Here is a 55,831-nt window from a genome sequence, read left to right on the forward strand (position 1 = left end):
ACTGCGCGGAGTCGACTGATCCACGCCTCGGGCACGCGATCACTGATCGCCTCGACAACTACCCCGCGTCACTCACCGCGCGGCGCGGCGGCGCGCCACCTGCACGACGACGCACAGCACGAGCGTCGCCACTCCCCAGATGGCGCACGCGGGCGGCAGCACGCGGTACGCGAGGTGCTGCGCAGTCCACTCCGTCGTGAGCGGGCCGTACGCGGCGAGGCCGATCAGCCACGCCGCGACGAGCGCGACCGGCAGCGACACCCACCAGACCACCCGCACGGCGCCGGGCAGCACCCGCCGCACCGGAGCCGACGACCGTTTCCGCAACCAGAACGCCCCCGCCACCGCGAGCCCGAGCAGGCCGAGCGCGCTCGATGCGTACTGGAACCACCGGTAGCCGTGGAACGGTCCCCAGCGTTCGGCCAGCGCGGGTAAGAGCTCGACGCCCCAGCGCCCCTCGTGGGTGAAGGCGTCCCAGGCGATGTGGCTCAGCACGCCGAGAGCGAGCGACACCACGACCAGCAGAACCGTGACCGCGACCGACCGGCCGCGCCCCGACCCCGGCACGACCGTTCGCAGCGCGTCGCCACCCCTGGAATCCCACGCCGGCGGCAGCCGTCTCGACAGCCAGTCCGGCGCGAGTTCACGCACCGCCGGGCGCAGCAGCAGCCACCACGCGAGCAGCAGCACGCCCGCGATCACGACCGTCAGCCACGGGTACGCGTGCGTCTGCGCATAGCTGATGCCGATCCCGCGCGCGAACAACGGCAGATCCGGAGCCATCGCCCCGACAGCCACCGCCGCCGGCACGAGCGGTGTGTGAACGACCGCCAGCGCGACGACGGCGTGGCTCGGGGTGAACGGCATCCGGTCGGGTCAGTCCTCGACGAAGACGCCCGCGAGCGTCTTCTTGCCCCGCCGCAGCACGGCAACACCACCCGGCAGATCGCCGACGACGACGGCCGACTCGTCGTCGACCTTCGCACCGTTGATCGAGACGCCGCCCTGCGCGATGGCCCGACGGGCCTCCGACAGGCTGCCCACGAGCCGGGTGTCGACGAGCAGCTGCACGACCGAGGCACCGGCCGACGCCGTGGCGTGCGGAAGCTCCTGCAGAGCCGAGCGCAGCGTGGCAGCGTCGAGAGCGGTCAGGTCGCCCTGGCCGAAGAGTGCATCGGATGCCGCGATGACCTTGGCCGTCGCATCCACTCCGTGCACCGTCGCGGTGACCTCGAACGCCAGACGCTTCTGCGCGGCACGGCGGAACGGCTCGTCGGCGACGAGGCGCTCGTACTCGGCGATCTCAGCGCTGCTGAGGAAGGTGAACACCTTCAGGCGCTCGACGACATCGGCATCCGCGGTCGAGAGCCAGAACTGGTAGAACGCGTACGGGCTCGTGAGCTCGGCGTCGATCCAGATGGCGTTGCCCTCGCTCTTGCCGAACTTCGTGCCGTCGCTGTTGGTGATCAGCGGCGTGCCGAACGCGTGCACCGAGGTGCCCTCGACGCGGTGGATGAGGTCGGTGCCGCTGGTGAGGTTTCCCCACTGGTCCGATCCACCCGTCTGCAGCGTGCAGCCGTACTGGCGGTAGAGCTCGAGGAAGTCGAGACCCTGCAGGATCTGGTAGCTGAACTCGGTGTAGCTGATGCCGGCATCCGAGTTCAGACGGGCGGCGACGGCATCCTTCTTCAGCATCGTGCCGACGCGGTAGTGCTTGCCGATCTCGCGCAGGAAGTCGATGGCCGACAGCGGCGCCGTCCAGTCGAGGTTGTTGACCATGCGGGCGGCGTTCTCGCCCTCGAAGCTGAGGTACTTCTCGATCTGACCGCGCAGACGGTCGACCCACTCGGCGACGGTCTCGCGCGAGTTGAGCGTGCGCTCGGCGGTCGGGCGCGGGTCACCGATGAGGCCCGTCGAGCCGCCGACGAGACCGAGGGGCTTGTGACCGGCCAGCTGCAGACGGCGGAGCGTGAGCAGCTGCACGAGGTGACCGAGGTGCAGGGATGCCGCCGTCGGGTCGAAGCCGCAGTAATACGTGATCGGGTCTCCGCCGAGCGCCTCTCGCAGCGCTTCCTGGTCGGTGGACACATGCACGAGACCGCGCCACACCAGCTCGTCCCACACGTTCTCGAACGCGGGATCGAGCGCCACGGGGGCGGTCGTCAGGGCTTCATCAGACACGCGCTTCAGGTTATCAGCGGCCCACGGCGCGACCCGCCTCGATGACGGTCAGACGGCGGTGCCCCACCAGATGAGGAAGGCCGCGCCGAGGGCGACGACCCAGCTGACGAGGCTTCCGACGAGGAAGTACTCGGCGCGGTCTCCCCCGTCGTGGTCGCGCGAGATCTCGGGGAAGCGGACGATGCCCTTCGCCGCGAGCACGGCGGCCAGCAGCGTGAACGCCCCGGTGAGGGTGAGCGCGAAGACGAGCACGCGCTCGAGGGGGCCGATGATGCGCCCGCCCTTCAGCTCGTTCGCCGCTTCGGCGGCCACGACACCGCCCCGCAGCGACGCCCGCACTATGACGTTTCCCGACTCGACGAGGAACACCAACGCGCCCGCCAGCGCGATGGCGAGGTCGAGGCTCACGACGCCCAGCGGCGAGTCGATCGGCCAGATCCTCTCGAGCGGCCCCTGGCCATCGCGCACCCCGATGAGGGCGACCGCCACGGCCACGACGACCGCCAGGAGCGCCGCGGGCCACAGTCCCCACCGGGTGGGCTCGCGCGTCGAGGTGACCGCCGCCCATCCGGCTGCGACCGCGACGGCCGCGAACCACCAGGCCGCGGCGCCCGCCCAGGCGGCGAGGGGCAGCAGCGCGGCGCCGAGAACCACGAGCACGATCCCGAGCTTCGCGCCCGACAGCCGCTTGCGGGCGAGGTCGAGCGCGCCGACACCGAGGAGGATGAGCCCCGCGCCGATCACGACGAGCGCTCCGTCAGCGCCGCGTAGCCGGCGACGACCGCGGGGGCTCCCGACGAGGCGAGCAGTTGCGACACCGCCGACTGCGTGATGCCCTCCTCCTTCGCGAGGGCGCCCTGGGTGCGTCCGAGGCAGCGGCCGTAGGTCAGGCGCCGGGCGCGCTCCGACATGCCCCCGACGATCTCGTCGCGGGCGAGCGCGTAGGCGTTGGCGAAGCGGATGCGATCGGCCATGGCGACATCCTCGTCCTCCCCTCCGACAATGCGGGTGCGGGCGCGCGGAACCGCGCGGTCCTGCATCGCGTGCACCTGTTCGATCGCCTCTCGCGCGCGCCACCAGCCCGGCCCGTCGGAGATGTCCGCACTCTCGGATGCGACCGACCCCACGTCGCCGATGCCCAGCCCGAAGCGCAGCGACGCCTCATCGGGCAGGACCAGCTGGAGAAGCAGAAGCCAGGCCAGCGCGTCATCGAGCTCGTCGAAGACCGCCTGGAACTCGTCGGCGAACGTGGCACGCATCGGCGAAGCGGCGACGGGGAGCGCGCGATCGATCTCGGCCATCGCGGCTTCGATCCGCGTCTGGGTGCTGCTGCGATCCACGAGCAGGCGGGAACCGACGATGTCGGCGATCACGGCGATCGACATATCGATCAGGTTATCACTTATATTTCAGAGATATAAGTCATTCGCTCATGTTCGAGAGATATCAGTCTGAGGCTGATATCAGAGCTGCCACACCCGCACGGCCTGCTGAGCGCGAGCGATCAATGCAGCACGCTGCTCGTCGACCCGCACCGGAGCGGTTCCGCCGATACCGTCACGGCTCGCGACAGATCCCTCGGGCGAGAGAACCTCTCGAACCTCCGGAGCCAGGTGCTGTGACATCGAGGCGAGGTCGTCGTCGGTCGCCTCGTGGAGTTCGATGCCCCGCTCCTCGCAGAGCCGCACGAGCGAGCCCGAGATCTCGTGCGCCTCGCGGAACGGCACACCGCGCTTGACGAGCCACTCGGCGACATCGGTCGCAAGCGAGAACCCCTGCGGCGCGAGCTCGGCCATCCGGTCGACGTCGAAGCGAAGCGTCGCGACCATGCCGGCGAATGCGGGCAGGACGACCTCGAGCGTCTCGATCGAGTCGAAGACCGGCTCCTTGTCCTCCTGCAGGTCGCGGTTGTACGCGAGCGGCAGCGCCTTGAGGGTCGCGAGCAGACCCGAGAGGTTGCCGATCACGCGGCCGGCCTTGCCCCGGGCGAGCTCGGCGATGTCGGGGTTCTTCTTCTGCGGCATGATGCTCGACCCCGTCGAGTAGCCGTCGTCGAGCGTGACGAAGCCGAACTCGCGGGTGTTCCAGATGATGATGTCTTCGGCGAACCGCGAGATATCGACACCGATCATGGCTGCGATGAAGGCGAACTCGGCCACGACGTCCCGCGATGACGTGCCGTCGATCGAGTTGTCGGCTGGCCGGTCGAGCCCGAGCTCCGTGGCCACGAGCTGCGGGTCGAGCCCGAGGGTCGCGCCGGCGAGCGCTCCCCCGCCGTAGGGCGAGACCCGGGCGCGCGCCGACCAGTCGCGCAGGCGCTCGAGGTCGCGCAGCAGCGGCCAGGCGTGGGCCTGCAGGTGGTGGGCGAGCAGCACCGGCTGCGCGTGCTGCAGGTGGGTGCGGCCGGGCATGATCGCGCGGGAGTGGGTCTCGGCCTGGCCGACGATGGCGTCGATCACCCGCAGGATGTCGCGGGCGACGACCTCGGCGTGATCGAGCAGGTACAGGCGCACGAGCGTGGCGATCTGGTCGTTGCGGCTGCGTCCGGCGCGCAGCTTGCCGCCCAGCTCCGGCCCGACGGTCGCGATGAGGGCGGCTTCGAGAGCGCCGTGCACGTCTTCGTCGCCGGGGGCAGGCTGCAGCGAGCCGTCGCGCACGGCGGCGAGCACCGAGTCGAGCCCCGCGTGCATGCGGCTCTCCTCGTCGGGCGTGAGATACCCGGCCGCGGCGAGCGCCTTCGCGTGAGCGTGCGATCCGGCGATGTCGTACTCCGCGAGCGCCCAGTCGAAATGCGTCGATCGGCTCAGGCGGGCCAGCTCGGGCGCGGGGCCCGAGGCGAAGCGGGCTCCCCAGAGAGCCCCGGAGTTCGTGCCGCCTGACGTGTCTGCGCTCATCGCTCCAGCCTATCGGGGCGGCATCGCCGCGCTCGGCGCGTCCGCGCGACCGCGGACCGTTACCCGGGCGAGCGCGTCGATCCCGGCCTCGAGCGGACCGCGTCCCACGAGGAACGCCCAGACGGTGCACCCGAGGATGATGCCGAGGGTCATCGGCCAGAACGGCTCAAGGGCCCGGTATGCATCGAGTTCGAACACGCCGGGCTCGGCGGCAGGCCGGGTGAGCGCCCACACGACGATCTGCGCCGAGTAGGCGGTGAGCGGCATCGAGCCGACCGCCCGCAGTGGCAACGCGATCCATGTGAGAGGCGTGCGGCACACGAGGACGCACACACCGATGACGAGGAGGGCGAAGCCGCCGGATCCGATGACCTCGAACAGCCCGGATGAGTGGGCTTCCCCGGTCCACGGTGTCTCACCGAAGACCTCGGAGCGTCCCCACACGATGTCGAGGGCGGCGCCGACCGCCGTCAGGGCGAGCCCGGCGAGCGCGAGGAGCCACGGCGTCGCGCGCGAGCGCAGGTCGAGGCGCGCCGCCCCCATGCCCGCGAGGACGAACGCCATCCAGGTCAGGAACGGGTAGTGCCACCCGACGGCGTTCGAGACGTCGACGCCCTCGGGTGTCGACCAGAACGACAGGCCGTCGATCGCCGCTTGCGGGAACGGCGCGACGAGCCCGACGACCGCGGCGGCGATCAGCAACGTGCGCGCCCGCAGCGGCAGGACGGCGGCGGCGATCACGAACAGCAGCGCGTAGGCGGGAAGGATGACGTACACCGGCACCGCGAGGAACAGCAGCAGCACGCCGATCACCCAGATCGCCCCGGCGCGCACGAGCAGGCGCAGACGAGTCGTCTCGAGTCGAGGGCCGCGCAGCGGAACCGGGCCGCCACTGACGAGCCCGATCGAGACACCCGCGAGCGTCGCGAACAGGATGGACGACCGCCCGTGGACTATCCCCTCGTACGAGGAGGGGATCGTCCAGTCGAAGTCGGGGATGGCGAGCAGGTGCGCCGCGAGCATGCCGATCACGGCGAGCCCGCGAGCGAGGTCGATACCGTCGATGCGCGAGGGCGCGAACAGCGAGCGGCGCCGCAGCATCTCGCTCATCCCCGGCACCGGCCGCTCCTCACCGTGCCGTGGTCACTGCTGACGCAGCAGCCAGACCAGCAGCGCCTTCTGCGCGTGCAGGCGGTTTTCGGCCTCGTCCCAGACGACGCTGTGCGAACCGTCGATGACGTCGGCGTCGACCTCGTAGCCCCGGTCGGCGGGCAGGCAATGCATGAAGATCGCGCCGTCGGCGGCAGCATCCATCGTCTGCTGCGTCACCTTGTACGCACCCAGATCGCGGATGCGTGCGATCTTCTCCTCTTCCTTGCCCATCGACACCCAGGTGTCGGTCACGATGACGTCGGCGCCGGATGCCGCTTCGAGCGGGTCGACGAGGATCGTGACCGATCCGCCCGTCTGGGCCGCGATGCGCTGCGCGTCGGCCACGACGTCTTCACGGGGACCGTAGCCCTCGGGCGAGGCGACACGGACGTGCATGCCCGCGGTCACGCCGGCGAGCACGTACGAGTGGCCCATGTTCGACTGCCCGTCGCCGAAGAACGACAGGGTGAGCCCGGCGAGGTCGCCCTTGTGCTCACGGATGGTCAGCAGGTCGGCGAGCAGCTGGCAGGGGTGGAAGTCGTCGCTCAGCGCGTTGACGACCGGCACGCGGGTGCCGCGAGCCATCTCCTCGAGACCCGACTGCGCGTACGTGCGCCAGACGATCGCGGCGACCTGCCGCTCGAGCACGCGTGCGGTGTCGGAGGGGGTCTCCTTGCCGCCGAGCTGGCTGTTGGCCGTGGAGATGATCAGCGGCGAGCCACCGAGGTCGGCGATGCCGACGGCGAACGAGACGCGCGTGCGGGTCGACGACTTGTCGAAGATGACCGCAACGGTCTGCGGGCCCTCGAGGGGCTTGAGCTTCCAGCGGTCCTTCTTCAGCGACAGCGCGAGGTCGAGGACCTCGGCCTGCTCGGCCGGGCTCAGGTCGTCGTCGCGGAGCAGGTGGCGGGTCATGCGGATTCCTCCGTGGTCGTGGTCTCGAGAAGCAGGGCCGACTCGACGGTGCGCAGCGCGGCGGTGAACAGCTCGGCGAACTCGTCGATCTCGACGTCGCCGATGGTGAGCGGCGGAGCGATCCGCACGGTGCGGTCGTTCGCCGCATTGACGATCAGGCCGTGCTCCTGCGCCGCCGCGACGACGGCGCCGGCGACCGGATGCCGCAGCCCGACGCCCAGCAGCAGGCCCTGGCCGCGCACGCCCTCGATGAGCGACGATTCGATCGTCTCGAGCACCTGGCGCAGGCGTGCGCCGTGGGTCGCTGCGGCGTCGACGAGCCCGCCGTTCTCGATCTCGCCGAGGACGGCCGAGGCGACGGCGGTGCCCAGCGGGTTGCCACCGAAGGTCGAGCCGTGCGTGCCCGGGTAGAACAGGTCGCTCGCACTCGCGAAGGTGATGAGAGCGCCGATCGGGAACCCGCCGCCGATGCCCTTGGCGACCGTGATCGCGTCGGGCTCGATGCCGGCGTGCTGGAATGCGAACCATGCGCCGGTGCGTCCGGCGCCGGTCTGGATCTCGTCGATGATCAGCAGCGCACCGTGACGCTTCGTGATCTCACGCGCCGCCGCGAGGTAGCCCTCGGGCAGCGGGATGACCCCGGCCTCGCCCTTGATGGGCTCGACGAACAGCGCCGCGACACGATCGTCCATCGCGGCTTCGAGGGCCTCGACCGTCGAGTCGATGCTCTCGACACCGGGGACCATCGGCTCGAACGGTTGCTGCATCTGCGGCTTGCCGGTCAGGGCGAGGGTGCCCATCGTGCGGCCGTGGAACGCGTCCTTCAGCGCGAGGATGCGGGGGCGCTCGGCGCCGCCGTGCAGTCGCGCGAGCTTGAACGCCGCCTCGTTCGCCTCGGCGCCGGAGTTGCCGAAGTAGACGCGTCCGGCGTCGCCGGTGCCCGCGAGACGCTTCAGCTGCGCGGCGAGGGCGAGCTGCGGCGGTGTCGCGAAGTAGTTCGAGACGTGCGAGAGCGTCGCCGCCTGCCGCGAGACCGCCTCGACGAACACCGGGTGAGCGTGTCCGAGCGAGTTGACGGCGATGCCCGCGAGGAAGTCGAGGTAGCGCTTGCCGTCGACATCCCACACGTACGCTCCTTCGCCGCGCTCGAGCAGCGCGAGGCGCGCACCGGCGCTGCGGACGAGGTCGCGATCGACATCGTCCGCCCATGTGGGCGTTGTCTGCTGGATCGTCGGGTTCGTCATCCCGCCACCACTTCCGTACCGATTCCCTGTGCTGTGAAGACTTCGACCAGCACCGAGTGGGGCTGGCGTCCGTCGATGATGGCCGCCGTGTCCACTCCCCCGTCGACCGCGTCGAGGCATGCCTGCATCTTCGGGATCATCCCCGACTCGAGCTTCGGCAGCATCGCGCGCAGGTCGGTCGCCGTCAGGTGCGAGACGAGCGAGTCGCGGTTGGGCCAGTCGGCGTAGAGGCCCGGCACGTCGGTGAGGACGACGAGCTTCGTCGCGCCGAGCGCCGTCGCGAGCGCCGCGGCCGCGGCATCCGCGTTGACGTTGAGCGAGTGCCCGGGGTTGTCGAGGTCGGGCGCGATCGAGGAGATGACCGGGATGCGGCCGGCGTCGAGCTGGTCGTGCACCGGCTGCGGGTCGACCTCGACGACATCGCCGACGTGCCCGAGGTCGTGCTCGGTGCCGTCGATCACGACGCCGCGCCGGCGACCGCCGAACAGACCGGCATCCTCGCCCGACAGGCCCGTGGCGAACGGACCGTACGCGTTGATGCGGGCGACGAGCTGCGGGTTGATCTGCCCGGTCAGCACCATCCGGACGACGTCGATCGCCTCGGTGCTGGTGACCCGGTAGCCGCCCTTGAACTCGCTCTCGATCGAGAGCCGGTTGAGCATCTTCGAGATCTGCGGGCCACCGCCGTGCACGACGACGGGCTTCACGCCGACGAAGCGCAGGTAGGCGATGTCTTGCGCGAACGACTCCTGCAACTCCTCGGAAACCATCGCGTTGCCGCCGTACTTGATGACGATGATCTGATCGCGGAAGCGCTGCAGCCACGGCAGCGACTCGATGAGGACGCCCGCTTTGGCCGCCGCCTCTTCGGGGGTCGTGTACTGGAGGTCGATGTCGTTCATGAGGAGTAAGCGCTGTTCTCGTGGACGTAGTCGTGCGTGAGATCGTTCGTGAGGATCGTCGCCGTCGCGTCGCCCGACTTCAGGTCGATGAGAATGTGCGTCGCGCGGGGCGTCAGATCGACCTCCTCACGCGGGCGGTCGGGGCCGCCGGCCGTGCACACGCGCACGCCGTTGAACGAGACGTCGACGTCGTAGGGGTCGAAGGCCGCATCCGTCGTGCCGATCGCGGCCAGGACCCGGCCCCAGTTCGGGTCGTTGCCGAAGATCGCGGCCTTGAAGAGGTTGTTGCGGGCGACGGAGCGTCCGACGACGACAGCATCCTCTTCGGATGCGGCACCGACGACCTCGATCGTGATGTCGTGACTCGCCCCCTCGGCGTCGCCCTGCAGCTGCTCGGCGAGGTCGTGGCAGACCTCGGCGAGCGCGGCGGCGAAGTCGGCGGCATCCGGCGTCACGCCCGACGCGCCGCTGACCATGAGGGTCACCTGGTCGTTGGTCGACATGCACCCGTCGGAATCGAGCCGGTCGAAACTCGTTCGGGTGGCCGAGCGCAACGCGGCATCCGCCTCCGCCGCGTCGAGGACGGCGTCGGTGGTGATCACGACGAGCATCGTCGCGAGGCCGGGCGCGAGCATCCCCGCGCCCTTCGCCATAGCCCCGATGGTCCAGCCGCCGCGCGAGACGACGGCACGCTTGGGCCGGGAGTCGGTGGTCATGATCGCGAGCGAGGCGTCCTCGCCGCCCTCGGGGCTGAGCGAGCCGATCGCCACCGTGGTGCCCTCGAGCACCTTGGCGCGGAACACCTCGTCGCCCGTTCCGATGAGACCGGTCGAGCACACGAGCACGTCGCCGGCGCCGACATTCAGCAGCTCGCCCGCCTTCTCGGCGGTCTGGTGCGTCGTCTGGAAGCCGAAGCTGCCCGTGAAGCAGTTCGCTCCGCCGGAGTTGAGGACGACGGCTTCGACGACACCGTCGGCGATCGCCTGCTGCGACCACAGGATCGGGTTCGCCTTGGCGCGGTTCGAGGTGAACACCGCGGCACCGACCTTGAGGGGGCCACGGTTGACGACGACGGCGACGTCGGGCTTTCCGGTCGACTTCAGGCCCGCGGCGACACCGGCGGCTTCGAATCCCTGGGGGGCGGTGACGCTCACGGGGCGACTCCGTTCACGCTCAGGCCCGTGGTCTCGGCGAGACCGAGGGCGATGTTCATCGACTGGATGGCGGCACCCGCGGTGCCTTTGGCGAGGTTGTCGACCGCGGTCACGACGACCACGCGGCCCGCGGCCCGGTCGATCGCGAGACCCATGAGGGCGGTGTTCGCACCGGTGACGTCGGCTGTCCGGGGGAAGGAGCCTTCGGGCAGCAGCTGCACGAAGGGCTCGTCGGCGTAGGCGCTCTCCCACGCCTCGCGGATCTGAGCGTCCGAGACACCATCCGCGATCGGAGCGGTCGAGGTGGCCAGGATGCCGCGCGACATCGGCACCAGGACGGGGGTGAACGAGATGCGGATGTCGCCTGCCGCGCCCGTTCCCCGCAGCGCCTGCCGGATCTCGGGGATGTGGCGGTGCGATCCGCCGATCGCGTAGGGGTTCGCCGACCCGAGGATCTCGGCGGCGAGGAGGTTCGTCTTCAGGCTCTTGCCCGCGCCCGACGGACCGACGGCCAGCACGCTCACGATGTCACCCGGGTCGATGACGCCGGCTGCGACACCCGGGGCGAGGCTCAGCGCCACGGTCGAGGCGTTGCACCCGGGAGCGGCGATGCGCGAGGCTCCGACGAGCTTGTCGCGCTGCTTGACGGTGTCGCTCGCGCCTCCGACGAGGAGCTCGGGCACACCGTAGGTCCAGGGCTCGTGGAAGTCGCCGCCGTAGAAGGCATCCCAGTCGTCCGACGACGTCAGCCGGTGGTCGGCGCCCGCGTCGATCACGAGGGCGGTGTCGGCGAGCGCCTCGGTGTACTGGCCGGACTGGCCGTGCGGGAGGGCCAGGAACACGATGTCGTGCCCCGCCAGCACCTCCGGCGTCGAGGGCTGGAGCGTGAGATGACGCAGCGAGCGGAGGTGCGGCTGGTGATCGATGAGCGGCTGACCGGCGTTGGAGTGCGCGGTGACGGTGCGGATCTCGACCTCGGGGTGAGCGGCGAGCAGGCGCAGGATCTCGCCTCCCGCGTATCCGGATGCGCCGGAGACGGCGACGGAGAGGGGCATGACTTCCACCTTATTGTCTGGGATGACGTCGCCTTCGCGGCGACGGGGACCGGCGGCGGCGACACCACGCGCTCGACCGCGGATGCGGGAGCGTGCAGGGTCGCCTAGCGTCGGCGGTCGCCCAGACGTCGGCGCGCGCGAAGCACCGTGATGGTGCGCTGCGAAGCCGAAGACATGCGCCGACAGTAGCGCTCGCGCGCCGCATCCGCCAAATCCCCCGTATCCGAGTGGAGTTGACCCCATGCAGTTTACGGTGCAAAGTGGTTTGCATGAAGCACGATTCGAGGGATGACGAGCAGCAGGCCGACCCGGCGGCGATGCTCGCTCTCATGCAGGACCAGCGTCGGCGCACCGCGCACTGGGTCAACCGCAACTACGCGGTGATGCTCATCACGTGGGCGGCGGCGTGGATCATCGGGTTCGGAGCGATCTGGAGCGCGGCGGTCGGCGGCGGGAACCCCTGGTTCCGCATTCCGACCACACCCGCGTGGATCGTCTTCGGCGTGGTGCTCATCACGGGCATCGTGGTCTCCGCCGTCGCCGGCATCCGCTCCGGTGCAGGCGTGCGGGGGCCCTCACGCCTGGCCGGCGCGATGTACGGCTGGGCGTGGACGCTGTCGATGTTCGGGGCCGGGCTCCTCATCGGCGCTGTGCAGCGCACCGGCGCGGATGCCACCGTGATGGCGGTGCTCTCCCCCGCGATCTTCGTCCTGCTCGTCGGTGTGCTCTACCTGGCGGGCGGGGCGCTGTGGCGCTCCCCCGTGCAGTACGCGCTCGGCATCGTCATGATCGCCACCGCGATCGTCGCCTCGTACGCGGGCACGCCGACCAACTACCTCGTGTACGCGACCGTCGGCCCGCTCGCGATGCTCGTCGTCGCGACCCTGATGCTGCGCGGCGTCATTCCGGCGGAAGGCACCCGATGACCGAGCTCGACCCGGTCATCCACGCCCCGGCCCGCCTGCGCATCGTCACCGCGCTGAACGAGGCCCTCGCCGACGGCGACGAGGTGACGTTCCCCGTGCTGCAGAAACTGCTGGGGATGACCGCCGGCAACCTCACCACCCACCTCGCAAAGCTCGAGGCGGCGGGCTACGTCGAGACCGCGAAGGCGTTCGCCGGACGCAAGCCCGTGACCTACGTCGCCCTCACTCCCGCCGGGCGCGCGGCGTTCCGCACCTATCGCAGCCATCTGCTCGATCTCCTCGGAGGAGGATCATGACCGCCCTCATCAGCACCCGCGACCTCGTGAAGCGGTTCGGCGACGTCACCGCGCTGGCCGGAGTGACGCTCGACATCCACGCCGGCGAATGCGTCGGACTCCTCGGCCCGAACGGCGCGGGCAAGACCACGCTCCTGTCGCTCGTCGAGGGCCTGCGCACCCCGACCAGCGGCGAGGTGCGCCTGTTCGGCGGCGACCCGCGCGACGCGTCGTCGCGCGTGCGGCTCGGTTCGACTCCGCAGGCGACGGCGCTGCCGGACGCGCTCCGGGTGAGCGAGGTCCTCGATTTCGTCGCGTCGCACTTCCCGCATCCCGCGCCCCGCTCCCGCCTCGTCGACGAGTTCGACCTCGGCCCCCTGCTGCGTCAGCAGTGCGGCGGCCTGTCAGGCGGCCAGCAGCGGCGGGTCGCAGTCGCGCTGGCCTTCGCCGGCGACCCCGACCTCGTGCTGCTCGACGAGCCCACGACGGGTCTCGACGTCGACGCCCGGCGAGCGCTGTGGGATGCCGTCCGCGCCCGGCACGCCGCCGGGTGCGCCGTCGTGGTCACGAGCCACCACCTCGAGGAGATCGAACAGCTCGCACACCGCGTCGTCGTCATCGATGACGGCGTCGTCCGCACCGACGACACGCTCGCGGCCGTCGTGTCGAACGTCTCGCGACGCCGCGTCACCCTGCGCGGGGTCTCGGCCGACGACATCCGGCGCCTCGACCCCGAGGCATCCGTCACCACCGCGGACGACGCCGTGACGGCCGTCGTCGGCGACTCCGACGCTCTCGTCCGCTCGCTCGTCGCCGCCGATCTGCCGTTCCGAGATCTGGCGGTGCGCGGAGCGACCCTCGAAGAGGCGTTCCTCACCCTGACCGCCACGTCCGCGCACACCGAGAAAGCCGCCTGATGTCCTCGCTCTCGCTCACCCTCACCGCGACCAAGTACAACCTCATCGAGACCGCACGGGTTCCGATCGCGGTCATCGGGTCCGTCGTCTTCCCCACCCTCGCGTTCTGCCTCTTCGTGCTGCCGCAGCGCGCGATCGTGGCCGACAGCACCGTCGCGACGGCCGCGGTCTGCTCGATGGTGGTGTTCGCCTTCATGTCGTCCGGGCTGTTCTCCGTGGGCCTCGAACTCGCCGAGCAGCGCTCGAAGCCGTGGACCCCCTACCTGCGCACGCTCCCCGGCAGCCCGGTGGCCCGCATCGGCGCCCTGATCCTCGCGACCCTCGCGATCGCGACCGTGGCGATGCTGCCGCTGCTCATCGTCGGCGCGGTCTTCACGAGTGCGCGCCCCGAGCCGGTGAGACTGCTCGCGGCGATCGTCCTCGTCATCGCGACGGCGCTGCCGCCGATGCTCATCGGCGCGATCATCGGGATCACGACGGGCCCGAAGGCAGCCATCGCCGTCACGCAGGTCGCCCTGTTCCTGCTCGCCTTCGGCGGCGGCCTCTTCCTGCCTCCGGAGCTCTTCCCCTCCTGGCTCGACACCGCCTCGTCGGTCCTGCCGATCCGTCAGGCCCGCGAGATCGTCGTCGGGGTCGCGACGGGCACCGAGGTGCCGCTCTGGGCGATCCTCGGCATCATCGCGTGGACGGTCGCGCTGGGAGCCCTCGTCGTGTGGCTGTACCGACGCGACGAGGGCCGCCGTTACCGCTGAGCCGACCGGGACTCGCGTCCGCCCCGGGGCCGCTCAGGTGGGGAACGACTTGATGCGCACGAGCAAGTTGGGGCCGGTCCGCTCGAGCGTGCGTCCGCCGACCAGAACCCCGACGACCGCGACGACGGCGCCGAAGAGGACACCGACCGCCAGCGCGATCCAGCCCCACATCGCATCTCCCGTCACCGCGTTGACGATCGCCGGCACGATGGCCGGCAGCGACAGCGCGATCACCGCGGCCCACACGACGAAGACCAGCAGGCCCACGATGGAGTTCTGACCCGGCGTGCTCTTGAACGGGCTGTCACCGGGCGCGGGCACCGGGGTCACGATGAGCGCCGACGACACAGCGCAGGCGCCGTACCCGGCGAGCAGCACGCCGAGGGCCGCGCCGAGCACGGCGGGAAGGTGCGCCGCGTCACCGGAGACGAGCGCGGTCGCGACCGCGATGACCACGATGAGCGGGATGCCGACGCAGGCGGCACCGAGCAGACGGCCCAGCCGGTCGGCGCGCCCGGAGATGCCCGTGGCGAGGGTGGTCCCGAAAGCGGTGCCGTCGAACGACACATCGGCGTAGCCCACCGCCGCCATGACGAGTGCGGCGAGCACCGGCGAGATGAGGAACATGAAGCCGTCGGTTCCGCCCGTGAAGGCGAACAGCACCGGGAACAGCGGGATGACGATGAGCTGCCGCAGGTACCGGGGATCGCGCAGCCATCCCGAGAGGGATCGCGCCCACGTCGCGCCGACGCCACCGGTCGGCATGACGCCGAACAGGCCGAGCTTGCCGGCGGCGACGGCTCGGGTCGCGCGCTGGCGCGGCGACGACACGGCCGTCTCGATGACGCGCTCCCATACGATCCACAGCACGACGAGGGTCACGAGGGCGATCGCGGTGCTGGCGAGCGCCGGAAGCCATTGGCCTGCCGCGACGCTCGGCGCGACCGACCAGGCGGCACCCAGCGGTGTCCAGGCGAGGATGCCCGCCGCCTGCTGGATCCGCGCCCACAGGTCGCCGCCCGCCTGGTCGAGCAGAGCCACGATGCCGGTGAGGATGGGGCCGGTGAGGATGAGCACGACGAGCACGACAGTGCCGATGATCTCGCGTGAACGGCGACCGCCCATGCCACCGGACAGCTCGCCCATGAGGCGTGACGCCAGCACGCAGGTCAGGACGCCGAGCAGCACCGTCGGCACGGCGACGACCGCCGCGAGCGGCCAGCGCACCCACACGATGAGCGTCGCGAGGGCGGCGACGGTGGTGACGATTCCCGGGATGCCGGTGAGGCCGGTGCCCGCGAGAGCGAGCATGACCTGACGACGGGTCAGCGGGAACGGTGCGAGACGCACGGCGTCGACGGTGCTGTCGAGCCCGGCGATGAGGATCGGGCCGATGAGCCAGCCGAGGATCAGCGCCGAGCCGCCGAGGACGGCGACGACCGACGCGACCTCGAGATTCTCGAAGATCGACAGCGCGATGAGCGCGGCGACGAGCCCGCCGAGGATGCTGAGGCCCCAGAGCGATCCGAGGATGAAGCCGACGAGCTGCCAGGGTCGACGGGCGAGCGTGTTGCCGAGAACGCGGTAACGCAGCTTCAGGACTGTCGCAACCACTGCGGTCCCTCCGACTGGTGGCGTCCGCCGACGAGCGAGACGAAGCGGTCCTGCAGGCTCTCGCCGGCGCGCACCTCGTCGATCGTGCCGGCCGCGAGCACCCGGCCTGCGGCGATGACGGCGACGTGGTCGCACATGCGCTGGACGAGATCCATCGAGTGGCTCGAGACGATCACCGAGCCGCCCGAGCTGGTGTAGCTGCGCAGGACGTCCTCGATGTTCGCGGCCGACACCGGGTCGACCGACTCGAAGGGCTCATCGAGAACGAGCAGGCGCGGGGCGTGCACGAGGGCGCACGCGAGCGCGACCTTCTTGGTCATACCCGCGGAGTAGTCCGCGACGATCGTCCCGGCTGCGCCGCGCAGGTCCATGAGGTCGAGCAGGTCCGACACGCGTGGTGCGATCTCGGGCCGGGGCAGCCCGAACATCATCGCGGTATAGGTGATGAGCTGCTCCCCCGTCAGCCGGTCGAAGAGCCGCACGCCGTCGGCGAGGTTGCCGATCGTACGCTTGGCGGCCACCGGGTCGCGCCACACGTCGATCCCGTGGACGCGCGCGGTACCGGCATCCGGGCGCAGCAGTCCCGTGGCCATGGAGAGGCTCGTCGTCTTGCCCGCGCCGTTCGGCCCGACGAGACCGTAGAACGAGCCGGACGGGACGACGAGGTCGATGCCGTCGACGGCGACCTTCTCACCGAACCTCTTGACCAGGCCGAGCAGTTCGAGGGCGGGGGCGGCGCCGGCCGCCGGAGACGATGGGGTGACGCTGGCTGGGATCTCGCTCACGGCCCCGACACTATCGGCAAGCGGAGGGCGGTGTCAGACACGGATGCCAGAGTGAGGGGATGCTGCGCACTCTGGCCGTGTCGGGATACCGCTCGCTTCGCGACGTCGTCGTGCCGCTCGGCGACCTCACGGTCGTCACCGGCCCCAACGGCTCGGGCAAGTCGAACCTCTACCGGGCGCTGCGCCTGCTCGCCGCGGCGGCGCAGGGCGACATCGTCGGCGCGCTCGCCCGGGAAGGCGGGCTGCCGTCGGTGCTCTGGGCCGGGCCCGAGAACGGCGGAGACCAAGGAACCGTGCGCCGAGGGCCGATCGCGGTGCAGCTCGGCTACGCCTCGGATGAGCTGGGGTACCTCATCGATCTGGGCATCCCGCAGGGCGACCAGAACAGCCCGTTCGCTCGCGACCCCGAGATCAAGCGCGAACAGGTGTTCGCCGGCGTCGTCGCCAAGCCCTCGACCCTGCTGATCGACCGCACCCGGCAGCTCACCCGCGTGCGCGATGACTCCTGGACGATGCTCGGCCAGCAGCTCGCGCCGTACGAGAGCATCGTCACCGACCTCGCCGAGGGCGACACCGCCCCCGAGCTGTTGACACTCCGGCGCGGGATGACCGCCTGGCGCTTCTACGACCACTTCCGCGTCGACCTCGACGCCCCCGCCCGACAGCCGCAGGTCGGCACCCGCAGTCACACCCTCGCGCACGACGGGGCGAATCTCGCTGCGACCTGGGCGACGATCGTCGAGGCCGGGCACGGCGATGCCCTCGCCCGCGCGGTCGACCAGGCGTTCCCGGGCAGCCGGGTGCGTGTCGTGACCTCCGACGGCCTGTTCCGCCTGACGATCGAGCAGCCCGGGCTGCTGCGTCCGCTCGATGCGGCCGAGCTCTCCGACAGCACGCTCCGCTACCTCCTGCTGTGCGCCGCGCTGCTGCCGGCACGACCCGCACCGCTCCTGGTGCTGAACGAGCCCGAGGCGAGCCTGCATCCCTCGCTGCTGGCGCCCCTCGCGTCGCTCGTGCGAACGGCATCCGAGCGCACACAGGTCATCACGGTGTCGCACGCCGACGCGCTCGTCGACGCTCTGCCCGAACCGTCCCGCGTCGAACTGCAACGGTCGAACGCCGAGACGACCGTCCGCGGTCAGGGTCTGCTCGACGTTCCGGCCTGGAACTGGGGTTCGCGCTGAGCCCCTCGCTGTCGGTCGGCCGGCCGAGACGACGAGTCGGGCGCAGTTCCGGACGCGCGACACGGTGGGAGCCGCGCGCGACGCCCGGAACTGCGCCCGATACGCAGGTCAGTCGCGGATGACGGCGCCGAAGCGCTCGGCCGCGACGGCGACGCCCGCGAGCTTGGCCTCGCTCGCCTCGGCCGCGGTCAGGGTGCGGTCATCGGCGCGGAAGCGCAGCGCGAAGGTCAGACTCTTCGAGCCTTCGGGAACGCCCGAGCCGCGGTAGTCGTCGACGAGTCGGAGCGATTCGAGAAGCGAGCCGGCTCCCTCCGACAGCGCCGAGGCAAGAGCACCCGCTGTCACGGAGTCGGGGACGACGAGCGAGACGTCCTGCGTGGCCGCGGGGTAGCCCGACAGCGACGCGACGACGACCCGCTCTCCCGCGCTCGCCAGAACCGCGTCGAGGTCGACCTCGGCGACGAGGACCCGGCCCGACAGGTCGGCCGCGGCCGAGACCTCGGGATGCAGCTCCCCGGCGTAACCGACCTCGACACCGCCGACGGTGAGCGCGGCGGCGCGACCCGGATGCAGCGCGGCGCGCCGGGTCTGCGAGATCTCGATGTCGACGCCGGCGGCCGAGCCGATCGCTGCGACGGCGGCGAACACGTCGCTGAGATCGGCCGTGACGGCGGCCTGGCCCGGCTTCTTCGGCGACGCATTGCCGGCGACGAGCACCGCGACGTGACGCGGCTGCGGCGGGATCGACGCGTGGAGCTCCGCGAGTGTGGCGTCGTCGGGACGCACAGCGAGCGGCGGAACCGTCGCGGTGCCGTACTGCGTGCCGGGCTCGGGGAGGAAGACCGCGCCGACCTCGAAGAGGGCGAGATCCGTCAGGCCACGTGAGACGTTGCGGTGGGCGACCTGCAGCAGGCCCGGCACGAGCGAGCGGCGCAGGTAGGGGGCCTGCCCGTCGAGCGGGTTGGCGATCTTGACCGAGGGCAGTTCCTCGCCCGAGGCGGAGCCGTGCAGGTCGTTGCTGTCGCGCGTCGTGAACGGGAACGACGGGGTCTCGACGAAGCCCGCGGCCGCCAGTGCGTTCGACACGCGACGACGGCCCTTCTGGGCATCCGTCAGTCCGCGACCGGACGGTGCCGTTGGGAGGACCGAAGGAACGCGGTCGAGCCCGTGGATGCGCGCGACCTCTTCGGCCAGCGTCCATTTGTCGGTGAGGTCGGGACGCCACGACGGCGGAATGACCTCCCAACCGGCAGCCGTGCCCGACACCTCTGCGCCGATCGTCTCGAGGGCTGCGACGACCTCGTCGTCGGTGTAGTCGATGCCGATGAGGCCTGCGACGAAGCCGCGCGGCAGGTCGATCGCCTCGAGGAACACCTCTCCGAACAGAGCGCCGCCGACCGGCTCGAGCGTGCCGCCGGCGAGCTCGACCATGAGGTCGGCGACGCGGCGGGCGGCCACGAAGGGCAGCAGCGGGTCGACACCGCGCTCGAAGCGCCGCGAGGCCTCGCTCGGCAGCTTGTGACGACGAGCGGTGCGGGCGATCGTGACGGTGTCGAAGATCGCGGCCTCGATCAGCACGTTGCGCGTCGCATCCGTCATCTCGGTCGTGCCGCCGCCCATGACGCCGGCGAGGCCGATGGGGCCCGACTCGTCGGTGATGAGAAGGTCTTCGCCGTCGAGCGTGCGTTCCTTACCGTCGAGCGTCGTGAGCTTCTCCCCCGGCGTCGCGCGCCGCACCGTGATGCCGCCGCTGAGCTTGTCGAGGTCGTAGCCGTGGATCGGGTTGCCGAGCTCCACCATGACGTAGTTGGTGATGTCGATGAGGATGCCGAGCGAGCGGATGCCGGCGAGCGTGAGACGCGCGACCATCCACGGCGGCGTCGGCCGTGACGGGTCGACGCCCGAGACGACGCGCACCGCGAACTCGGTCGCACCGACGCGGCCGCGGATCGGCGCCCGGTCGTCGACCGCGACGTCGAAGCCCGTCGCGGGGTGCTCGAGCTCGTCGAACTCCCGCAGGCCGGGGTCGCGGAATGCCGCACCGGTCGCGTGCGAGTACTCGCGGGCGATGCCGCGCACCGACAGCGCGTAGCCGCGGTCGGGGGTGACGTTGACGTCGATGGCAGCGTCGTCGAGGCCGAGCAGCGCGATCGCGTCGGCACCGACCGGCGCATCCTCGTCACTGTCGAGACCGAGCTCGGTCAGGCGCAGGATGCCCGAGTGCTCGTCGCCGAGGCCCAGCTCCTTCGCCGAGGCGATCATGCCGTCCGAGACGTGTCCGTACGTCTTGCGCGCTGCGATCGGGAACGGGCCGGGCAGCACGGCGCCGGGAAGGGTGACGACGACCTTGTCGCCCTCGAAGAAGTTCGAGGCGCCGCAGACGATGCCGCGGATGCCGCCGTTGGCCTCACCCACGTCGACCTGGCACCAGCGGATCGTCTTGCCGTTGGACTGCGGCTCGGGCTCGAACGAGACCACGCGGCCGACGACGATCGGACCGGTGAGGTCGAACCCGTGGACGTCCTCCTCCTCGAAACCGACCGACACGAGCGCCGCGAGGATGTCCTCGGGCGCGGCATCCGCCGGCACATCGACGTACTCACGCAACCACGAGAGCGGAACGCGCATCAGACCACCATCCCGAACTGCTCGCTGAAACGCACATCACCCTCGGCCATGTCGCGCATGTCCTTCACGTCGGAGCGGAACATCAGCGTCCGCTCGATGCCCATGCCGAAGGCGAACCCGGAGTAGACCTCGGGGTCGATGCCCGCGGCGCGGAGCACATTGGGGTTCACCATGCCGCAGCCGCCCCACTCGATCCAGCGCGCACCGCCGGCGAAGGTCGGGTGCCAGAGGTCGAGCTCGGCGCTCGGCTCGGTGAACGGGAAGTAGTTGGTGCGGAAACGGGTCTTGGCCTCGGGACCGAAGAGCTCGCGTGCCGCGTGGTCGAGGGTGCCCTTGAGGTGGGCCATCGTGATGCCCTTGTCGACGACGAGGCCCTCGAACTGCGTGAACACGGGCAGGTGGGTCGCGTCGTACTCGTCGGTGCGGAACACCCGGCCCGGCGAGAGGACGTAGATGGGGATGTCGCGCTCGAGCATGGACCGCATCTGCACGGGGCTCGTCTGCGTGCGCATGACGAGGTGACGCGCGACGGGATCGACGAAGAACGTGTCCTGCATCTGGCGGGCGGGGTGGTCGACGTCGAAGTTGAGCGAGTCGAAGTTGAACCACTCGTGCTCGAGCTCGGGTCCCTCCGCGATCTCCCAGCCCATCCCGACGAAGAGATCGGCGACCTCCTCTTGCAGGAGCGAGATCGGATGCCGCGCCCCGACGCGTCCGCGCGGGGCGATGGCGGTGACATCGAGCGCCTCCGCCTCGAGCTTCGCGGCCGTCTCGGCGGCGGCGAGCTCGTCCTCGCGGGCAGCGAGCGCCTGGGTGACGCGACCGCGCGCCTGGCCAACGAGCTTGCCGAACTCGGCCTTCTTCTCGTTGGGCACCGACCGCAGCTGCGCGTTGAGTCGCGCAAGCGGCGACCCCTCGGCGGTGTGGGCGTTGCGGACGGACTTCAGCTCTGCGGTCGAGGTCGCGTCGGCGATGGCGGCGAGGGCCGCATCCACCGCCGCGGCGACCGCGTCAGGGGTGATCTCGGGTGCGTCGGACACGGGAGTCGAGTCTACCGGCGACGGGCCCCTCCGCTTTCGCGTGAGGGGCCCGTCGGGGTCGTGCTCGGTGCGTCAGGCGCTGCCCGAGCTATTGGAGTCGTGCTTGCCGATCCCCTTCTGCATCGCGATGAGCTCGGTGTCCGTCGTCGGAGGCACCGGGTGGTGCAGTGGATCGACGGCCGATGCCCCACCGCCCGCGGTGCCCGGGGTGCGAGGCGAACGCGAGAGCCGCTTCTCGAGGAAGCTCGCGAACCACGACAGCAGCAGGCACATCACGATGTAGATCGCGCCGATGACGATGCCGGCCTGCAGGATCGGGCGCCCCGGCTGCGAGGTCAGCTGCTTGGCGTAGTACAGCAGCTCGGGGTAGGTGATGATGAAGCCGAGCGCGGTGTCCTTCAGCGTCACGACGAGCTGCGCGACGATGACGGGCAGCATGGCGCGGACCGCCTGCGGCAGCAGGACGAGGCGCATGACGCCGCTCTTGCGGAGCCCGATCGCGTAGCCGGCTTCCTTCTGCCCGCGTGGCAGCGACTCGATGCCGGCGCGCAGGGCCTCCGCCAGCACGGAGCCGTTGTACGCGACGAGGGCGATGACGACGGCCCAGTACGGCTCCATGCGGATGCCGAGCGTCGGCAGGCCGTAGTACATCAGCATCATGAAGATCAGCACCGGTACGGCCCGGAACGCCTCGATGACGACGCCGAAGGGAATCCGCACCCACGCGTGATCCGACAGGCGGCCGATCGCGAGGACGAAGCCGAGCGCCAGGGCACCGACGGCCGCGAGCCCGAAGGCGGCGAGCGTGTTGCCGAGCGCCTTGAGGATGCCGAGCCACACGTTGCTGAAGGTGAAGATGTACCACTTGTCGGCGGAGAACTGACCGCTCACCGCGAAGCGGAAGACCACGAATCCGATCGCCGCGGCGACCAGGAGGACGGTGACGATGCCGAGGATGCGGTTGCGCAGGATCGCGCGGGGCCCCGGAACGTCGTAAAGGACGGAAGTCATCGCGCGATCCTCCACTTGTTCTCGAGTCGTCGCTGCACGGCGCTGAGGACCAGCACCAGGGCGACGAAGACGACGGCGACCCAGAGGAGCACGGTCAGGGCGTTCTCGCCACGCTCGCTCAGATTGGCGCGGATGGCGCCGAGCTCGACCACGGAGAAGCCGGCGGCGACCGTGGTGTTCTTCAGCAGCGCGATGAACACGCTCATCATCGGCGGCACGACCGACCGGAAGGCCTGCGGCATGACCACGAGGGTCATGACCTGGCCGAACGTGAGGCCGATCGCGCGGGCCGCTTCGGCCTGGCCGACCGGCACGGTGTTGATGCCGGCACGGATGACCTCGGCGACGTAGGTCGCGGTGTAGATGCCCAGCGCCCATATGCCGAGCACCGTGAAGCCGGGGTTCGGCATATCGAGCTGCGGGTAGCCGAACGCGAAGAAGAAGAAGACGAGCGTCAGCGGGGTGTTGCGGATGGTGTTGACGTAGACCGTGCCGAAAGCGCGCGCCACCGGAATCGGCGAGACGCGCATGGCGCCGATCAGCGTGCCGAGGACCAGGGCGATCGCTCCGCCGGCGAAGAACAGCAACAGGGTGTTGCCGAGCGCCTCGCCCCAGAGGTCGAGGTTGTCGGTGATGACGCCCACATCGTCTCCTTGGATGGTGCGGGGTGGGGACGCGTGCGCCCCCACCCCGTGGTCATGGTGTCAGTGCGAATCAGTACGCGTCGACCGCGGGCTGCTCGACCGTGATCCCGGACTGACCGAGGTTCTTGTCGAAGATGCCCTGCCACACGTCGCCGCCGTCGGTGAGCAGCTCGTTGATGTGCGCGCGGAACGCGTCGTCGCCCTTGCGCAGGCCGACGCCGTACTTCTCCTCGCTGAAGGGCTCGCCCACGACCTTGATCTCGTCGGGGTACTGCGCCGCGTAGCCGATCAGGATCGCCTGGTCGGTCGTGACGGCGTCGACGGTGCCGTTGATGAGCGCGTCGACGCATGCCGAGTAGAGGTCAAACTCCTCGGTGGGAACCTCGGGGTAGTTCGTCTTGATGTTCTGGATGGGCGTCGATCCGGTCGCCGAGCACACGCGAGTGTTCTCGTTCAGGTCGTCCTCGCTCGTGATGTCGCTGTCCGCGGCGACGAGCAGGCCCTGGCCCGTGATGAAGTACGGACCGGCGAAGTCGATCTGCTGCTTGCGCGAGTCGGTGATCGAGTACGTGCCGACGTAGTAGTCGACGTCGCCGTTGACGATGGCCTGCTCGCGGTTGGCCGAGGCGATCGCCTTGAACTCGATCTTGTCCTCGTCGTAGCCGAGGGATGCCGCGATCCAGCGTGCGATGTCGACGTCGAAGCCGCTGCGCTCGTTGGACGTCGCGTCGAGGAAGCCGAGACCGGGCTGGTCCTCCTTGACACCGACGATCACCTTGTCACGCGACTGGATCGCGTCGAACGTCGGGCTGCCCTCGAGCGAGACGTCGGAGGCGACCTCCCACAGGGCCTCGTTGCTGTCTCCGCCGTCACCGGTGGCGGCACCGCCGGGCGAGGTGGGCGAGCCGCTGTTGCAGCCGGTCAGAGCGATCGCAGCGATGGCGATACCGGCGAAAGCGCCGGTGATTCGTGTCTTGCGCATGTGGTCCTCCTGGTTGGGGCATCCGCGCCCGGTGCAGAGCGCGGAAGTCGGTGGTCTCAGTGGGTGATGAGCTTGGAGAGGAAGTCCTTCGCGCGGTCGCTCTTGGGCGCCGTGAAGAACTGCTCGGGAACGGCTTCTTCGACGATCTGCCCGTCGGCCATGAACACGACCCGGTCGGCCGCCTTGCGGGCGAAGCCCATCTCGTGGGTGACGACGATCATCGTCATGCCGTCCTGCGCGAGACCGACCATGACGTCGAGGACCTCGTTGATCATCTCGGGGTCGAGCGCGCTGGTGGGCTCGTCGAAGAGCATCACCTTCGGCTTCATCGCTAGCGCACGGGCGATCGCGACGCGCTGCTGCTGACCGCCCGACAGCTGCGCCGGCAGCTTGTCGGCCTGGTGTCCCACGCCGACGCGATCGAGCAGCTCGCGGGCGAGCTTCTCGGCCTCGGCCTTCTTCATGCCCTTGACCTTGATCGGCCCGAGCGTGACGTTCTCGAGGATCGTCAGGTGAGCGAAGAGGTTGAACGACTGGAAGACCATTCCGACGTCGGCGCGGAGCGCCGCGAGAGCCTTGCCCTCGGACGGCAGCTTCTCGCCGTCGATGGTGATCGTGCCCTCGCTGATCGTCTCGAGGCGATTGATCGTGCGGCAGAGCGTCGACTTGCCCGAGCCCGACGGACCGATGACCACGACGACCTCACCGCGGTTGACGGTCAGGTCGATGTCCTTGAGGGCCTGGAACGAGCCGTAGTGCTTCTGCACGCCCTCGATCACCACGAGCGGGTCGCCGCGGCGCACCGAGATGTTCGACGTCGGGGGCGCCGGGTTTTCGGGAGTCGTCATAAGAGTTCACACTAAGAGCACTCCCCCGCTCGGAGCAGCCGCGAACGGTCCGAGTCACCGATCTGTAACAGAATCGGAATACACGGCGCGTCTTGCCTGCCCCCGTCGACTCGCCACGACCTGCGGATGCTGCGGGGGCCGGACCCGCCGTTCCTGGCGAGTCGACCCAACAGAGACGGGGCTCAGCCGGCGCGCTGGGCGAACGCGGTCTCGTAGAGGCACACGCTCGCGGCGGTCGCGAGGTTCAGCGACTCGGCGGCGCCGTAGATCGGCAGGCGCAGCGCGAGGTCGGCGCGCGCGAGGGCCTCGTCGGCGAGCCCGCGCGCCTCGTTGCCGAAGAGCCACGCCGTCGGCTCGGCGAGGGTAGCGCGGTGGTCGAGGAATTCCTCGCCCTTCACGTCGGCCGCAACGACCCGCAGGCCCGCGCCGTGCGCCTGCTCGACGGCAGCGTCGAGCTCGACGCCGAGCGCGATCGGAAGGTGGAACAGCGACCCGGTGGTCGAGCGGACCACCTTCGGGTTGTACGGGTCGACGGTCCGCCCCGTCAGCACGACGGCGTCCGCGCCGGCGGCATCCGCGGCCCGGATGATCGTCCCGAGGTTGCCGGGATCGCGCACCTCCTCGCAGATCGCGACGAGTCGGGGTCGTGCGGCGAAGATGTCGTGCAGCGACGACGGCGACTGATGGGCGACGGCCACGATGCCCTGCGGCGTGACCGTGTCGGCCATCGCCTCGAGCACGGCCTCGCTCGCCGAGACGACGGCCACGCCGGCCTTCTCAGCGCTCGCGGCCAGCTCGGGATGCCGATCGATCGCGTTCGGCGTCGCGAAGATCTCGACGAGAGTCTCGGCGCGGTAGGCCAAGGCCTCGCGCGCGGCCTGAGGGCCCTCGAGCAGGAACAGGCCGGTCTCCTGACGAGCGCTGCGCTTGGTCAGCTTGGCGACGGCGCGAACGCGGGGCGAGCGAGGGTTCTCGAGCACGTTTTCAGCATACGGCGAAGGGGCGCCCTCCTCTCGGAGGACGCCCCTTCGTGGATGCGTGGAACGCGAAGACCCGATCAGGCCTTGGGAGCGTTGACGTCGGCCGGCAGAGCGCCCTTGGCCGTCGCCACGAGCGACGCGAAGACGGCGGGCTCGTTCACGGCGAGCTCGGCGAGCATACGACGGTCGACCTGCACACCCGCGAGGCCGAGGCCCTGGATGAAGCGGTTGTACGTGATGCCGTTCTGACGGGCAGCGGCGTTGATGCGCTGGATCCACAGACGACGGAAGTCGCCCTTGCGCTTGCGACGGTCGCGGTACGCGTAGACGAGCGAGTGGGTGACCTGCTCCTTCGCCTTGCGGTACAGGCGCGAACGCTGTCCGCGGTAACCGGAGGCGCGCTCGAGGATGACGCGACGCTTCTTGTGGGCGTTTACTGCCCGCTTGACTCTAGCCATTTCGTTTGTTTCCTATTCGTGCGCAGCAGCGCTCAGATGCCGAGGAGCTTCTTGGCGACCTTCGCGTCGCCGGGAGCCAGGATCTTGTCGGCCGACAGGCGGCGCGTGCGCTTGGTGGGCTTGCCTTCGAAGTTGTGGCGGAGGTTCGCCTGCTGCTTCTTGATCTTTCCGCTGCCGGTGACCTTGAAGCGCTTCTTGGCACCCGAGTGGGTCTTCTGCTTCGGCATGTCTCTTCCTTCGTTGTGTATCCCGCGAGGCGGGAGTCTGGGGGCTACTCCGCCGAGGCGGGAGCGGCGTCTTCGGTCTCGGGCGCGTCGCCGGAGCGGGCCTGACGTGCTGCCTCCTTGTTGGCGGCACGCTGGGCGTTCTGCTCGGTCTTCACCTCGGACTTGTTCTTGTGCGGCGCGATGACCATCACCATGTTGCGGCCGTCGATCGTCGGGTTCGACTCGACGGTGCCCAGCTCGGCGACATCCTCGGCGAACTTGCGGAGCAGGCGCACGCCCTGCTCGGGACGAGACTGCTCGCGGCCGCGGAACAGGATCATCGCCTTGACCTTGTCGCCCGCCTGGAGGAAGCCCTCGGCGCGCTTGAGCTTGGTGATGTAGTCGTGCGCCTCGATCTTCAGACGGAACCGGACCTCCTTGAGGACCGTGTTGGCCTGATTGCGACGCGCTTCCTTGGCCTTCTGAGCCGCTTCGTACTTGAACTTGCCGTAGTCCATGATCTTGACCACGGGCGGCTTCGAGTTCGGGGCGACCTCGACGAGGTCGAGTTCGGCCTCCTGCGCCAGACGCAGGGCGACCTCGATACGGACGACGCCGACCTGCTCTCCAGCGGGGCCGACGAGGCGAACCTCGGGGACGCGGATGCGGTCGTTGGTGCGGGGATCGCTGATGTGCGGAACTCCTGTTCGTGCGGTGGTGGCCACCGGGACGCGAGGACGCGACCCGGGCGGAAGAGCATCGCATCCACCCCGCACGACGCACGTGCGTCGGCATTCGTGTTCCGCACCCTGGCTACTCCGGCCGTTGTGACACGGACGGAGCGGAGTGCATGACCCGGTAGCCTGGAACGGCAAGCGCGGGTGGGATGTGATCCTCTTTCGATCCGGAGTAGAACACTCCGGTGCCCGCACAGTCTAGCAGAGAGCGACACGTGGACACGAACCCCGCCGACAACAGCACCTTCACCGACGACGAGGCTCGTCGCCAGCGGTGGGAGGAGCAGGAGCGCGCCGCCTCCGCCGCGACCCGCGACATCGCCGACGTTCCCGCCGTCGAGGTCATCACCACCGCCGCCGTCCACCTCATGAGCGCCGCCGCGGTCAAGGTCGGACTCGCCGACGACCCCGCCACGCAGCTCGACCTCGACGAGGCCCGCAAGCTCATCAACGCCCTCGCCGGGCTCATCACCGCCGGCGCGCCCGAGATCAGCGACATGCACGCGCGCTCGCTGCGCGACGGCCTGCGCTCGCTGCAGCTGGCCTTCCGCGAGGCGTCGACGATCCCCGACCCGATCGGCAAGGGCCCCGGCGAGAAGTTCACCGGCCCGGTCAACTGACGTCGTTCCGGGCTCGGGCCGCGCCCGGGTCCGGGACCTCCGTCAGGACGCGCGCACCAGCTTGACCGTCAGCGAGTCGACGAGCACCGCGATGCGATCGTCGGCAGCCCACCGCGAAGCGAGCCGCGACAGCACGGCGTCGAGCTCGGCGGCATCCAGTCCGTCGATGAGATGGAGCCGAACGACCAGCTCGGGTCCGCGCATCCGCGCGTCGGGATCCCCCGCCGCGACCGAGAGGTCGAGCACCGCGAGTTCTCCCCCGATGCTCGCCTGCAGTGCGGTGAAGACCTCGGGTGAGGTCGGTGCGGGCTCCCACGGCAGACCCTGACCGATCGCCCAGACGGCAGGTCGCCGCAGCACGAACTCCGTCTCGGAGCCCGGATCGATCACGATCAGGTCGGTGTCATCGGATGCCGCGGCCATGGCCGTGCGCACACCGTCGGCCGGGACCGGCCGAGCGACGGAATCCCACCGCGCCAGCGCCGCGACCGAGGTGAAGACCGGCAGGACCCGACGACCGTCGGGGGCCGCGACCGTGACGATCGACAGCTCCTGCGTCTTGTCGACACGGAGCCCGGTGGGTCCGATCCCCTCGTCGCCCTTCTCGGGGACGAGCGGGATCAGCAGCCGCGCCGTGCGGTACGCCTCGACGACCGCCACCGCGTCACCAGCGCCGACGCGGAACGCCTCCAGCGCGGCGAGCAGCGCGGGATCGGCGGAGCCATCGTCGCCGGCGTGCGGGTTGGACTCGAAGCTGCGCCCCTCCCAGGGCACGCCCGCCGAATCGGCCGCGTGGCCGCAGCCGTCGTCAGTCTCCGGCGACATCCAGCGCCTCGGCCAGCGTGAACGCACCGGCGTAGAGTGCCTTGCCGACGATCGCGCCCTCGACGCCGAGGGGCACGAGCTCGCGGAGCGCGGCGATGTCGTCGAGGCTCGAGATCCCACCGGATGCGACCACGGGCTTGGGCGTCCGCGAGGTGATCTCGCGCAGCAGCTCGATGTTGGGTCCCTGCAGGGTGCCGTCCTTGGTCACGTCGGTGACGACGTAGCGGCTGCAGCCGGCATCCTCGAGGCGCTCCAGGACGTCCCAGAGGTCGCCGCCGTCTCGCGTCCAGCCGCGGGCGGCGAGCGTCGTGCCGCGGACGTCGAGTCCCACCGCGATCGCGTCGCCGTAGCGTCCGATCACGTCGGCCGCCCACTCCGGGTTCTCGAGCGCCGCAGTGCCGAGGTTGATGCGGGTCGCTCCGCTCTCGAGGGCCGCCTCGAGCGTCGCGTCGTCGCGGATGCCACCCGAGAGCTCGATCTGCACGCCCTTGACCTGCTTGATGACCTTGCGCAGCACGGCGGCGTTGTTGCCGCGGCCGAAGGCGGCGTCGAGGTCGACGAGATGGATCCACTGCGCGCCCTGCTTGGCCCAGGCGAGGGCCGCGTCGACGGGGTCGCCATAGGTCGTCTCGCTGCCGGCTTCGCCCTGGGTCAGGCGCACGGCCTTCCCGTCGGCGACGTCGACCGCGGGCAGGAGGATCAGTTCGGGGGTGGACGCGAAGTCGTTCATCACATTCCAGGGGTGGGTCGGGATGCGCGCTCGTCCACGCGAGCGCACCAGAGGGAGACTAGTGGCGCGGCAGGGCGCCGATCCAATTGGCGAGGAGACGGATGCCGGCGGCCCCCGACTTCTCGGGGTGGAACTGCGTCGCAGACAGCGGCCCGTTCTCGACCGCGGCGAGGAACGGTGCGCCGTAGTCGCACCACGTCAGCACGGGCTCGGCGAAGGGCTTCATGACCTCGAGGCTCCAGTCCTGGGCGCCGTAGGAGTGCACGAAGTAGAAGCGCTCGTCCTCCAGCCCGTCGAACAGCGTCGACCCCGCCCCGGCACGGACGGTGTTCCAGCCCATGTGGGGCAGCACGGGCGCCTGCAGCTCGGTGACGGTGCCCGGCCACTGTCCGAGGCCCTCGGTGTCATCGCCGCGCTCCACGCCGTTGCCGAACATGATCTGCATCCCGACGCAGATGCCCAGCACCGGACGTCCCCCGGCCAGGCGCCGCTCGATGATCTCGTCGCCGCGGCTCTCGCGCAGGGCGGCCATGACGGCGCTGAAAGCACCGACTCCCGGAACGAGAAGCCCGTCGGCGTCGCGGATGAGGCCGCGGTCCGACGTCAACCGCGCATCTGCCCCCGCGGCGGAAAGAGCCTTGACCGCCGAGTGGACGTTGCCCGACCCGTAGTCGAGCACGGCGACGAGCGGCGCGCGTTCGGTCCGGTCACCCTCGGTCATAGGGCGCCCTTCGTGCTGGGGATGCCGTGCACGAGCGGATCGAGCGCCTTCGCCTGCCGGAAAGCTCGGGCGAACGCCTTGTACTCCGCTTCGGCGATGTGGTGCGGATCACGTCCGCCGAGGACGCGGACGTGCACCGTCAGCCCGGCGTTGAACGCGATGGCCTCGAACGTGTGTCGCACGAGCGAACCGGTGAAGTGCCCGCCGATGAGGTGGAACTCGTAACCGTCCGGCTCCCCCGAGTGCACGAGGTACGGACGCCCCGAGATGTCGACGACCGCCTGCGCGAGCGCCTCGTCGAGGGGCACGAGTGCATCACCGTAGCGGGAGATGCCCGACTTGTCGCCCAGCGCGGAACGCAGCGCCTGTCCGAGCACGATCGCCACATCCTCCACCGTGTGGTGCGCGTCGATGTGCGTATCGCCCGTCGCGCGCACGGTCAGGTCGGTGAGCGAGTGCTTCGCGAACGCCGTCAGCAGGTGGTCGAAGAACGGCACGGTCGTCTCGATCGTGCTGATCCCGGTGCCGTCGAGGTTGAGCTCGAGCTCGACGCTCGACTCGCTCGTGGCGCGACGGATGCTGGCCGTTCGGGGGCTGGTCATGCCTCCGAGTCTATCGAGGCCAGTGCTTCGAGGAACGCGGTCGTCTCGTCTTCCGTGCCGGCGCTCACACGCAGGCTGTGCGGGATGCCCACGTCGCGGACGAGGATGCCGCGGTCGTACAGAGCCTGCCAGGTCGCCCGCGGGTCGTCGACGCCGTCGAACAGCACGAAGTTCGTCCAGCTCTCGTACGCGTGATAGCCGAGGGCGTCGAGCGTCGCCGACATCCGGTCGCGCTGCGCGACGATCTCGTCGACCATCCGGAGCATCGTCGTCGAGTGGGAGAGGGCGGCTGTCGCCGCCGCCTGCGTCAGCGCGCTCAAGTGGTACGGCAGTCGGACGAGCCGGAGCGCGTCGATGAGCGTGGGGTCGGCGGCGAGGTAGCCGACGCGGGCGCCGGCGAAGGCGAAGGCCTTGCTCATCGTGCGCGACACGACGAGCCGGTTGCGCTCACCGAGAAGCGTCAGAGCGGAGGAGCTTTCGCGCGGCGCGAACTCCTGGTAGGCCTCGTCGACGATCACGATGCCGTCGGTGGCCCCGTACACCGCCTCGATGACGTCGAGCCCGAGGGGTGTGCCGGTGGGGTTGTTGGGCGCACACAGGAAGACGACGTCCGGGCGGAGCTCGGCGACCTGGGCTGCGGCGGAGGCGGGATCGAGCGTGAAGTCGGGTCCACGTGTCCCCGTGACGTACTGGGCGCCGGTCGCGCGCGTCAGTAGGGGGTACATCGAGTAGGTCGGACCGAAGCCCATCGCGGTGCGTCCCGGGCCTCCGAAGGCCTGGAGGAGGTGCTGCAGGACCTCGTTCGATCCGTTCGCTGCCCAGATGCGATCGGGGGTCAGGCCGTGGCCGAGGTACTCGGCGAACGACTCGCGGAGGTGGGTGAACTCGCGGTCGGGATAGCGGTTGACGTCGCGCAGGGCGCGGGCTACGGCATCCAAGATGTCGTCGGCGACCTCTTCGGGAACGGGATGCGTGTTCTCGTTGACGTTCAGCGCGACCGGAAGCGGCGCCTGCGGGGCGCCGTACGGGGTGAGGCCTCGCAGATCGTCTCTGAGGGGCAGATCATCCAGACTCGGGCTCATCCCACCCATGCTAGGCCGCGCGCGCCACTGTTGCCGCCGGAGTCAGCTCGCGGCGTACTCGGCCGGGATCGCAAGCGTCTGGCCGGCCTCGAGCTGGCCCGAGCCGAGAGCGTTCAGTCGGATGATCGCATCGACGACATCGCGGGGGTCGGCGGCGGGCGCCACCTCTTCGGCGATGGACCAGAGCGATTCGCCGGACATCACGGTCACGGTCGTGAACGAGCCGGCGGGGGCGCCGACCTCGCTCGAGGCGAGCGCGCCTCCCCCCGAGAGCACGGCTGCTGTGACGGCGACGACCGCCGGAAGGGCGGCGATCGTGGCGACGACGCGGCGTCCGCGGCGCGTCAGACGCAGGCGGGTACGGGGGGCCGGTGCGAAGCGGGCATCGATCGTGGTCATGGCATCTCCTCGGGAGCGGTAGGAAGATTCGCCCCCGCCTCTCGGCTGGGAGAGACGGGTGCGAACTTCGGTTCCGAACGTATCTTCGATATTGTGTGGTGTCAACCACCCACCGAAATCGGAGACCGATCGAAGAGACACGCGGAGCGTTCCGCGATGTCGCCGTCGTATCGGGCTACCTTTTCGACAGCGAGAGCCCACCATGAACCTCCGACATCGGGTCGGGGACGGGGCGCGACGACAGGAGACCGGCGGTATGAGCGAGAAGCCGCAGACGCGACGACGCAAGAATCTGAGCGACAAGCAGCTCGCGATCCTCGAGGTGATCCAGAACGCGATCGCCCGCAACGGCTACCCGCCGAGCATGCGCGAGATCGGCGACGCGGTCGGCCTCAAGTCGCTGTCCAGCGTCACCCACCAGCTGAACCAGCTCGAGCTCAGCGGCTACCTGCGGCGCGACCCCGGCAAGACCCGCGCGATGGAGGTGCTCATCGATCTCCCGGGCACCGCCGGCGAGAACCCGGCCGACGCCGCGCCCGCCCTCGGCGACGCCGCCCTCGTGCCGCTCGTGGGCCGCATCGCGGCGGGCGTGCCGATCACCGCCGACCAGCAGGTCGAGGAGATCTTCCCGCTGCCGCGCCAGCTCGTCGGCAAGGGCGAGCTGTTCATGCTCAAGGTCGTCGGCGACTCGATGATCGACGCGGCCATCTGCGACGGCGACTGGGTCGTCGTGCGGGCGCAGGCAACCGCCGACAACGGCGAGATCGTCGCGGCCATGCTCGACGGCGAGGCGACGGTGAAGACGCTCCGCCAGCGCGACGGCCACACGTGGCTCCTCCCCCGCAACTCGGCGTTCGAGCCGATCCTCGGCGACGACGCGACGGTGCTCGGCAAGGTCGTGGCGGTTCTGCGCACGGTCTGAGGCGCCACGGGACGGCATCCGCTCCCCACCGTCTCCCCGGTCGAGGTCGGGAAGCCAGGCCTCGCGTAGCGTGGCTGTATGTCGCAGCAGCTTCCCTATGGTTCCTGGCCGTCTCCCCTGACCGCGGCATGGGCCAGCGCGTCATCATTGCGCCTCGACGGCGCGAGCTTCGTGGGTGATGAGATCTGGTGGGGCGAGTCGCTGCCCGACGAGGCCGGTCGCGTCGCGGTCATGCGCCGCCGCGGCGATGGCACCGTGCAGGTCGTCCTCCCCGCACCCTGGAACGCCCGGTCGCGCGTGCACGAGTACGGCGGCGGAGCCTGGACGGTGTCGGATGACGGCGAGCTGTTCTTCGTCGACAAGTCCGACCAGCGCATCCGGAGCCTTCGCCCGGGCGGCGATCCCCGACCGCTCACTCCGGAGGAGACCGGCACGCACTACGGGGGCCTTCGCTGGCAGCGCGGCGTCCTCCTCGCGGTTCGCGAACGCGAACGACCCGGCGGCACGCCCGAGCGCCACATCGTCCGCATCGAGCGCGCTGACAGCGCCGAGGTTCCCGACGCCTCGAGCGTGACCGAGCTCGCCGGCGGCAGCGACTTCGTCGCCCAGCCGGCGCTGTCGCCCGATGGCTCGCGCCTCGCCTGGGTGGCCTGGGATCACCCCGACATGCCCTGGGACCGCACGCGCATCCGCGTCGCCGACCTGGACGCCGCCCGCGGCATCCGTGACGTCGCGGGCGGCGCCACCGCCGCGCTGCAGCCCGAGTGGACCGACGACGGCGCGCTGTTCTTCGCCGACGAGCCGACCGGACGCTGGAATGTCTACCGCGTCGACCCCGCGACCGACGCCCCGCCCACGGCCGTCTCGCCCGCCGACGCCGACACGGGTGGTGGCCTGTGGGTGCTCGGCACCCGCTGGTACGCGCCGCTCGATGACGGCCGCCTGGTGGCCGTGCGCACCCACGGATCGGACCAGCTCGTGATCGTGGACCGCGACGGCGGCGCCATCCCGCTTCCCTTCCCCGCCACCGCACGCGTGCAGATCGAAGACGTCCGCGGCAGCCGCGCCCTCGTCAGCGGGGCGATGCCGGGAGGGGCGGGCCTGTGGCTCGTCGACCTGGACACCGGCGAGACGAGCGCGGTCCGCGGCGGTGCTCCGGACGTCGACGCATCGTGGATCCCGCACGCCCGGCAGCTGACGACGGAGGGCCCGCACGGCCTGGTGCATGCCTTCGCCTACCCGCCGACCAACCCCGACGTCACCGCGCCGGCCGACGAACTGCCCCCGTACCTGGTCTGGGTGCACGGCGGGCCGACCTCGCACGTGGGCGGCGCAGCCGACAGCAAGGTGGCCTACTTCACGAGCCGCGGCATCGGCGTCCTCGACGTCAACTACGGCGGTTCGACGGGATACGGCCGTTCCTACCGCGAACGACTGAAGGGACAGTGGGGTGTCGTCGACGTCGACGACGTCGCCGCGGCCGCACGCGGTCTCGCCGACGAGGGTCTCGCGGATCCGTCACGGCTGGCGATCGAGGGAGGATCCGCCGGCGGCTGGACCGTGCTCGCGGCGCTCGTCGGAACGGATGTCTTCGGGGCGGGCGTCTCGCGCTACGGTGTCGGCGATGCGCGCGCTCTGGCCGCCGAGACGCACGACTTCGAGGCGCGGTACCTCGACGGTCTCATCGGCCCCCTCCCCGAAGCCGAGCCGGTCTACATCGAGCGATCGCCGCTGAGCCGACCCGAGCGGTTCCGGGTGCCGCTGCTGCTCCTGCAGGGCGACGAGGACGCCGTCGTGCCGCCGGCGCAGGCCGAGGCCATCCGCGACGCGCTCGTGGCGCACGGTGTGCCCCACGCCTACGTGCTGTATGCGGGCGAGGGACACGGGTTCCGGCGCACCGAGACGATCGTGAACGCGCTCGAGAGCGAGCTGGCGTTCCTCGGCCGGGTCTTCGGCTTCGACACCCCCGGCGTCGCACCGCTCGCGCTGGATTGAGCCCCGCGACGCCCGGTGCTGATACATCCGTCAGGCCGGTGGTGCTGGTGAGGCCGCCCACGCGCGCGGAGGACTCACCGGCACCACCGATCCTGCAGGTGTATCGCCGCGCGCCGATTCAGACGGCGTAGGGCGCAAGCTCGGCCGCGAGACGCTCCGAGACATGCGCGTGCACGGCGGTCCCGTCCTGCTCGTGCGACGTCGCGACGATGTGGCCGCTCTCGTGCACGGCCGAGATCAGGTCGCCGCGGTCGTACGGCACGAGCGCGCGCACCTCGACGGCCGGCAGCGGCAGCGCGTCCTCGATGGCGGCGCGGAGCTCATCGATGCCCTCGCCGGTGCGTGAGGACACGAAGTGCGCCGTCGGCTCGAGCCCGCGCAGCAGCAGCCGAGCATCGTCGTCGACGAGGTCGGCCTTGTTGAACACGACGAGCTCGCGCGTCGCACGAGCGCCCACGTCGCCCATCACATCGCGGACGGTCGCGAGCTGTGCCGCAGGATCGGGATGCGACCCGTCCACGACGTGCACGATGACGTCCGCACCCGACACCTCCTCGAGCGTCGACCGGAAGGCCTCGACGAGCTGATGAGGCAGATTGCGCACGAAGCCGACGGTGTCGGTGAGCGTGAAGACGCGGCCGTCGGCGGCCTCGGCCCGGCGCACGGTGGCATCCAGCGTCGCGAACAGGGCGTTCTCGACGAGGACGCCGGCGCTCGTCAGCCGGTTGAGCAGGCTCGACTTGCCGGCGTTGGTGTAGCCGGCGATCGCGACCGAGGGGATCGTGTTTCGCCGGCGCTCCGCCCGCTTGGCCTCGCGCGACGGCGCGAACTCGCGGATCTGCTTGCGCAGCTGCGCCATACGGGTGCGGATGCGGCGACGGTCGAGCTCGATCTTCGTCTCACCCGGTCCGCGCGAGCCCATGCCCGCGCCGCCGGCGCCGACCTGGCCACCGGCCTGACGGCTCATCGACTCGCCCCAGCCTCGCAGGCGCGGGAGCAGGTACTCGAGCTGGGCGAGCTCGACCTGGGCCTTGCCCTCACGGCTCTTCGCGTGCTGGCTGAAGATGTCGAGGATGACGGTCGTGCGGTCGATGACCTTGACCTTCGCGACGTCCTCGAGGGCACGCCGCTGACTCGGCGCCAGCTCGGTGTCGGCGATCACGGTGTCGGCTCCGACCGCGGCGACGAGGTCGCGCAGCTCGGCGGCCTTGCCGCGTCCGATGTAGGTCGCGGGGTCCGGATGCGGCCGCCGCTGGAGCACGCCGTCGAGCACGACCGCGCCGGCGGTCTCGGCCAGCGCCGCGAGCTCGCGCAGCGAGTTCTCCGCGTCCTCCTGCGACCCCTGGGGGTAGACGCCGACGAGCACGACGTTCTCGAGTCGCAGCTGGCGGTACTCGACCTCGGTGACATCCTCGAGCTCGGTGGACAGGCCGGGGACGCGACGCAGCGCGGCGCGCTCCTCGCGGTCCCACTGGTCGCCGTCGGTGTCTCCGTACGCGACGGTCGCCTCGTCCTGCAGCGCCTGGGCGCCGCCGAAGACGCGGATCGACGAACGCGTCTCCGCGCTCGCGAGCACGCGCTCGACCGGGTCCACCGCGATGTCGTCGTCGCCGTCGGGGGTGGTGATATGCGTCATAACTCTCTTCCCGGGATGCCCGTGCCCGGGCATCCGTGAATTCTAGTCTCCCGCCGGTACGTCCGGCTCCGATACGCTCGGATGCATGGGGAGCGATCATTACTTCAGCGCGTCCCCGTCCAGCGAGCAGAACCTCCGCCGCATCCGCGTGACCCTCGCGGGCCGTGCCGTGGAGGTCACGACCGCGGGCGGGGTGTTCAGCCCTGACCACGTGGATTCGGGCACAGGGGTTCTTCTCGCCAATACTCCGCCGGCACCGTCCGGCGGGGATTTCCTCGACCTCGGCTGCGGCTGGGGGCCGATCTCGCTGTCGCTGGCTCTGGAGTCGCCTCACGCCACGGTGTGGGCCGTCGACGTGAACGAACGGGCACTCGACCTGGTGCGACGCAACGCCGCTGATCTGGGACTCGACAACGTCAACGCCGTCCTGCCCGACGATGTTCCCGACGACGTCGTATTCCGGACCATCCGCTCCAATCCGCCGATCCGCGTGGGCAAGAACGAGCTCCACGGGATGCTGCAGCGGTGGATCCCGCGTCTGGCCGAACGCAGCGACGCGTGGCTCGTCGTGCAGCGCAACCTCGGTTCCGACTCGCTGCAGCGGTGGCTCGCCGCCACGTTCGACGACGGCTACGGCGTCTCGCGCGCGGCGACCGGCCGCGGATTCCGCGTGCTTCGGGTGCGCCGGCACGGCACTCCCCCGACGGGCGCGATCGAACTGCCCTGATCACGGGCCGGGCGTCCGGACGCCGTGGCGCTCGGATCAGTCTGCGAGGGTGACCTGCCCCGAGAACACCAGCGTCGCGGGGCCCGAGAGCAGAACGTGCTCGCCATCGGCCTGCCGCACGATCCGCACGCCCAGCGTTCCGCCCGGCACGTCGACGGTCCAGCGGTCGGGCGCGGCCGCCCCGGCCCAGTGGCGCACCGCGAGAGCGGATGCCGCCACCCCTGTGCCGCACGACAGGGTCTCTCCCACGCCGCGCTCGTAGACGCGCATCCGGATGGCCCCGACTCCGTTCTGCACGAGCGGCTCGGCCGGGACGACGAACTCGACGTTCGCGCCGGCCGACGGACGGGGCTCGAGGGTCGGCTGCACCGTCAGGTCGAGCCCGTCGAGCTCATCCTCGCCCGCGAGCGCGACGACGACGTGCGGGTTGCCGACGTCGATCCCTTGACCGGGGCGGGCGACTCCGAGCCCGCGTGCCCGGACGAGCACGTCGCCGTCGTCGGCGCGCCAGAGCCCGAGGTCGACTTCGAAGCCGTTGTCGGCGCGAGTGATCGTCTTGACGCCCGCGCGCGTGCCGATACGGAGTCCGGCCTCGACCGACGCGAGACCCGCGTCGGCGAGGTACCGGGCGAAGACCCGCGTTCCGTTGCCGCACATCTCGGCCTTCGACCCGTCGGCGTTGCGGTAGTCCATGAACCATTCGGCCCCGGCGGCAGCGGCATCCGCTCCCTCGGGGATCGCGGACGAGCGGACGACCCGCAGCAGCCCGTCGGCGCCGATACCGACGTGGCGGTCGCACAGGGCGGCGATCTGCGCGTCGCTGAGGTCGAGCGCACCGTCCGGGTCGGCCAGGATCACGAAGTCGTTGCCGGTGCCGTGGCCCTTGGTGAACGCGAGAGTCGCCATGAGCCCAGCTTAGGCGGGGCCGCCGGGGCCATCGACGACGAGGCGCTTGCCCGCCGACCACACGGTGAACGGCTCGTACCCGAGCTCGTCGTAGAAGCCGCGCACGGCCTCGTTCTCGGGCCGCACCATGAGCTGCACCTTCGGGCACCCCATGGCCTCCAGCAGGCGCTCGGCCTCCGCGACGAGCATGCGCCCGACGCCGAGTCCGCGGTGCGAGGGGGCCGAGGCCAGGTAGTAGAGCCAGCCGCGGTGACCGTCGTACCCGGCCATCACGCTGCCGACGACGGCTTCGGTCGTCCCGTCGTCAGGCTGATCGACCGCTACGAGGAACAGCTCGGGCTGAACCGTCAGCTTGCGCCTGATGTCGGCGCGCGGGTCGTTCCACGGTCGCGTGAGACCGGCCGCGTGCCACAGCTGGACGACCGCGTCCTCGTCGGCGAGCGCGAATGCGCGCACGGTGATGCTCATCGTTCCTCCCCTGTCGACCGGGGCGCTCCGTCACCCGGCGCGGCCGCCCCGTCGACGACGGACGCCGCGTCGACCTCGCGGGCGTCGACCCACCGCACCTCGTCGTAGCGCTTGAACCATGAGACCTGCCGGCGCGCGTAGCGCCGCGTGAGGGCCTGCGTCTGCGCGATGGCCTCTTCCTCGCTCAGGTCCCCGCGCAGCTGCGCGAGGGCCTGCGCGTAGCCGATCGCGCGCCCCGCCGTCACTCCGCGCTCGAGGCCCTGCCGCCGCAGCGCCTCGACCTCGTCGAGCAGCCCGGCGGCCCACATGCCCTCGACACGCGCGTCGAGCAACGGGACCAGCTCCTCGCGCGGCACCGCGGTGCCGATGATCCGGGTCCGGGGCGACCAGAACACCGGTGCCTCGGGCAGCGCTCCGCCGTGGGTCCGTCCGCCTTGAGCCAGCACCTCGAGCGCGCGCACGACCCTGCGGCCGTTCCGCGGATCGATGCGATCGGCCGCGGCCGGGTTGGCGGCACGCAGGCGCGCGAACAGCGGCCCCGCGCCGAGGCGTTCGAGTTCGTCCTCAAGGCTCGCGCGCAGCCGTTCGTCGCGCGGAGGGAAACGGAAGTCGAACAGCACGCTCGATGCGTACAGGCCGGAGCCGCCGACGAGGATCGCGTCCGCGCCCCGGCCGTGGATCGCATCGATCGTGCGTCGCGCGAGCTCCTGGTACCACGCGACCGCGGCCTCCTCCGCGACGGCGAGCGCATCGAACAGATGGTGCGGGATGCCGCGGCGATCCGCCTCGGGGATCTTCGCCGTGCCGATGTCCATGCCGCGATACAGCTGCATCGCATCGACGTTGACGATCTCGGCGCGGCGTCCGCGGGCGGCGAGCTCTTCGGCGAGATCGAGGGAGAGACCGGTCTTGCCGGTGCCGGTCGCACCGAGGATCGCCCACAGGATCGGCGGCCCGGCATCCTCGCCGTCGCGGTGGCCGGGGGCCCGGCCCGGAGCTGCGGTCACACGCCGACGCGCAGGGACGGCAGACCCAGCGAGACGGAGCGCGGGCCGGCATCCGACGTGGCCGGAGCCGGCACACCGCACGACTCGGCCAGCGAACGGTCCCACGCGTCACCGGCCCGGGTGCGGCGGACACGCAGCGGTGAGCCATCGGTGCTGTCGGCGAGCAGATGGAACGGCGCGGCATGCGTGACGGTCACCGTCACGACATCCCCCGGCCGCGGCGTCTCGGAGCCGTCGGGCACCTCGAAGTGCACCAGGCGGTTGTCCTCCGCGCGCCCGGTGAGTCGGTGCGTCTCGGCGCCCTTCTTGCCTTCGGCCGACGAGACCAGCACCTGGACCTCACGACCGAGCTGCTTCTGATTCTCCTCGAGGGCGATCCGGTCCTGCAGTGCGACGAGGCGTTCGTAGCGCTCCTGCACGACCGCCTTCGGCACCTGGTCGGGCATGGTCGCGGCGGGTGTGCCTTCTCGGATGGAGTACTGGAAGGTGAACGCGCTCGCGAAGCGGGACTGCTCGACAACCCGCAGGGTGTCTTCGAAGTCGGCGTCGGTCTCGCCGGGGAACCCGACGATGATGTCGGTCGAGATAGCCGCGTGCGGAATGCGCTCGCGCACACGATCGAGGATGCCGAGGAACTTCGAGCTGCGGTACGACCGGCGCATCGCTTTCAGGATGCTGTCGGAGCCCGACTGCAGCGGCATGTGCAGTTGTGGCATGACCGCCGGGGTCTCGGCCATCGCGTCGATGACGTCGTCAGTGAACGCCGCCGGATGCGGGCTCGTGAAGCGGATGCGCTCGAGACCGGGGATCTCCCCCGCCGCGCGCAGGAGCTTGCCGAACGCCTGGCGGTCGCCGAACTCGACGCCGTAGCTGTTCACGTTCTGGCCGAGGAGGGTGACCTCGATCGCCCCGTCGTCGACCAGCAGACGGATCTCGTTCAGGATGTCGCCGGGACGACGGTCCTTCTCCTTGCCGCGCAGGTGCGGCACGATGCAGAACGTGCACGTGTTGTTGCACCCGACCGAGATGGACACCCAGCCGCTGTAGACCGAGTCGCGCTTCGTCGGGAGAGTCGAGGGGAAGGTCTCGAGCGATTCGAGGATCTCGAGCTCGGCCTCGCCGTTGTGCCGCGCGCGCTCGAGCAGGCCCGGAAGAGCCCCCATGTTGTGGGTCCCGAACACGACATCGACCCAGGGCGCCTTCTGCTGCACCGCGGCCTGATCCATCTGCGCGAGGCAGCCTCCGACGGCGATCTGCATACCGTCGCGCTTGTCCTTGCGCGACTTCAGGTGCCCGAGGGTGCCGTACAGCTTGCCGGCCGCGTTGTCGCGCACCGCGCAGGTGTTGATGACGATGACGTCGGCCTCGGTACCGGGATCAGCCGGGAGGTATCCGGCGCTCTCGAGCGAACCCGACAGGCGCTCGGAGTCGTGGACGTTCATCTGGCAGCCGAAGGTGCGCACCTCGTACGTGCGCGCGCGGCCGTCGGCGGTCCGCGCCGCGAGCGACGGCGCGATGAGAGTGGGTGCGCTCGAGGGAGTCGACATGATTCCCTCATTCTACGATCGGCTGTCCGGAATCCCGCCGATTCACCTGTGCGCGCTCGTCCGCCCCCGGCCATCTGCACACCGCGGAGGCGAACTCAGAACCAGCTCAGTAGCCGCTCCGCGATTGCTCATTGGCACCGCTCTCACGGGCTGGCTAGGTTGAGCAGGGACAGCGTGAAACCGGGGGGAGCATCACGGGACCATGATGGACGATCGATTCGGATGGCCGACGTCGGGAAAGACGGGCAGAACGGCCTCCTCCACAGCGCCGCGCGACGTCCTCATCGGGGCAGGCAGAGATGCGCGCGCCTTGACGGACGCGTTGATCCGAGGCGCATCGACCGTGCTGGTCGGTCCTCTCGGGTCGGGCAAGACCTTCCTGATGCAACACGTCGCCGAGGCGCTCGCCGCCCGCTCGGTGTCGCCCGTGATCCTCCGAGGAGCAACCGCACTCGCAGACGTCGAGTACGGGGTCGTGAACGCCTCATCCGACCCCCGGGCGTCCGAGCTGCGGCAGGGCACGCTCGAGCGCAGGGTCGTGCTCATGGTCGACGACGCACAGCATCTCGATTCCGCGTCCGCCGAGGCCGTCGCGCGTGCGGTCCATCGCGGGCAGGCGGCGATGCTCGTGGCGCTCTCCGAGCCGCGGATCCCCTCTCGCGAGCTCGACACGGCGGGTCACCTTCTTGCCGATCTGTGGCTCGATGGGACGGCCGAACGGCTGGACCTCGGCGGTTTCACCCCGGAGGAGGGATCGCGCCTGTTCGCCGAGTTCACGTCGAACCAGACTTTCGACGGTGTGACCCGCGCAGCGATCATCTGGCAGGCCGACGGTTCTCGCCTATTGCTTCGAGCCCTCGCCGATCACGCTGTCGACGCCGTCTCCCGCGGCGAAGATCCGATACGCGCGATCGACGACGCCCCGCCCAGCAGCAAACTCGCCGCAGCTCTGAGCGCACACATCCGCGACGTCGATGACGCCGCCCTCCAAGCACTCGTCCTGGTCGGCCACGCGCCGGGCATCACCTTCGGCGACGCGGCGAGATTCGTCCCGACAACCGTCCTCCATCATCTGCGAAGCGCAGGCATCGTGCAGGACGACCGCAGCCTCGCACACCGCCTGACCGCCAATCGCGCGGTCGCGCGCGCAGCCGCGCGCGCGACCGGTGCGAGCCGAGCCGAGGCAATCGTCCGCGAAGCGACCGACCGCATGATCGAGGATGGCGGTCAATGGTGGAATGGACCGCTGGCGAGGCTGATCGCCGAGCGATGGATACGCGAGTCGGGCAGTGCCGCTCGCCTCGCCGACGTGTCCGCCGATCTGATCGTCCGCGTACTCGCCGATGCCGCACGCCTCGCCAACGACGAGGGTGATGCCGGGTCGGCCGCAGCATACGCCGCCTGGGCGGGCGAGCACGCCTCCACGCCGGTCCTCGCCCTCGAAGAGGATCTTGCTCACGTCGTGCTCGGGGCGAAGCGCACCAGTCACCTCAACCTGCACGCGCTCCCCTCCCATGGCCAACGGAGGACGCTCACCGCCGCGGTGACGCTCGCACTGCAATTCGACAGCTCCCCCCGCCCGCAGACCGACGCCGTCGTGGCGGCAGAGTTCACCGTCGACAGCGCGCTCGCCGATGCACGCGACGCCATCAGCAGGATGGAGATCGAACGAGCCGACGGCGTTCTCCGGTCCGTCCGGGAGCACCCGGATCTCGACCACGCCGACCGGATCGACATGGAGCTGCTGGCCGCGAGTGTGTCAGCGTACCTGGGCCGCGAACAGGACATGCGACGTCAGCTGCGGTCGGTCGAGTGGCTGCTGCGCAGCGGCGGACGCCGCGGCTCGGCCGCAGAACTGCTCGCTGCTCGCTGCCGGGACCTCGCCGCGCGAACGACGGCCGGGGTCGACGACACCGACGTGCTCGTGCAGCTGGACGCCGAGCGTCGCCTCGCAGTGCACACCGGTGACACGAGTCTCGCGCTGGCAGGCGTCGCCTCCGTGCTCACGCTCCTCCGGCGGGGGCACGTGCTGGAGGCACGCATCGAGCTTCTCGCGGCTCTCCGACGCAGCCCGATCAACGGGGGCGAGGGGCAGGGCCTCATCGTCCTCGAGACCGCGCTCGGACTCGCCCTGTACGGGCACGTCAGCGAGGCGCGACACCTCATGGACGCGTTGGCACCGCTCGAAACCCCGAGCCCGTTGTTCGCGCACATGGAGCACGCGACGCGCGCCACGATCGAGCTCGCCGAGGGACGATGGGATGACGCTCGACGGTCGGCTGCCCAAGCGTGGGTCATCAGCGGCCGCACCGATGCCGTCATGCTTCAGACCCGGACGCTGCACCGTCTCGTCGTGGTCGGGCATCCGGATGCCGGCGCGGCGCTGCACGATCTGCGTGCGCTGGTCAGCGACATTCCGTCCGATGCTGCACGGATGATTCTGGCGAGCGCCGAGCAAGCTGCTCGGAGCAACGAGATGACAGTCCCGGCGGCGCTCCTTCACCTGCGACTCGACCTCTGCCCGCCGCAGCTCCTCCCCGACCTGGCCACGCACGGATTTCCCGATTCCGCGGAATCACAGAGCACACTCACCCCGCGCGAGCTCGAGATCGCCGAGCTCGTGCACCGGGGCCTCTCGAACCGGCAGATCGCGAACGCCCTCTTCCTGTCGGTGCGGACGGTCGAGTCCCACATCTATCAAGCGCGCTCCAAGATCGGGGCTCGAAGTCGCCAAGATCTCGCGGCCCTCATCGCTGCGGACGACCGGGACCACCAGAACTTCCGCCGAACGTGGGGGTGAACCGCCGAAACCACGATCCTCGCGCTTCCCGCCGAGCCGGACCCAGCTTCGTGTCGCCCTCAGGTCAGCTCTGACAGCGCCTGACGGGCGGCGTCGAGTGCCACCGAACCCCGAAAACCACGCCGGGCCAGCTGCCCGTGCAGGCGCCGCAGGGCGACATCGTGGTCGAGATCGGACATGCCGCGGGCGCGCTGCCGAGCGAAATCGAGCGCGCGCTCGGCCTCGTCGTCGGGTAGCGACGCCATGGCGATGTCGATGACCTCGCGGTCGAGGCCGCGGCGGGACAGAGTCTGGGCGATCGCGGTGGCGCCCTGCGCCTTGCGCCCGAGCGCCCCATCGAGCAGCTGCTCCGCCAGCCGACTGTCATCGAGATAGCCGTTGTCGAGGAAAGCGGCGATGACCGCCTCCGCCTCAGCGTCGGCGAGATCCGCCTCGCGCAAGACGTCGCGAGCTTCGCGCACGGACAGTGACCTGCCCCGCAGGCGTTTGAGCAGCGTGCGCTCGGCACGTGCGCGCACGTCGGATTCGTCAGCGGGCCTCACCGCTGCCGGCTCGCGAGGAGCCGATCGAACTGCGGGCGACGGATCGGAGGCGACTGTTCGCGGCTCGGTGGTCCAGGTGGTGTGCCAGCTCTGGCCGCTCTCCGGGGCCGCCGCGCTACGCGGGCGAACCTCTGACCGAGCGGCATCCGCTTGCCCGAAGAGCGGGATGACGGGGGCGAGGCGCTCGGCCTCGCCCCCGCCGTGATCCGTCCTGCTCACGCCGGGCGGCGCGCCGCGAGCTCGTCGGCCTCGGGCGTCGCGGTCGCGGCGGGCTGACCGATGCCGAGCTTCTGCTTGATCTTGTTCTCGATGTCTGCGGCGATGTCGACGTTCTTGATCAGGAAGTTGCGCGCGTTCTCCTTGCCCTGACCGAGCTGCTCGCCGTCGTACGTGTACCAGGCACCCGACTTCTTGACGATGCCGTGTTCGACGCCGAAGTCGATCAGGCTGCCTTCACGGGAGATACCGACCCCATAGAGGATGTCGAACTCGGCCTGCTTGAACGGCGGCGCCATCTTGTTCTTCACGACCTTGACGCGCGTGCGGTTGCCGACGGCCTCGGTACCGTCCTTGAGCGTCTCGATACGGCGGATGTCGAGGCGGACGGAAGCGTAGAACTTCAGCGCCTTACCACCGGCCGTCGTCTCGGGCGAGCCGAAGAAGACGCCGATCTTCTCGCGCAGCTGGTTGATGAAGATGGCCGTCGTCTTGGTCTGGTTCAGGCCACCCGTGAGCTTGCGGAGGGCCTGCGACATGAGGCGCGCCTGCAGGCCGACGTGGGAGTCGCCCATCTCGCCCTTGATCTCGGCCTCGGGAACGAGCGCCGCGACGGAGTCGATGACCACAAGGTCGATCGCGCCGGACCGGATCAGCATGTCGGCGATCTCGAGCGCCTGCTCACCGGTGTCGGGCTGGGAGACCAGCAGCGCGTCGATGTCGACGCCCAGCTTCTGCGCGTAGGAGGGGTCGAGCGCGTGCTCGGCGTCGATGAACGCGGCGATACCGCCCGCGCGCTGCGCGTTGGCGATGGCGTGCAGGGTCAGCGTCGTCTTACCGGACGACTCCGGACCGTAGATCTCGATGATCCGGCCGCGCGGGAGCCCCCCGATGCCGAGGGCCACGTCGAGGGCGATCGATCCGGTGGGCACAACCTCGACGGGTGCGCGCTCGTCGGAGCCGAGGCGCATGACCGAGCCCTTTCCGAACTGACGGTCGATCTGGGCGAGGGCCGATTCGAGGGCCTTCTCGCGGTCAGCGGGTGATGGCATGGCGTGCTCCTTATGCTCGCGTTTCCGACGCCTGTAGGCTGTCGCGCTCCCGGCAGGGCGCCGGGATGCTGCGACAAGGCATGGTGTGTGTCTCTCGACGCTGTCCACGGTACGGAGGGCCTCCGACATCGGTCGACGACCGGCCCGTATCCGGGGAACCTCGACGGGAGGAACCACCTGTGCAGGACACTACGCTCGTTTCGAACAGATATTCGACGACACGCCGAAAGATCACGACCGACGTCGAACACACGAGGACCGAGATGCCCGCGACGGGGAGTCAGCGCTCTCGCGGATCCAATCGACCGACGCCGTAACGCCGGGACTCCGGCACGTCTGCCTCGACGCACAACGCCAACCAGACGGCACGCGGTGACTCGCCCGCATCGAGAGCCTGGCGCGCGGTGCGATCGCCGAGCGGTCCCAGAGCGAGGTCGTCGATCAGCGCCGGACCGCGACCGCCGAACTCCGCCGCGACGGCGCGATCGAACTCACTGCGACGCATGGGAGGGAGCGCTGGTCAGTGCAGCGAGAGCTCGGGGGCGACGAGATCGCCGTCGAGTCCCGCGATGTCGTCGGGAACGACATCCGACAGAACCGGGAGTCCTTCGAGGACGGAGATGCGGTCGCCGACTTCGCGCATGATGCTCGAGATCGGAACGTCGAGCGCTTCGGCGACGGAAGCGAGGATCTCGCTCGAGGCCTCTTTCTGGCCGCGCTCCACTTCGCTCAGGTACCCCAGTGCGACACTCGCACGGCTGGCGACCTGTCGCAGCGTACGACCCTTCTGCAGGCGGAGGTCACGCAGAACGTCGCCGATCTCCTGTCGAACCAAGATCATCTCGGACCCCCTCCTTCGTCGTGGTGCTCGCTCGTCCCGGGTGGACAACGGTATCTCATCAGCACGTCACCCTAGCCCGCTCCCGCTGTGGGTCGCATGAGAGTTGACACGCGCTGCTCACGATGACAAGAACGACGGCCGTGCCGTGCGTATTCCGTCACAACGCGTCGAGCGCCAATCGGATCGCACGAGCCGTGGCCTCCGCGCGGATCTGGGCCCGATCGCCCTCGAGCTGCAGGCTCTCGATGCGCACGCCCAGCGCGGTGGCGACAGCGATGTGCACCGTCCCGACAGGCTGTCCGTCCGGAGACCCCGGGCCCGCGATGCCGGTGGTCGCGATGCCGACATCCGCCGCCGCATCCCGGGGGCCGAGCGCCACCCGAGCCCCCTCGGCCATCTGGCGCGCGACCCGAGGGTGGACCGCACCGTGAGCTTCGAGAAGCGCGCCGTCGACATGCAGCAGCCGTTGCTTCAGCTCCGTCGCATAAGCGACCACTCCCCCGCGCAGCACAGCCGATGCCCCCGAGACGGCCACGAGCTCCGCGACGACGAGCCCGCCCGTCAGCGACTCGGCGACGGCGAGCGTCCAGCCGAGTTCGCCCAGTCGGTCGATGAGCCGCTCCGCATCCGTGCGCCGGCCGGTCGAGACGAGGGTCGACTCCAGTTCGTCGGGCAGGTCGTGCACGTGCTCGCGTGCCGTCACGATGCCGCTCCGCTTCGCCGAGCACCGCGGACGGCCGTGATGACGTAGTCGATCCCGCTCGCGACGGTCAGCAGTACCGCGATCCACATCGCGATCGTGTTGACGATGTGGATGCCGTCGCCGAAGACCGTCCACAGCGGAAGGAGGGCGAGCGCGAGAGCGACGGCCTGCGCGACCGTCTTCAGCTTGCCCATCCACGCGGCGGCCACGACATGATCGCCTGCCACGATGAGCCGGTGCACGGTGATCCCGAGCTCACGCACGAGCACGACGATCGTGACGACCCAGGGCAGCTCTCCGAGCAGCGACAATCCGATGAACGCAAGGCCCGTGAGGACCTTGTCGGCGATCGGGTCGAGCAGCTTCCCGAGGTCGGTGACGATGCGGTACTTGCGTGCGAGGTACCCGTCGATGCCGTCCGTCGCGATCGCGACGATGAAGAGCACACCGGCCCACCACCGCAGGGCCCCGTCGGATCCGCCGTCGACGAGAAGCAGCCACAGGAAGACGGGCGCGCACAGAATGCGCACGATCGTGATCGCGTTGGGCAGTTGCCTGGGGATCGCCACGGAGCCGAGCCTATCCGTCAGTCGCGCCCGGTGAGACCCCAGGCGTCCTCGGAGGCGTCGTCACCGTCGACGACCTCGAGCCCCTCGAACTGCGCTTCGACCGGGTCGACGGGCGCAGCGGCCGAAGCCGCAGCCGGCGCGGGCGGGTCTTCTCCCCGCAGACGCGCGAGGACGGCCGGAAGCTGGTCGGGAGTGACGAGGACATCGCGCGCCTTCGACCCTTCCGAGGGGCCGACGATCTCGCGCGACTCGAGGAGGTCCATGAGGCGCCCGGCCTTGGCGAACCCGACGCGCAGCTTGCGCTGCAGCATCGAGGTCGAGCCGAACTGCGTCGACACGATCTGCTCGGCGGCGGCGAGCAGAAGCTCGAGGTCGTCGCCGATGTCGGCGTCGATCTCCTTCTTCTCGGCGACGGCGGCCACGTCGGAGCGGTACTCCGGCTGCGCCTGGCCCTTGACGTGGGCGACGACCTTCTCGATCTCGGACTCGGCGACCCAGGCCCCCTGAACGCGGATGGCCTTCGACGTCCCCATCGGCAGGAACAGGGCGTCGCCCTGACCGATCAGACGGTCGGCGCCCGGCTGGTCGAGGATGACTCGCGAGTCCGTGACGCTCGTGACGGCGAATGCCAGTCGCGACGGCACATTGGCCTTGATGAGCCCCGTCACGACGTCGACGGACGGCCGCTGGGTCGCGAGCACCAAGTGGATGCCGCTCGCTCGCGCGAGCTGGGTGATGCGGACGATCGAGTCCTCGACGTCGCGCGGAGCGACCATCATGAGGTCGGCGAGCTCGTCGACGACGACCAGGAGGTAGGGGTACGGCTTCAGCACGCGCTCGCTGCCGGCCGGCAGCTGGATCTCACCCGCGACGACCGCCTTGTTGAAGTCGTCGATGTGACGGAACCCGAACGACGCGAGGTCGTCGTACCGCATGTCCATCTCCTTCACGACCCACTGCAGCGCCTCGGCCGCCTTCTTGGGGTTCGTGATGATGGGGGTGATCAGGTGGGGAACGCCGGCGTAGCTCGTGAGTTCGACGCGCTTCGGGTCGATGAGGACCATCCGGACGTCGCTGGGCTTCGCCCGCATCAGCAGGCTCGTGATCATCGAGTTCACGAAGCTCGACTTACCCGACCCCGTCGAACCTGCCACCAGGAGGTGGGGCATCTTGGCGAGGTTGGCCACGACGAATCCGCCACCGACATCCTTGCCGACCCCGATCGTCATCGGGTGCGTCGACGAGGTCGCCGCGTTGGAGCGCAGCACGTCGCCGAGCGTGACGATCTCGCGGTCGGTGTTGGGGATCTCGACGCCGATCGCGCTCTTCCCGGGGATGGGCGCGAGGATGCGCACCTCGTTCGAGGCGACGGCGTATGCGATGTTGTTCGTCAGCGCCGTGATCTTCTCGACCTTGGTGCCGGGCCCGACCTCGATCTCGTACTGCGTGACTGTCGGCCCACGTGAGAACCCGGTGACCTTGGCGTCGATCGAGAACTGCTCGAAGACGCCGGTGATGGCACGCACGATGGCGTCGTTCGCCTCAGACCGCGTCTTGGCGGGTGTGCCTGCGCCGAGCGCCGCGACGGCGGGCAAGCGGTACGGCGTCGCCGGGGGCTGGCCGTGGAAGTCGCCGCCGAGGCCGGTGAGCCCGGGCAGCTCGTCGATCTCACCGGTGTCGTGGTCGTCGCGCACGGCAGTGTCGGCCGGGCGCCCCGAACGCGCCGCGGTGGCGGCCCGCTCGATGACGCCGGGGTCGATGATCTCGGTCGGCGCATCGGGAAGCGGGGGCGGGGTGGCCACAGCCTGCTCGAACCCGCCGGCGACGGAACCGGCTACCGATGGTCCGAGGAGCTCGGTGAGATCCTGCGATGCGCTGCTGTCGTCGGGATCCTCCTCGCGCCCGCTCTTGTTGCGACGCCACCAGGGCAGCGCGTCGTCGTCGTCGGCATCCTCGTCCGCAGCCGGCGCCGCCTTCTTGCCCTTCTTGGGCGAGAACGCAACCGTGGGGGCTTCGCCGTCGGGGTCGGCGACGGGACGCTCGGCCCCGAACATCCAGGCGTACAGGTCTCCGAGGCGACTGCCGATACGGTTCGGCGGCGTCTTGGTGAGGATGAGGATGCTGAGAACCGTCACGAGCCCCAGGACGGCAGCGGCGCCGTACGCCGTCAGGATGGTGAGCGGCTCACCGACGGCCCATCCGAACAGACCGCCTGACGCGCTCAGCTGAAGCGCGCCGGCCTTCGGCTCGGGACGCGCACCGAAGACGTGGCAGAAGCCCGCAACGGAGAGGATGAACAGCCCGAATCCGATGCCGATGCGCCCGTTGTCGTTCACCGAAGCGGGATGCCGGAACAGCCACCCCGCGAGGAAGAGAAGAAGCACCGGCATGATGAACGCCTCACGACCGATGAGGAAGCCCACCGTGTACGCGCTGACGAGCGTTCCGGCCTCGGTCCCGATGAGGAACCACTCGACCGCGGCGCCGGCGATCGCGAGGAGCACGAGCAGGAACGGCAGCCCGTCGCGGCGCTGGTCCTTCTCGAGCGTCTCGGGACCGAACGCGCGGAACATCCCGCCCGTCGCGTGGGCGAGGCCCATCCATGCGCGCGCGATGACCGGCGGCCGCTCGGACTCGTCCACGTACCGCTTGGGTGTCGGTTCGCTCTTCCGGGCGCGCGAGGTCGAGGTCTTCGCCGGTGCGCGGCGTCCGGAGGGCGCGTTCGTGCTCCTGGCCATTCCTCCACGGTACGCGGGGGTTCCCCCATTACCGCGGAACGACGCGGGTCAGGCCTCGATGACGACGGGCACGATCATGGGACGCCGACGCAGCGACTGGTTGACCCAGCGGCCGATCGTGCGGCGGACGACCTGCGACAGCGCGTGGTTGTCGCGCGTTCCCGACTGCACGGCCTCCGCGAGTGCCGCCGCGATCTTCGGTTTGACGCTCTCGAACACCGCATCGTCCTCGGCGACACCGCGAGCGTGGATGTCCGGGCCGCTCACCACGCGTCCCGTCTTGCCGTCCACGACGACGATGACCGAGATGAAGCCCTCTTCACCCAGAATCCGGCGGTCCTTCAGATCGGCGTCGGTGATCTCGCCCACGGTCGAGCCGTCGACGTACACGAATCCGATGTCGAGCTGGCCGACGACCTCCGCGACGCCGTCCTTCAGGTCGACGACGGTGCCGTTCTCGGCGAGGATCGTGCGCTCCTGCGGAACGCCGGTGTCCTGCGCGAGCTTGGCGTTGGCCATGAGGTGGCGGTACTCGCCGTGCACCGGCAGCACGTTGCGGGGCTTGAGGATGTTGTAGCAGTAGAGCAGCTCGCCGGCCGCGGCGTGACCCGAAACGTGCACCTTGGCGTTGCCCTTGTGCACGACGTTGGCGCCCAGCTTGGTCAGCCCGTCGATGACGCGGTAGATCGCGTTCTCGTTGCCGGGGATCTGGCTCGACGCGAGGATGACGGTGTCACCCGGCCCCGGCTCAATCGCGTGCTCGAGGTTGGCCATGCGCGAGAGCACCGCCATCGGCTCGCCCTGCGAACCGGTGGACATGTAGACGATGCGGTCGTCGGGCAGGTCCTTGGCCTTCTTGTAGTCGATGAGCACGCCGTCCGGGACGTTGAGGTACCCGAGGTTCTCGGCGATGGTCATGTTGCGGACCATGCTGCGGCCGAGGAAGGCGACGCGGCGACCGTTCGCGGCGGCGGCATCCACGACCTGCTGCACGCGGTGGACGTGGCTCGAGAAGCTCGCGACGATGACGCGGCGCGGCGACTTGCTGATGACCTGGTCGAGCACGGGCCCGATGCCGCGCTCGGTCGGCGTGAAGCCGGGGACGTCCGCGTTGGTGGAGTCGACGAGGAACAGGTCGACCCCCTCTTCTCCCAACCGGGCGAAAGCGCGCAGGTCGGTGATGCGGCCGTCGAGCGGGAGCTGGTCCATCTTGAAGTCGCCGGTGGCGAGGACGAGTCCCGCGGGGGTGCGGACTGCGACGGCGAGCGCATCGGGGATCGAATGGTTGACCGCGATGAACTCGAGGGCGAACGGGCCGACCTGCTCCTCCTGACCCTCGGCGACCGTGAGGGTGAAGGGGCGGATGCGGTGCTCCTTGAGCTTCGCCTCGATGAGGGCGAGCGTCAGACCCGAGCCGATGAGGGGGATGTCGCCCTTGAGCTTGAGCAGGTAGGGAACGGCGCCGATGTGGTCCTCGTGGCCGTGGGTCAGCACGACACCGACGATGTCGTCGAGGCGATGCCTGATCGGCTCGAAATCGGGCAGGATCAGGTCGACGCCGGGCTGGTGCTCCTCGGGGAAGAGCACGCCGCAGTCGACCACGAGGAGCTTGCCCTCGTACTCGAAGACGGTCATGTTGCGGCCGACCTCGCCGAGACCGCCGAGCGGGTAGACCCGCAGCGTTCCGGGTTCGAGAGCGGGCGGGCTGAAGACGTTCGTGGGCATTGGCACGCTTCCTCGGGACGCCGACGTGCGCGGCATCCTCATTGTTTTCGTCTAGCGGGTCGTCCCGTGCACCTTGGGCAGCGCACCGCCGGCGGCGGCATTACGGTCGGGACGGAAGTTGGAGAAGTCGGCGCCGGGGACACCCGAGACGAGGGCGAGCTCATCCTCGATGATCGCAGCCTCCCACTCTTCGGGGCCGACGAGGGGCAGGCGCACGCGCGGGCTCGAGATGCGTCCCAGGCCGTGCAGGATGTACTTCGCGCTCACGGTGCCGGGGACGTGCGTCATGACCGCGCGCACGAGCGGCTCGAGGCTCTTGTGCGCCTCGGTCGCGGCCGCGAGGTCTCCCCGGTTCACCGCGTCGACGATCGTGCGGTACGGCGTGGCGGTGATGTTCGCCGTGACGCCGATGAGGCCGCTCGCGCCGATCGAGAGGTGGGGCAGGACGTTGGCGTCGTCGCCGGAGAAGTACATGAGGTCGGTCTGATTGAGCACGCGGCTGACCTCGCTGAAGTCGCCCTTCGCGTCCTTGACGGCCAGGATGTTGGGGTGCTTCGCGAGGCGCAGGATCGTCTCGTACTTGATCGGCACGCCGGTGCGACCCGGGATGTCGTAGAGGATGACGGGCAGATCGGTCGCATCGGCGACGAGGCGGAAGTGCGTCAGGATGCCGGCCTGCGTGGGCTTGTTGTAGTACGGCGTGACGATCATGATGCCGTCGGCGCCGGCCTTCTCGCTGGCCTTGTAGAGCTCGATCGCGTGCGCGGTCTCGTTCGAGCCGCCTCCCGTGATGATCTTGGCGCGGCCGGCCGAGACCGACTTTCCGACCTCGACGAGGCGGAGCTTCTCGGGGTCCGTGAGCGTGCTCGTCTCCCCCGTCGTGCCCGTCACGACGATGCCGTCTGCGCCGGCCGTGATGACGTCGTCGATGTGCTTCTCGACGGCGGGCCAATCGACTTCACCGTCGGCGGTCATGGGAGTGACCAGCGCGACGAGGACCTGTCCGAAGGGATTGCCCGAGTGCGTCATGGTCTCAGGGTATCGGTTCCGCCTTTGCATCGCGTATGGCCGACGGACCGACTCCCGGTCGCCGATACGTTCGCAGGATCGAAGGTGCTGGTGGCGTTGCGGAGACGCCGCCGGGCAACACCAGCCCCGAGGATCCGACGAATGTATCGAACGTCCGTCAGCCGCGCCGGCGGATCGCGTCCAGACGAGCGAGGACGGCTCGCTCGACGCGGGGCCAGCCGAAGACGACGAGGGCATAGTCGAAGCGCAAGGTCTCGTAGCCGATCGCCGCCGCTTCCGCGTCGCGCACGAGATCCTTGTGACGCAGCGACGCACCCTCGTGGTTGACACGGCCGTCCACCTCGATGATGAGGCACCCCGCGACCAGGAAGTCGACCCGCCCCACACCCCGGATGAGCACCTGGCTCTCGACGGTGATGCCGAGCCGCGAGAGGCGCAGCCGCAGGAGGGACTCCAGCCCGCTGTCGGCATCGGGACGGGCGAGATCCACCAGGTATCGGAAGCGGGCCGGAAGCGTCGCGCGCACCTCGGCGCGGTCCGCGCGCGTGAGCAGCCCGAGCCGCCACGCCGACTCGAAGGCCACGAAGAACCCCTCCGCGCCGAGGCACGACGCCCCCTGCACGAGCGCGTCGACGAGCGAGACGGCACCGAATGCCGCTGCCTCCCCATCGTGATGCGTGACGCAACGGCATCCGTCATGCGGGTGCACGCGGCCGGCCCGACCGACGCGAACGTGCAGGCGTTCCTCCGGCTCGAGCACCCACACGCCGCGCCGTCGCAACGCGGAGGCACAGCACACCTCGCCGCCGTGCGCGGCGGCGACGACGACATCCGGCTCGGCATCGGGCGTCGCGTAGACGCCTTGACGAACCCTGACGAGCGCGCCCTTCTCCACGGCTCGCGTCAGCTGCAGTCGCGTGACCCCTCGCGTGGTCAGCCACCGCGACCGTACGCATCCGCCCATCGCGCGGATCCTCGTGGCCAGCTCGTGCGCACTCATGCACCGACGTTCGCCGAGAATGCGATCTCATCAGCCCGGCCACCGGCCATCTGGGGACGAGCCAGACCCGCAGCGGCCTGGGGAGGAGCCCAGAGCATTCGCGAGCCCGATACAACCGTCGGATTTGCGGTGCACGATGCGCCTCCAACGCCGGCCCAGGCGACACCAGCCCCGTCGGTCCGACGGATGTATCGCCACCCGGGCCACCCGAGCCGCATGGGCCACCTCGGTCGGGCGCTCTAGGGTGGCGGCATGGCCTGGACGACCCGAAGCACCCGCACGACGTACGAGAACCGATGGATTTCGGTGCGGGAGGACGAGGTCATCGGGCCGGCGGGCGACGGCATCTACGGCGTCGTTGAGATGCGGCATCCGGCCGTCTTCGTCGTGGCGATCGACGATCACGACCGGGTGTGCTTCGTGGAGGTCGACCGCTACACGACCGGGCTGTCGCTCGAGGTGCCGGCTGGCGGGAGCGACGGCGAAGACCTGCTCGACGCCGCGAAGCGGGAACTCCTCGAAGAGACGGGGCTCACCGCCGACGCGTGGGAGCCCATCGGCCGGATGAATGCGCTGAACGGCATCGCCGTCGCGCCCGAGCACGTCTTTCTCGCGCGCGGCCTCGCGCCGGCCGAGGATGCCTCGACGTCTCAGCTCGAAGAAGGGATCGAGCGTGTCGTCTGGATCCCGTTCGCCGAGGCGCTGCGCCAGGTCGCCGAGGGACGGATCGACGACGGCGAGACGGTCGCCGCCCTCGCCTACGCGGGCATCAGCCTGGGCAGATTCGTCTGAGTCGAGCTCGGGCCGCCGCCCTCCGAGGCAAGTGAGCGACGCGTCAGGGAGCGACGCGTCCGTTGGCGTTGAACGCGGCGTGCGTCAGCGGCATGAGCTCACGCCAGAAGGTCTCCATCTTCTCGGCGCACATCTCGATCTCGCGCTGCGGGA

57 protein-coding genes (2 of these 57 only partly in view) are annotated in these 55,831 nt (G+C 70.1%); 12 read left to right on the forward strand and 45 right to left on the reverse strand.

The window, feature by feature from the left end; genetic code table 11:
• Positions 1-19 carry the end of an RNA-binding S4 domain-containing protein gene (locus CBF90_RS13875; protein WP_023951692.1) on the forward strand. The gene continues 350 nt to the left of window position 1, outside the view, so 19 of the gene's 369 nt are visible here — the last part of the coding sequence; the start codon falls outside the window, past its left edge; its stop codon occupies positions 17-19.
• Between the two features lie 53 nt (positions 20-72).
• Here CBF90_RS13875 and CBF90_RS13880 read toward each other — a convergent pair whose 3' ends face one another.
• From CBF90_RS13880 to argC, 11 genes are all read right to left on the reverse strand, one after another.
• Positions 73-867, reverse strand: a complete 795-nt coding sequence (locus CBF90_RS13880) for a DUF4184 family protein (protein ID WP_088380874.1) — start codon at positions 865-867, stop codon at positions 73-75.
• A gap of 9 nt (positions 868-876) precedes the next feature.
• Positions 877-2,181: a tyrosine--tRNA ligase gene (tyrS, locus tag CBF90_RS13885; protein WP_088380875.1), complete on the reverse strand. Its 1,305-nt coding sequence runs from the start codon at positions 2,179-2,181 to the stop codon at positions 877-879.
• A gap of 48 nt (positions 2,182-2,229) precedes the next feature.
• Positions 2,230-2,925: a hypothetical protein gene (locus tag CBF90_RS13890; RefSeq protein WP_088380876.1), complete on the reverse strand. Its 696-nt coding sequence runs from the start codon at positions 2,923-2,925 to the stop codon at positions 2,230-2,232.
• Positions 2,922-3,566: a SatD family protein gene (locus CBF90_RS13895; RefSeq protein WP_036304624.1), complete on the reverse strand. Its 645-nt coding sequence runs from the start codon at positions 3,564-3,566 to the stop codon at positions 2,922-2,924. Before CBF90_RS13895 ends, CBF90_RS13890 begins: the two co-directional genes overlap by 4 nt.
• Before the next feature lie 78 nt (positions 3,567-3,644).
• The gene (gene argH / locus CBF90_RS13900) at positions 3,645-5,075 is read right to left on the reverse strand and encodes an argininosuccinate lyase (protein WP_023951701.1); all 1,431 of its coding nucleotides are present in this window, start codon (positions 5,073-5,075) and stop codon (positions 3,645-3,647) included.
• A gap of 9 nt (positions 5,076-5,084) precedes the next feature.
• Positions 5,085-6,185 (reverse strand): heparan-alpha-glucosaminide N-acetyltransferase domain-containing protein, encoded by a 1,101-nt coding sequence (locus CBF90_RS13905; RefSeq protein WP_052007577.1) that lies wholly within the window; start codon positions 6,183-6,185, stop codon positions 5,085-5,087.
• A gap of 33 nt (positions 6,186-6,218) precedes the next feature.
• Positions 6,219-7,142: an ornithine carbamoyltransferase gene (argF, locus tag CBF90_RS13910; protein WP_023951705.1), complete on the reverse strand. Its 924-nt coding sequence runs from the start codon at positions 7,140-7,142 to the stop codon at positions 6,219-6,221.
• The gene (locus tag CBF90_RS13915) at positions 7,139-8,386 is read right to left on the reverse strand and encodes an acetylornithine transaminase (RefSeq protein ID WP_052007578.1); all 1,248 of its coding nucleotides are present in this window, start codon (positions 8,384-8,386) and stop codon (positions 7,139-7,141) included. The genes argF and CBF90_RS13915 overlap by 4 nt, the downstream gene beginning before the upstream one ends.
• Complete coding sequence (gene argB, locus CBF90_RS13920) at positions 8,383-9,288, reverse strand: acetylglutamate kinase (RefSeq protein ID WP_023951709.1); 906 nt, start codon at positions 9,286-9,288, stop codon at positions 8,383-8,385. Before argB ends, CBF90_RS13915 begins: the two co-directional genes overlap by 4 nt.
• Complete coding sequence (argJ, locus tag CBF90_RS13925) at positions 9,285-10,442, reverse strand: bifunctional glutamate N-acetyltransferase/amino-acid acetyltransferase ArgJ (RefSeq protein WP_023951711.1); 1,158 nt, start codon at positions 10,440-10,442, stop codon at positions 9,285-9,287. The genes argB and argJ overlap by 4 nt, the downstream gene beginning before the upstream one ends.
• Positions 10,439-11,497 (reverse strand): N-acetyl-gamma-glutamyl-phosphate reductase, encoded by a 1,059-nt coding sequence (argC, locus tag CBF90_RS13930; RefSeq protein WP_023951713.1) that lies wholly within the window; start codon positions 11,495-11,497, stop codon positions 10,439-10,441. Before argC ends, argJ begins: the two co-directional genes overlap by 4 nt.
• 269 nt (positions 11,498-11,766) lie before the next feature.
• Between argC and CBF90_RS13935 the strand changes: the two genes are divergently transcribed.
• Genes CBF90_RS13935 through CBF90_RS13950 form a run of 4 tightly spaced genes read left to right on the forward strand, consistent with a single transcriptional unit; the run spans position 11,767 to position 14,367 of the window.
• Positions 11,767-12,423, forward strand: coding sequence for a hypothetical protein (locus CBF90_RS13935; RefSeq protein ID WP_088380877.1), 657 nt, complete (start codon positions 11,767-11,769; stop codon positions 12,421-12,423).
• Positions 12,420-12,719, forward strand: a complete 300-nt coding sequence (locus CBF90_RS13940) for a transcriptional regulator (RefSeq protein ID WP_036304625.1) — start codon at positions 12,420-12,422, stop codon at positions 12,717-12,719. Before CBF90_RS13935 ends, CBF90_RS13940 begins: the two co-directional genes overlap by 4 nt.
• On the forward strand, positions 12,716-13,615 hold the full coding sequence (locus CBF90_RS13945) for an ABC transporter ATP-binding protein (RefSeq protein WP_023951715.1): 900 nt from the start codon (positions 12,716-12,718) through the stop codon (positions 13,613-13,615). The genes CBF90_RS13940 and CBF90_RS13945 overlap by 4 nt, the downstream gene beginning before the upstream one ends.
• A complete protein-coding gene (locus CBF90_RS13950) occupies positions 13,615-14,367 on the forward strand; it encodes an ABC transporter permease (RefSeq protein WP_036304626.1) in 753 nt (250 codons plus the stop codon). Before CBF90_RS13945 ends, CBF90_RS13950 begins: the two co-directional genes overlap by 1 nt.
• Positions 14,368-14,400: 33 nt before the next feature.
• On the opposite strand, the gene CBF90_RS13955 is transcribed toward CBF90_RS13950, so the two are convergent.
• The gene (locus tag CBF90_RS13955; RefSeq protein ID WP_023951717.1) at positions 14,401-15,981 is read right to left on the reverse strand and encodes a hypothetical protein; all 1,581 of its coding nucleotides are present in this window, start codon (positions 15,979-15,981) and stop codon (positions 14,401-14,403) included.
• Positions 15,963-16,766, reverse strand: a complete 804-nt coding sequence (locus CBF90_RS13960) for an ABC transporter ATP-binding protein (RefSeq protein WP_023951719.1) — start codon at positions 16,764-16,766, stop codon at positions 15,963-15,965. Before CBF90_RS13960 ends, CBF90_RS13955 begins: the two co-directional genes overlap by 19 nt.
• 59 nt (positions 16,767-16,825) lie before the next feature.
• Here CBF90_RS13960 and CBF90_RS13965 point away from each other — a divergent pair, with 59 nt between their 5' ends.
• Positions 16,826-17,950: an AAA family ATPase gene (locus tag CBF90_RS13965; RefSeq protein ID WP_088380878.1), complete on the forward strand. Its 1,125-nt coding sequence runs from the start codon at positions 16,826-16,828 to the stop codon at positions 17,948-17,950.
• A gap of 108 nt (positions 17,951-18,058) precedes the next feature.
• On the opposite strand, the gene pheT is transcribed toward CBF90_RS13965, so the two are convergent.
• From pheT to infC, 10 genes are all read right to left on the reverse strand, one after another.
• Positions 18,059-20,578 carry a phenylalanine--tRNA ligase subunit beta gene (gene pheT, locus CBF90_RS13970; protein ID WP_088380879.1) on the reverse strand — a complete coding sequence of 840 codons (2,520 nt, stop codon included), beginning with the start codon at positions 20,576-20,578 and terminating at the stop codon, positions 18,059-18,061.
• Positions 20,578-21,618, reverse strand: coding sequence for a phenylalanine--tRNA ligase subunit alpha (gene pheS, locus CBF90_RS13975; protein ID WP_023951725.1), 1,041 nt, complete (start codon positions 21,616-21,618; stop codon positions 20,578-20,580). The genes pheT and pheS overlap by 1 nt, the downstream gene beginning before the upstream one ends.
• Before the next feature lie 72 nt (positions 21,619-21,690).
• Positions 21,691-22,629 (reverse strand): amino acid ABC transporter permease, encoded by a 939-nt coding sequence (locus CBF90_RS13980; RefSeq protein WP_088380896.1) that lies wholly within the window; start codon positions 22,627-22,629, stop codon positions 21,691-21,693.
• Positions 22,626-23,273 (reverse strand): amino acid ABC transporter permease, encoded by a 648-nt coding sequence (locus CBF90_RS13985; RefSeq protein ID WP_088380880.1) that lies wholly within the window; start codon positions 23,271-23,273, stop codon positions 22,626-22,628. Before CBF90_RS13985 ends, CBF90_RS13980 begins: the two co-directional genes overlap by 4 nt.
• A gap of 70 nt (positions 23,274-23,343) precedes the next feature.
• Positions 23,344-24,255, reverse strand: coding sequence for a glutamate ABC transporter substrate-binding protein (locus tag CBF90_RS13990; protein ID WP_023951731.1), 912 nt, complete (start codon positions 24,253-24,255; stop codon positions 23,344-23,346).
• A gap of 56 nt (positions 24,256-24,311) precedes the next feature.
• Positions 24,312-25,103: an amino acid ABC transporter ATP-binding protein gene (locus CBF90_RS13995; protein ID WP_071918351.1), complete on the reverse strand. Its 792-nt coding sequence runs from the start codon at positions 25,101-25,103 to the stop codon at positions 24,312-24,314.
• A 182-nt stretch (positions 25,104-25,285) separates the two neighbouring features.
• Positions 25,286-26,083, reverse strand: coding sequence for an RNA methyltransferase (locus tag CBF90_RS14000; protein ID WP_064956914.1), 798 nt, complete (start codon positions 26,081-26,083; stop codon positions 25,286-25,288).
• 77 nt (positions 26,084-26,160) lie between these two features.
• Positions 26,161-26,541 (reverse strand): 50S ribosomal protein L20, encoded by a 381-nt coding sequence (rplT, locus tag CBF90_RS14005; protein WP_023951735.1) that lies wholly within the window; start codon positions 26,539-26,541, stop codon positions 26,161-26,163.
• Between the two features lie 32 nt (positions 26,542-26,573).
• Entirely contained in the window at positions 26,574-26,768 is a 195-nt protein-coding gene (gene rpmI / locus CBF90_RS14010; RefSeq protein ID WP_005048908.1) for a 50S ribosomal protein L35, read from the reverse strand.
• Between the two features lie 44 nt (positions 26,769-26,812).
• The gene (gene infC, locus CBF90_RS14015; protein ID WP_023951736.1) at positions 26,813-27,472 is read right to left on the reverse strand and encodes a translation initiation factor IF-3; all 660 of its coding nucleotides are present in this window, start codon (positions 27,470-27,472) and stop codon (positions 26,813-26,815) included.
• 227 nt (positions 27,473-27,699) lie between these two features.
• Here infC and CBF90_RS14020 point away from each other — a divergent pair, with 227 nt between their 5' ends.
• On the forward strand, positions 27,700-28,104 hold the full coding sequence (locus tag CBF90_RS14020) for a DUF1844 domain-containing protein (RefSeq protein WP_023951737.1): 405 nt from the start codon (positions 27,700-27,702) through the stop codon (positions 28,102-28,104).
• 42 nt (positions 28,105-28,146) lie between these two features.
• Here the strand turns inward: CBF90_RS14020 and CBF90_RS14025 are convergent, their stop codons facing one another.
• Genes CBF90_RS14025 through CBF90_RS14050 form a run of 6 tightly spaced genes read right to left on the reverse strand, consistent with a single transcriptional unit; the run spans position 28,147 to position 32,463 of the window.
• Positions 28,147-28,929: an SseB family protein gene (locus CBF90_RS14025; protein ID WP_088380881.1), complete on the reverse strand. Its 783-nt coding sequence runs from the start codon at positions 28,927-28,929 to the stop codon at positions 28,147-28,149.
• A complete protein-coding gene (gene priA / locus CBF90_RS14030) occupies positions 28,913-29,659 on the reverse strand; it encodes a bifunctional 1-(5-phosphoribosyl)-5-((5-phosphoribosylamino)methylideneamino)imidazole-4-carboxamide isomerase/phosphoribosylanthranilate isomerase PriA (RefSeq protein WP_064956916.1) in 747 nt (248 codons plus the stop codon). The genes CBF90_RS14025 and priA overlap by 17 nt, the downstream gene beginning before the upstream one ends.
• Positions 29,660-29,717: 58 nt before the next feature.
• Positions 29,718-30,380 (reverse strand): imidazole glycerol phosphate synthase subunit HisH, encoded by a 663-nt coding sequence (hisH, locus tag CBF90_RS14035; RefSeq protein ID WP_064956917.1) that lies wholly within the window; start codon positions 30,378-30,380, stop codon positions 29,718-29,720.
• A complete protein-coding gene (hisB, locus tag CBF90_RS14040; protein WP_023951742.1) occupies positions 30,377-30,982 on the reverse strand; it encodes an imidazoleglycerol-phosphate dehydratase HisB in 606 nt (201 codons plus the stop codon). The genes hisH and hisB overlap by 4 nt, the downstream gene beginning before the upstream one ends.
• A complete protein-coding gene (locus CBF90_RS14045; RefSeq protein ID WP_023951744.1) occupies positions 30,979-32,064 on the reverse strand; it encodes a histidinol-phosphate transaminase in 1,086 nt (361 codons plus the stop codon). Before CBF90_RS14045 ends, hisB begins: the two co-directional genes overlap by 4 nt.
• A gap of 42 nt (positions 32,065-32,106) precedes the next feature.
• Positions 32,107-32,463 carry a LysM peptidoglycan-binding domain-containing protein gene (locus CBF90_RS14050; protein WP_071918354.1) on the reverse strand — a complete coding sequence of 119 codons (357 nt, stop codon included), beginning with the start codon at positions 32,461-32,463 and terminating at the stop codon, positions 32,107-32,109.
• A 256-nt stretch (positions 32,464-32,719) separates the two neighbouring features.
• Here CBF90_RS14050 and lexA point away from each other — a divergent pair, with 256 nt between their 5' ends.
• Positions 32,720-33,385 carry a transcriptional repressor LexA gene (lexA, locus tag CBF90_RS14055; protein ID WP_023951748.1) on the forward strand — a complete coding sequence of 222 codons (666 nt, stop codon included), beginning with the start codon at positions 32,720-32,722 and terminating at the stop codon, positions 33,383-33,385.
• Positions 33,386-33,463: 78 nt separating this feature from the next.
• A complete protein-coding gene (locus CBF90_RS14060) occupies positions 33,464-35,380 on the forward strand; it encodes a prolyl oligopeptidase family serine peptidase (protein ID WP_088380882.1) in 1,917 nt (638 codons plus the stop codon).
• Positions 35,381-35,498: 118 nt separating this feature from the next.
• Here the strand turns inward: CBF90_RS14060 and hflX are convergent, their stop codons facing one another.
• A complete protein-coding gene (hflX, locus tag CBF90_RS14065; RefSeq protein ID WP_023951752.1) occupies positions 35,499-37,016 on the reverse strand; it encodes a GTPase HflX in 1,518 nt (505 codons plus the stop codon).
• Between the two features lie 85 nt (positions 37,017-37,101).
• On the opposite strand from hflX, the gene CBF90_RS14070 reads away from it, so the two are divergent.
• Positions 37,102-37,743, forward strand: coding sequence for a class I SAM-dependent methyltransferase (locus CBF90_RS14070; RefSeq protein WP_023951754.1), 642 nt, complete (start codon positions 37,102-37,104; stop codon positions 37,741-37,743).
• A 36-nt stretch (positions 37,744-37,779) separates the two neighbouring features.
• Here CBF90_RS14070 and dapF read toward each other — a convergent pair whose 3' ends face one another.
• Genes dapF through miaB form a run of 4 tightly spaced genes read right to left on the reverse strand, consistent with a single transcriptional unit; the run spans position 37,780 to position 41,671 of the window.
• Positions 37,780-38,649: a diaminopimelate epimerase gene (gene dapF / locus CBF90_RS14075; protein WP_023951756.1), complete on the reverse strand. Its 870-nt coding sequence runs from the start codon at positions 38,647-38,649 to the stop codon at positions 37,780-37,782.
• Positions 38,650-38,658: 9 nt separating this feature from the next.
• Positions 38,659-39,117 carry a GNAT family acetyltransferase gene (locus CBF90_RS14080; RefSeq protein WP_023951758.1) on the reverse strand — a complete coding sequence of 153 codons (459 nt, stop codon included), beginning with the start codon at positions 39,115-39,117 and terminating at the stop codon, positions 38,659-38,661.
• Positions 39,114-40,064, reverse strand: a complete 951-nt coding sequence (gene miaA, locus CBF90_RS14085; RefSeq protein WP_088380897.1) for a tRNA (adenosine(37)-N6)-dimethylallyltransferase MiaA — start codon at positions 40,062-40,064, stop codon at positions 39,114-39,116. Before miaA ends, CBF90_RS14080 begins: the two co-directional genes overlap by 4 nt.
• A 56-nt stretch (positions 40,065-40,120) precedes the next feature.
• A complete protein-coding gene (miaB, locus tag CBF90_RS14090) occupies positions 40,121-41,671 on the reverse strand; it encodes a tRNA (N6-isopentenyl adenosine(37)-C2)-methylthiotransferase MiaB (protein WP_088380883.1) in 1,551 nt (516 codons plus the stop codon).
• Between the two features lie 343 nt (positions 41,672-42,014).
• Here miaB and CBF90_RS14095 point away from each other — a divergent pair, with 343 nt between their 5' ends.
• Positions 42,015-44,471, forward strand: coding sequence for a LuxR C-terminal-related transcriptional regulator (locus CBF90_RS14095; RefSeq protein ID WP_172407854.1), 2,457 nt, complete (start codon positions 42,015-42,017; stop codon positions 44,469-44,471).
• 59 nt (positions 44,472-44,530) lie between these two features.
• On the opposite strand, the gene CBF90_RS14100 is transcribed toward CBF90_RS14095, so the two are convergent.
• From CBF90_RS14100 to CBF90_RS14145, 10 genes are all read right to left on the reverse strand, one after another.
• Positions 44,531-44,989 (reverse strand): regulatory protein RecX, encoded by a 459-nt coding sequence (locus tag CBF90_RS14100; RefSeq protein WP_023951766.1) that lies wholly within the window; start codon positions 44,987-44,989, stop codon positions 44,531-44,533.
• Positions 44,990-45,228: 239 nt separating this feature from the next.
• Entirely contained in the window at positions 45,229-46,281 is a 1,053-nt protein-coding gene (gene recA / locus CBF90_RS14105) for a recombinase RecA (protein ID WP_023951768.1), read from the reverse strand.
• Between the two features lie 280 nt (positions 46,282-46,561).
• Positions 46,562-46,786, reverse strand: coding sequence for a DUF3046 domain-containing protein (locus CBF90_RS14110; RefSeq protein WP_023951770.1), 225 nt, complete (start codon positions 46,784-46,786; stop codon positions 46,562-46,564).
• 15 nt (positions 46,787-46,801) lie between these two features.
• A complete protein-coding gene (locus CBF90_RS14115) occupies positions 46,802-47,122 on the reverse strand; it encodes a helix-turn-helix domain-containing protein (protein ID WP_023951772.1) in 321 nt (106 codons plus the stop codon).
• Between the two features lie 157 nt (positions 47,123-47,279).
• Entirely contained in the window at positions 47,280-47,825 is a 546-nt protein-coding gene (locus CBF90_RS14120; protein WP_023951773.1) for a CinA family protein, read from the reverse strand.
• Positions 47,822-48,394, reverse strand: coding sequence for a CDP-diacylglycerol--glycerol-3-phosphate 3-phosphatidyltransferase (pgsA, locus tag CBF90_RS14125; RefSeq protein WP_088380886.1), 573 nt, complete (start codon positions 48,392-48,394; stop codon positions 47,822-47,824). Before pgsA ends, CBF90_RS14120 begins: the two co-directional genes overlap by 4 nt.
• A gap of 17 nt (positions 48,395-48,411) precedes the next feature.
• Positions 48,412-51,132, reverse strand: coding sequence for a DNA translocase FtsK (locus CBF90_RS14130; protein ID WP_088380887.1), 2,721 nt, complete (start codon positions 51,130-51,132; stop codon positions 48,412-48,414).
• Positions 51,133-51,180: 48 nt separating this feature from the next.
• Positions 51,181-52,857 carry a ribonuclease J gene (locus CBF90_RS14135; protein ID WP_088380888.1) on the reverse strand — a complete coding sequence of 559 codons (1,677 nt, stop codon included), beginning with the start codon at positions 52,855-52,857 and terminating at the stop codon, positions 51,181-51,183.
• Positions 52,858-52,908: 51 nt separating this feature from the next.
• The gene (gene dapA, locus CBF90_RS14140) at positions 52,909-53,886 is read right to left on the reverse strand and encodes a 4-hydroxy-tetrahydrodipicolinate synthase (protein WP_023951777.1); all 978 of its coding nucleotides are present in this window, start codon (positions 53,884-53,886) and stop codon (positions 52,909-52,911) included.
• A 157-nt stretch (positions 53,887-54,043) separates the two neighbouring features.
• Positions 54,044-54,886 carry a type IV toxin-antitoxin system AbiEi family antitoxin domain-containing protein gene (locus CBF90_RS14145; protein WP_141097171.1) on the reverse strand — a complete coding sequence of 281 codons (843 nt, stop codon included), beginning with the start codon at positions 54,884-54,886 and terminating at the stop codon, positions 54,044-54,046.
• 252 nt (positions 54,887-55,138) lie between these two features.
• Here CBF90_RS14145 and CBF90_RS14150 point away from each other — a divergent pair, with 252 nt between their 5' ends.
• The gene (locus tag CBF90_RS14150) at positions 55,139-55,678 is read left to right on the forward strand and encodes an NUDIX hydrolase (protein WP_088380890.1); all 540 of its coding nucleotides are present in this window, start codon (positions 55,139-55,141) and stop codon (positions 55,676-55,678) included.
• A 43-nt stretch (positions 55,679-55,721) separates the two neighbouring features.
• On the opposite strand, the gene thyX is transcribed toward CBF90_RS14150, so the two are convergent.
• Positions 55,722-55,831 carry the 3' portion of an FAD-dependent thymidylate synthase gene (gene thyX / locus CBF90_RS14155; RefSeq protein ID WP_023951782.1) on the reverse strand. The gene runs 643 nt beyond the window's last position, so the window shows 110 of its 753 coding nt (coding positions 644-753); its start codon lies off the right edge, out of view — the gene reads right to left on this strand; its stop codon occupies positions 55,722-55,724.

The organism is Microbacterium sp. AISO3 (assembly GCF_002204305.1).
Taxonomy (GTDB): Bacteria; Actinomycetota; Actinomycetes; order Actinomycetales; family Microbacteriaceae; genus Microbacterium; species Microbacterium arborescens.

Bases quoted from the DNA above. Each gene is read 5' to 3' on its own strand.
- CBF90_RS14050 (WP_071918354.1), bottom strand. From the start codon at position 32,463: ATGACCACGATCGATGCCCGCTTCGCACCGGCCCCCCGTACCCGCCTG.
- CBF90_RS14045 (WP_023951744.1), bottom strand. From the start codon at position 32,064: ATGAGCCCGAGTCTGGATGATCTGCCCCTCAGAGACGATCTGCGAGGC.
- CBF90_RS13905 (WP_052007577.1), bottom strand. From the start codon at position 6,185: ATGAGCGAGATGCTGCGGCGCCGCTCGCTGTTCGCGCCCTCGCGCATC.
- pheT (WP_088380879.1), bottom strand. From the start codon at position 20,578: ATGCGCGTTCCGCTCTCGTGGTTGCGTGAGTACGTCGATGTGCCGGCG.
- CBF90_RS14150 (WP_088380890.1), top strand. From the start codon at position 55,139: ATGGCCTGGACGACCCGAAGCACCCGCACGACGTACGAGAACCGATGG.
- lexA (WP_023951748.1), top strand. From the start codon at position 32,720: ATGAGCGAGAAGCCGCAGACGCGACGACGCAAGAATCTGAGCGACAAG.
- CBF90_RS13945 (WP_023951715.1), top strand. From the start codon at position 12,716: ATGACCGCCCTCATCAGCACCCGCGACCTCGTGAAGCGGTTCGGCGAC.
- CBF90_RS13880 (WP_088380874.1), bottom strand. From the start codon at position 867: ATGCCGTTCACCCCGAGCCACGCCGTCGTCGCGCTGGCGGTCGTTCAC.
- CBF90_RS13895 (WP_036304624.1), bottom strand. From the start codon at position 3,566: ATGTCGATCGCCGTGATCGCCGACATCGTCGGTTCCCGCCTGCTCGTG.
- CBF90_RS14080 (WP_023951758.1), bottom strand. From the start codon at position 39,117: ATGAGCATCACCGTGCGCGCATTCGCGCTCGCCGACGAGGACGCGGTC.
- CBF90_RS13980 (WP_088380896.1), bottom strand. From the start codon at position 22,629: ATGACTTCCGTCCTTTACGACGTTCCGGGGCCCCGCGCGATCCTGCGC.
- CBF90_RS13990 (WP_023951731.1), bottom strand. From the start codon at position 24,255: ATGCGCAAGACACGAATCACCGGCGCTTTCGCCGGTATCGCCATCGCT.
- argF (WP_023951705.1), bottom strand. From the start codon at position 7,142: ATGACCCGCCACCTGCTCCGCGACGACGACCTGAGCCCGGCCGAGCAG.
- CBF90_RS14110 (WP_023951770.1), bottom strand. From the start codon at position 46,786: ATGCGTCGCAGTGAGTTCGATCGCGCCGTCGCGGCGGAGTTCGGCGGT.
- hflX (WP_023951752.1), bottom strand. From the start codon at position 37,016: ATGACGCATATCACCACCCCCGACGGCGACGACGACATCGCGGTGGAC.
- priA (WP_064956916.1), bottom strand. From the start codon at position 29,659: ATGAACGACTTCGCGTCCACCCCCGAACTGATCCTCCTGCCCGCGGTC.
- CBF90_RS14115 (WP_023951772.1), bottom strand. From the start codon at position 47,122: ATGATCTTGGTTCGACAGGAGATCGGCGACGTTCTGCGTGACCTCCGC.
- CBF90_RS14060 (WP_088380882.1), top strand. From the start codon at position 33,464: ATGTCGCAGCAGCTTCCCTATGGTTCCTGGCCGTCTCCCCTGACCGCG.
- argB (WP_023951709.1), bottom strand. From the start codon at position 9,288: ATGAACGACATCGACCTCCAGTACACGACCCCCGAAGAGGCGGCGGCC.
- dapF (WP_023951756.1), bottom strand. From the start codon at position 38,649: ATGGCGACTCTCGCGTTCACCAAGGGCCACGGCACCGGCAACGACTTC.
- CBF90_RS13965 (WP_088380878.1), top strand. From the start codon at position 16,826: ATGCTGCGCACTCTGGCCGTGTCGGGATACCGCTCGCTTCGCGACGTC.
- hisH (WP_064956917.1), bottom strand. From the start codon at position 30,380: ATGACCGAGGGTGACCGGACCGAACGCGCGCCGCTCGTCGCCGTGCTC.
- hisB (WP_023951742.1), bottom strand. From the start codon at position 30,982: ATGACCAGCCCCCGAACGGCCAGCATCCGTCGCGCCACGAGCGAGTCG.
- CBF90_RS13940 (WP_036304625.1), top strand. From the start codon at position 12,420: ATGACCGAGCTCGACCCGGTCATCCACGCCCCGGCCCGCCTGCGCATC.
- CBF90_RS13935 (WP_088380877.1), top strand. From the start codon at position 11,767: ATGAAGCACGATTCGAGGGATGACGAGCAGCAGGCCGACCCGGCGGCG.
- recA (WP_023951768.1), bottom strand. From the start codon at position 46,281: ATGCCATCACCCGCTGACCGCGAGAAGGCCCTCGAATCGGCCCTCGCC.
- rpmI (WP_005048908.1), bottom strand. From the start codon at position 26,768: ATGCCGAAGCAGAAGACCCACTCGGGTGCCAAGAAGCGCTTCAAGGTC.
- CBF90_RS14145 (WP_141097171.1), bottom strand. From the start codon at position 54,886: ATGAGTGCGCACGAGCTGGCCACGAGGATCCGCGCGATGGGCGGATGC.
- rplT (WP_023951735.1), bottom strand. From the start codon at position 26,541: ATGGCTAGAGTCAAGCGGGCAGTAAACGCCCACAAGAAGCGTCGCGTC.
- CBF90_RS13915 (WP_052007578.1), bottom strand. From the start codon at position 8,386: ATGACGAACCCGACGATCCAGCAGACAACGCCCACATGGGCGGACGAT.
- CBF90_RS14135 (WP_088380888.1), bottom strand. From the start codon at position 52,857: ATGCCCACGAACGTCTTCAGCCCGCCCGCTCTCGAACCCGGAACGCTG.
- dapA (WP_023951777.1), bottom strand. From the start codon at position 53,886: ATGACGCACTCGGGCAATCCCTTCGGACAGGTCCTCGTCGCGCTGGTC.
- argC (WP_023951713.1), bottom strand. From the start codon at position 11,497: ATGCCCCTCTCCGTCGCCGTCTCCGGCGCATCCGGATACGCGGGAGGC.
- miaB (WP_088380883.1), bottom strand. From the start codon at position 41,671: ATGTCGACTCCCTCGAGCGCACCCACTCTCATCGCGCCGTCGCTCGCG.
- CBF90_RS14070 (WP_023951754.1), top strand. From the start codon at position 37,102: ATGGGGAGCGATCATTACTTCAGCGCGTCCCCGTCCAGCGAGCAGAAC.
- CBF90_RS14025 (WP_088380881.1), bottom strand. From the start codon at position 28,929: ATGTCGCCGGAGACTGACGACGGCTGCGGCCACGCGGCCGATTCGGCG.
- CBF90_RS13950 (WP_036304626.1), top strand. From the start codon at position 13,615: ATGTCCTCGCTCTCGCTCACCCTCACCGCGACCAAGTACAACCTCATC.
- CBF90_RS13995 (WP_071918351.1), bottom strand. From the start codon at position 25,103: ATGACGACTCCCGAAAACCCGGCGCCCCCGACGTCGAACATCTCGGTG.
- argH (WP_023951701.1), bottom strand. From the start codon at position 5,075: ATGAGCGCAGACACGTCAGGCGGCACGAACTCCGGGGCTCTCTGGGGA.
- CBF90_RS14130 (WP_088380887.1), bottom strand. From the start codon at position 51,132: ATGGCCAGGAGCACGAACGCGCCCTCCGGACGCCGCGCACCGGCGAAG.